The following is a 55,552-nucleotide window of genomic DNA, read 5'->3' as shown; positions in this document are numbered from 1 at the left end:
TTGGCCCCTGTTGGTCCGTCACTAGCCCCTCCTGATTCCGTTTGGTTACACCCGGTATCGAGGGGTCGATCGCCATCACCCCGATACCGGGTGTTGACGAAAAGCCTCTTAAATGTTCATGCTTCCAAGGGCTAGGTCTGGAATAGCCTTTTACCCTGGAGGTATGAGCCTTTCGACACATGCCGGACAGGCGATCGCGGCCGAGCGGAAACTCGCGGGCCTGAGCCAGCGCCAACTGGCCGACCGCGCCAACTACAGCCTGGCCATGGTCAAGGCGGTCGAGCAGGGACGCGAACCAGCAAGCCCGGCGTTTCTGGCCGCCGCCGCGCGGGTACTGCGCGTGGAACCCGAACGGCTGACCGGCATCCCGTACCGCGACCTCATCGAGAAGGACGGGCCGCTGGAGGGGCTGGCCGAATTACGCGCCGTGCTCGCCGAGGGTGCGTACGTGCGCCCTGTCGAGCCGCCCTCGCTCGCGGCACTCGCCGCAGAGATGGCCGCGGTGGACCTCGCGTATCGGAACGACAAGGGTCGGGTCGCGCTTGCACGTATGCCGGACTTGCTGCGACGACTGTATGGAGCACTGCATAACGCTGCCCACGGAGAGCGTGGAGCGGTGTTCTCGCTGTTGTGTGCCGCCTACGTGACTACTGAACGGCTATGCAGGCGATTCGGATTCATACATCTGGCACCGACCGCACTCGATCGGCTCGAATGGGCTGCGGCATCGGCGGACGATCCTCGCTACGCGGCTCAAGCCAAAATCAAACGCGCGCGAATTCTCATGTACCACGACTCCAACGACACCGGCCTTCGGTTGGTAGAGAGTGCGCTCGACGAGATCGAAGGTGACGACGAAGCATCCAATGCGGTGCGCGGCTATGGGCACCTGTGCGGCGCGATCGTGGCCGCGCGGAGTGCCCGTTCCGATATCGCCGCAGAGCACATCGATCATGCGCGGCGTCTTGCTCCGGCAATGCGCGGTGAATCCGATCTGTACGGCACCCTGTTCGGCCCTGCGAACGTCGGTATTCACTCCGTTGCCGTCGCGCTCGAAGCGGGTGACCCCGGCAAAGCAGCGCACGAAGGCTCAGCTCTTCTGCTTCCTGGCAAAATTGCACCGCCTCGAGCGGGGCACCACTGGCAGGACGTGAGCCGCGCGTGGCTGATGATCGGCAAGCCGGACCAGGCGCTCGACGCCCTGAACCGTGCCCGCCGCGTCGCTCCGCAACAGACCCGATTGCACCCGTCGGTCCGTGAAACGGTGTATGGCATCGCGGCAGCGCAGCGCAGACAGACCAACAACCTCACCGGGTTTGCCTCGTGGCTCGGCGTCCAACTGTGAGCGCCACCACGGATATCGCATCACCCCGCTTGTGCGGTACCAAAATGACCTCTGGCGTCTTGGGTAATGAGTAAGTCGAATTATCGCGGCGTTCCCAAGAGGCGGAGGTGCCTAGCTCGTCGGTGCCGGATTTGGTGACGTTGATGTCGACCCATCTGCACGAGATGGACAAGATCGGCAAGCCCTGTGTCTTCGTGATCGGTGCTACCGGCTGCACGGCACGGGCAGTGGGCGATCGCGACATGACGTAGCTGTAACGGCGGTGAGTTGCGGGCTACTCGGCCCGCAACCTGTCAGCGTGAGAGTCCGTGGGCGCGGGCGATGATGCGTTCCATGGCGGTGCGGGGGAGAAGGCGGCGGAGGGTGAAGAGGGCGGGGGCGTTGCTGCCTACGGCGTAGAGGGGTTGGGGGCGCGGGGCTTCGATCGCTTTGACGATCGTGGTGGCGACCTTTTCGGGGGTGATGCCCTTGGACTGGTTTTCGTCGAGTTTCGCCATGAAGGTTGTGAAATCGGCGGTGTGAGGGGAGCCGTCGGTGAGGTACTTGGTGCGGCGTTCGCGCAGGCCGGTGTCGATCTGGCCGGGCTCGACGGCGGTGATCCAGACGCCGAAGGGGGATTCCTCGAAGCGGGCGGCGACCGCGAAGCCGCGCAGCGCCGCCTTGGTGGCGACATAGGAGGAGCGGTAGGGCAGGGGGAAGCTGGCGAGCATCGACCCGACCATGACGACGCGCCCGTAGCGGCGATCCCGCATGCCGGGCAGCACCGCCTTGGTCAGGGCGATCGGGCCGAGCACATTCAGCTGGAACAGTCGCTCGACGGCGTCGGTGGGCAACTCGGCCAGCGGTCCCGCCTGGCTCTCGCCCGCGTTGTTCACGAGCACGTCGACGTGGTCCAGACCGGCGGCGAAGGCCTCGATCGAAGCCGGATCGGTGAGATCGAGCGCCCGGTACTCGACCCCCGGCAGCACGGCGTCCGAACCGATGGCGTCGGGATTGCGGCTGGTGCCGATCACCCGATACTCCCGCCCGGCCAGCGCGGCGGCCGTAGCCTTCCCGATTCCGGACGACGCACCGGTGATCACAGCGACGCGAGACATAACGCTCCTTTCGACGGCAACATGCTGACGATATCGTCAACTCTCGCTCTGTGCTACCAGAAAGTAACTTCGGTGCCGTCGATGTGCTGCGGAGCCGACCGCACGACGAACGCGGCGTCGATGCCCGCCCGGCCCAATGGCGGTGGGAAACGGGAGTACAACACGTGGTGGCGGTCCGGATATTGCCCATTGAATTCTGCATGGCGGGTTCGAGCCCGGACGTGGCGTCGGCGGGCTGTCGTGTGTGCCGCGCTCGCGTGGTTCGCGGGCCTGTGAGCTGGGCGGACGAGTGTGCATGGCGACGTGGGATGCGCACCGGCGCAGTCGAAATCGTTCACCGGAGGGAAGTCGTTCCGGATGTCGGCGGTGGAGGGATGGGGCTAGTGTTGGCCGGCGCGGTGCAGGCCGGAGACGCTGCCGCGTTACCCCCGACGCCGAGGAGATTGTGGTGGTTGTCGATACCGTCCGTGAGGAACAGGCGATCCGTCAGATGACGGAGCGGCTGGTCGAAAACTACACCGAGACTTATTCTCCGGACCATATCGAGAGCGCCGTCGGTGCGGCGCGGCGGAAATTCGAGGGCCGCCCGGTGCGGCAGTTCGTTCCGATTCTGATCGAACGGTTGGTGCGGCGGGAATTGGAGAAGTCTCCCGAGGCGGAAGTCCAACCCACCACGGTCCCGATGGACAAGGCGCCGCAGGCCCCCGCCGCCGCTCCCGGGAAACTGTCGGAGATCCGTGGGCTTTTGTCGTCCAAGAAGCGTTTCGCACCGTACGCCGTGGGCGCCGTCGTCGTTCTGACGGTGATCGCCGTGGTTCTCGCCGTGCGGCAACCCGCTCCGGAGGCGCCCGCCGCCGCTCCCGCGCCCGCCGCGCCGCTCACGGTCGTCCACGGTGTGGTCGGCTCGGAGAAGATGCCGTTCTTCTCCGACCCCAAGGTGATCGACGCGCTGGCGCGCAACGGCGTGCGCGTCGAGGTCGAGCCCGCCGGTTCGCGGCAGATCGCCACGTCCATCGATCTGACGAAATTCGATTTCGCCTTCCCGTCCAGCGAACCGGCCGCCGAGCGAATCCAGCGGCAGCGCAACGTGACCGCGAAATACACGCCGTTCTCCTCGCCGATGGCCGTCGCGACGTTCGCGCCGATCACCGAGCTGCTCACCCGGGCGGGAGCGGCGCGCCCCGGTCAGGTGCCGACGCTCGACCTGCGCCGCTACCTCGAGCTGGTGCGCAACGGCACCCGCTGGGACGAACTGCCCGACAACACCACCTACCCGGTGCGCAAGAACATCCTGATCTCCACCACCGACCCGCGCAGCTCCAACTCCGCGGCCATGTATGTGGCCGCGGCGAGCTACGTCGCGAACAACAACACGATCGTGCAGGGGCAGAACGCCGAGCAGGCCGTCCTTCCCGCGGTGTCGCGGCTTTTCGTGGGCCAGGGTTACACCGAGAACACCACCGAGGGCCCGTTCAACAACTACCTCGCCACGGGTATGGGCCCTACGCCGATGGCCTGGATCTACGAGGCGCAGTACGTCGAGGCGACCGTGCGCGGCCAGATCAAACCCGAGATGACGCTGCTGTACCCGTCACCGACGGTGTTGTCCCGGCACACGCTGGTGCCGTTCGGCGCGGCGGGTGACCGGCTCGGGCGCCTGCTGTCCACCGACCCGGAATTGCAGCGCCTGGCCGCCGAGCACGGCTTCCGCACCAACGACGGCGCCCAGTTCGCGAAGGTCGTCGCCGAACGCAACGTCCCGGTGGCCCCGGACCTGCTGGACGTCGTCGCCACCCCGACCTACGACACCCTGGAGCACCTGCTCGACGGAGTAACCAAGTCCTACAACTGAACCCGGGGCGGATCGCCGCTCGCGTTTCGGTGGAGAGGATCCGGGCACCCTTTTCGCATCAGATACCGGAACAACGGCCGGTATCGCGGCGGGAGGAACGACCAGTGACAACGGACGACGGCCCATGGGAGATCCCTCCGATCGATGACGCCCCGGATATCGCGCGCGACTCCGCGCCGCCGCCGGGAGCGACGATGGCCGACACCAGGAACTGGCCGGGGTACGGGTTGCTGCTGGTCGCCGCGGCGGGTGCGATAACCGCGGCGGTGCTGGCCGGCTGGGGGTTCGGCAGGCTCTCGGTCGTGGCCGCGATCATCACCGTCGTCTTCCTGCTGGTCGGGGTGGGCCTGATCGTGCTGGAGCAGGTGCGGGCCCGCAGGCACGCCGCACAGCCCGCCGAACGGGCCACCGTGCCGCCGGGGTACTGAGGAGCGTCAATCCCGGGGCAGGAAACCCGACTCGATGAACTCCCGGACGAAGGTATCCACCACCGCACGGTCGATCGCCGGGCAGGCGATGCCGGTGTCCGCGAGCGCGGCGCGGGTGTGTTCGTCGGCCCAGTCGAGGTGACCGGCGAGTCCGGCGAAGTCGTGGCTCAGCAGGGCCGCGCGCACCAGCGAATCGTCGCCGAGGGCGTCGCGCCGCCGCGCTTCCCTGGCCAGGCCCGTGCGCACCGTGTCCTCCGGCATCGTCGCCACCGGCAAACCGTGCGCGCGCAGACTGGCGAGGATCTCCCCGACCGCTACCGGGGCCCGATTGACCAGGTGATAGACGGTTTCCGAGCGCGGACGAGCCGAGATCTCCACGATCGCGCCCGCCACATAGCTCACCGGAACCAAGGAAACGGTCGCCTCGCCCACGTCGGGCGCCATGCCGAGCATCGCGGCGGCTCGCACCATGTTCCACAGCGAATCCTGCGGGCTGTTCACGCCTATGTCCGGGCAACCGCAGATGGTGCTCGGACGGTAGATGGCGATGGGCACACCACGTTCGCCTGCTTGGCGGACCAGTTCCTCGGCGGCCCATTTGGAGGCGAGGTAGCCGTTGCCGGACACCTGCCCCGCGGGTAGGCGGATGTCCTCGGTGACCACCGGCGAATCCGGCGTCGCGGCGACGGCCGCGCCCATGGTGGAGACCAGGTGGAACGGCTTGACCCGCCGCGCCGTCGCCAGCCGCAACAACTCGCGGGTGCCCTCGACGTTGGCCTGCCGTAGCCGGGCATAAGGATCGACGTGATTGACGCGCGCGCCGTTGTGATAGATCACGTCGATGCTGTCGGCCAATCGGTCGTAGTCGGCCGGGTCGAGGCCGAGGCGCGGTGCGGTGAGGTCGCCCGCGACGACGACGATCCGCTCCGCGGCGGTGGTCCCGGAGAGCCGGTAGTGGCTCAGCGCACCGAGGATTCGGTCGATGCCTTCCTCGGCGTCGGCGGCGCGCACCACGCACCACACCCTCGCCTCGGTGCGGTCCAGCAGGGCTTGCAGCAGGTGTACGCCGAGAAAGCCGGTCGCGCCGGTCAGCAGGATCTCCTGTGGCGGACCGGTGTGCGCGGGCTCGCATCCGCCGATGCCGATCTCCGGCTCCAGCACGGCGTCGCGTTCCGGCGTCGCCGCGGTGGGGGCGGACCCGCCCGCCAGTCGCGCCGCGAGGCCGCCGACGGTCGGGGTCGCGAGGATCGCCGACATCGGCACGTCGCGGCGGAGCCGCTCCGACAGCCGCTGGTGCAACGTGAACGCGAGCAGTGACGACCCGCCGAGTTCGAAGAAGTCGTCGGTCACCCCGATCGGGGACACGCCGAGCACGTCGGCGAAGACCTCCGCGACCGCGCGCTCCAGCGCGGTGCCGGGCTGCGCACCGGTGCGTGCGGCGAACACCGGCTGGGGTAGCGCGGCGCGGTCGAGCTTTCCGCTGGTGTTCACCGGGAACGTGTCGAGCGCCAGCACCGCCGACGGCACCATGTAACCGGGCAGCACGCGAGCGACCGACTGACGCACGACATCCAGGTCGAGCGTGGCCCCCGGCGCCGCGACGACGTAGCCGACCAGCCGGTCCCCGGCATCGGAGCCCTTGACCGCCACCGCGGCCCGGCCCACCGCAGGGTCGGCCAGCAAAGCCGCTTCGATCTCACCGAGTTCGATGCGGTGGCCGCGGACCTTGACCTGGAAATCCGTGCGGCCCAGATAGTCCAGGGTGCCGATGCGGTTCCAGCGCACCAGGTCACCGGTCCGGTACATCCGTTCGCCCGGGTGCAGCGGATCGGCGACGAACCGGGCCGCGGTCAGGCCCGCCGCGCCATGGTAACCGCGGGCCAGCTGAATGCCACCGAGGTAGAGCTCGCCCGCCACTCCCACCGGAACCGGCCGCAACCGGTCGTCCAGCACGTGGCAGCGCGAATTCCATTCCGGCACACCGATGGGAACGCCGGCCGCGGTGCGATCGGCGGCTGAGACCGCGTGTCGCGTGATACTCACCGCGGCCTCGGTAGGTCCGTACAGGTTGTGCAACTCGGCCGTGGTCACGTTCGCGAAGGCACGCGCGGTTTCCGGCGGCAGCGCCTCTCCGATGACGAAAACAGCTCGTAGCGAGAACAGTTCGTCCGCCGTTGCCTGCTGGGCGAATACCGTGAGCATCGCGGGAACGAAATCGGTGAGCGTTACCCGGTGCTCGGCGATCAGCCGGGACAGCGCTGCCGGGTCGCGATGCTCGTCCGGTCCGGCCAGCACCATCCGCGCGCCCGCGCGCGGCGGCAGGAAGTAGCCCCACAGGGACACGTCGAAGGTCGCGGGAGTTTTGTGCAGGTAGACGTCGGTGGCGTCGACACCGTATTCCGCCTGCATCCAAGCGAGCTGGTGCACGATCGCCCGATGGCTGATCGCCACGCCCTTGGGGCGGCCGGTCGACCCGGAGGTGTAGATGAGATAGGCGGGGTGGTCGGCGTGCCACGGTGTCCGGCGCTCGGCGTCGAGCACGGGTTCCGCGCCGAAGCGGTCGAGGTCCAGGGCGTCGATGTCGTAAGCCTCGGCCGCGGTGAAACCGTCTGCCGCGGTGGTCAGCACGCACCGGGGCGCCGCCGATTCGAGCACGTACCGGATGCGCTCGGCCGGGTGTCCCGGGTCGATCGGCACCCAGGCCGCGCCCGCCGCCACGATCGCGTGCAGCGCGACGACCTGCTGGATCGACCGCCGCATCGCCACCGCGACGACGGTCTCCGCACCCACGCCTCGTTCGATCAGCCAGCGAGCCAGCCGCGCGGATCGTTCGAGCAGTCGCGCGTAAGTGAGCGTCTCGGATCCGCAGACCACCGCGATCGCGTCCGGCGTCGCCGCGGCCTGCCGCGCCGTCGCGGCGGTGAGCGGCTCGGCCCGCACGTCGTGCTCGGCTCCGGCGCCCCAGGAGCGGATGCGTTTGTGCTCGACCGGGTCCATGATGTCGATGTCGCCGACCACGGCGTCGGGCTCGGCCGCGACCCGCAGCAGGGTGCGGATGTAGCCGTCGAGGAAGCGCTGCACCGTGTGCTCGTCGAACAGGTCTGTGCTGTAACCGAACCGGATGATGATCTCGCCGGGCTCGCCGTCGTCGTCGCGGATGTCGACCACGCCGATGTGCAGATCGGTTTTCGCCGTGTCGGCGTCCACGTCGAGGAACGACACGCTGGGCCCGGACAGGTCCAAGGTGGCCTGCGTGAAATTCTGGAAGGCGAAGCCGACCTGGTAGAGCGGGTGGCGTCCGGGTGATCGGGTCGGATCGACGGTGTCGACCACGTGCTCGAACGGCACCTCGGAGTGCGCGAAGTTGACCAGATCCCGTTCTCTGGTGCGGTGCAACAGAGCGGTGAAACTCTCCGCGGGCTCGATCCTGGTCCGGGAGACGGTCGTGTTGACGAACATGCCGACGACATCCGCGAGCGCGGGCTCGGCCCGGTTGGTCATCGGCACGCCGATCGCGATGTCGTAGCTTCCGGACAGGCGGGCCAGCAGCACGGCGAGCGCCGAGCGCATCACCATGAACAGCGTCGATCGGTGGGCGCGCGCGACGGTGAGCAGGTCGCGGTGCAAGGTCGCTGGCACCGTCCGCTGAGTGGCCGAGCCGCGCAGTGTGGCCACCGGCGGGCGCGGCCGGTCGGCGGGCAGGTCGAGTTCGTCGGGCAGACCGGCCAGCTCGCCGGTCCAGTACGCCAGTTGCCGCGACAGCGGTGAATCGGGGTCGTCGCGGGAACCGAGCAGATCCTGCTGCCACAGGGCGTAGTCGGCGTACTGCACATCCGGTGGCAGCCAGGCCGGGGCGGCTCCCGCGCTGCGGGCGGCGTAGGCCAAAGCGACGTCGCGGGCCAGCGGCGCCAGTGAGGATCCGTCGGCGCAGATGTGGTGGAGGGCGCAGACCAGGACGTACTCGGTGGGGGTGCGCAGCAGCCGGACGCGCAGCGGCACCTCGGCCGACACGTCGAACCCGTGCCGCAGGATGGCGCGGACGCGGTCGGGTACCGCGTCGTCGGACAGTTCCTCCACCGCGAAATCGTCGACCACCTGCTCGGTGCCGAGGATGAGTTGCCGCGGTCCGTTCGCGTCGGCGGGATAACTCGTACGCAGCGACTCGTGCCGCTCGACCGTGTCGGCGAATGCCGCGCGCAAGGCGGGAATATCCAGCTCCGACAGCCGCAGCGCGAAGCCGATGTTGTCCACCGAGGACGTCGTGTCGAACTGGTTGCGCAGCCAGAACCGCAGCTGGGCCGGCGACAGCGGGATACGCTCCGGCCTGGTCCGTGCGCGCAACACCGGGCGTGCGGTGTCGAATTGCTGCGAGCGGATCGCCTTGGACAAGGTGGCGACCGTCGGATGGTCGAACACCAGCCGGGGTGGGATGCGCAGCCGCCATGTTTCGCTCAGGCGCGCGGCGACCTGCGTCGCCAGCAGCGAGTTGCCGCCCGCCGCGAAGAAATCGGCGTCCGCGCTGAACCGTTCCCGGCCCAGCACGCGTGCGAAGACCTCGGCGACCGTTTCCTCGCCGAGGTCGACGGCGGGCCGGTAGTCCGGCTCGTCCAGGGCGCGCACGCGCAGCGCGGGCCGATCGGCCTTGCCCGTCGGGGTGCGTGGGATCCGATCCACGACCGTGATCGTGTTGGGCACCATGTATTTCGGCAGCAGCGCGGCCAGCGCGTCGGCCAGCGTGGCGGGGTCAGGGGCATGGCCCGGTTCGGGTTGGACGAAGGCGGCCAGCGTGGTCTCGCCCGCGGCGGTCTTGCGGTCGACGGTCACGGCCAGCCGGACGCCGGGCTGTGTCGACAGGATGGCGTCGATCTCGCCGAGTTCGATCCGGAAACCCCTGACCTTGACCTGGTCGTCGGCCCGGCCGAAATAGTCCAGATGGCCCGAGGTGGTGCGCCGGACGAGGTCGCCGGTGCGGTACATCCGCGAGCCGGGCGGTCCGAACGGATCGGCGAGGAACCGCTGTCCGGTCAGATCCGGGCGTCCGTGGTACCCCCGCGCCACCCCGGGCCCGGACACGTACAGCTCGCCGACGACGCCGACGCCGACCGGGCGCAACCGGTGATCGAGTACCTGGCAGCGCATACCCGGCACAGCCGACCCGATGGTGACCGGTGCGTCCGGTGACAACGGCGGGCTCAGCGTCGCCATGATGGTGGATTCCGTGGGGCCGTAGGCATTCTGGAACAGACGGCCCTCGGCCGCCCAGTGCCGGGGCAACATCGGCGGGCACGGCTCGCCGCCGACCATGACCGAACGCAGGGCGGGCAGTCCGGTCGGCTCGATGGTGGCCAGCGCGGACGGAGTGAGGAAGGCGTGGGTGATCGCCTGCCGTGCGAGCAGTTCCACCAGTGCGGTGCCGCCGTACAGGGTCGGTGGGGCTATCACCAGCGTGGCGGCGGAGCAGATCGCGAGCAGCAACTCCAGCACCGAGGCGTCGAAGCTCGGTGACGCGAAGTGCAGCACCCGCGCGTCTTTGTCCAGCGCCTGCCGCGCGGCCAGTTCGGCGCACAGCGGGGCGAGCCCGGCATGGGTCACGGCGACGCCTTTCGGGCGTCCGGTCGATCCCGATGTGTAGATCACGTAGGCCGCGTGGGTGGCGCGAAGTCGAACGGGGCGTTCGAAATACGCGATCGGGCTCGCGGGATTCGCCGCCACCTGTGCGATCACTTCGGCATCGTCCAGCGCGAGCCAGCGCACCTCGGTGGGTAGTGTCGCCGCGTGGGCGGCCTGGGTCAGGCCCAGCGCGGCACCGCTGTCGATGACCTGGAACTTGATGCGGGACAGGGGAAGCGCCGGATCCACAGGGACGAACGCCGCACCGGACTTCGCGATCGCCCACACCGCGAGCACCGAATCGAGCGAACGCGGCAGCGCCACCGCCACCGCTGTTTCGGGGCCCGCTCCCGCGGCGATCAGCGTGCGGGCCAGCCGCGAGGAGCGCGCGTCGAGGTCGCGGTAGGTGATCTCGCTGTCGTCACAGACCACGGCGACGCCGTCGGGATTGTGCTCCGCGGCGGCGGCCAGCAGCGCGGCGAACGTCGGCGTGGCCGATTCGGCGGATCTGCGGCGGCGGCCTTTCCGGGCGGGTGGACGAGTATCCCGGATACCGCTGGTCATGTAATCGTCCCGTTCCGCGTGGCAGTAAACGGCCAGATGCTACAGCCGCACGGCGGGATTCCTCAACGATGAGAAGGCGATACCGCTCCGGTCGAACGGCGGCGTGTGCCGCGAGCCGTTGGCACGCGCGTGAGCCCGACCGGCACGGTTCAGCGGGTGCCGTGCCCCTGACAGGCGGTCAGCGCGGTGTTCTTCGTGGCGTTGAACCGGTCGATCGCCGCGTTCAAAGTGTCGGTGTCGGCGCGGCGGGCCAGCGTGTCGGCCAAGGCGTTGGTGTCGTCGCGGTAGGCGCGCAGCGGGGTGGCGATACCGGACGGCACCTCTCTGGTCACGCTCTGGTCCACCGAGCGCCCGTTGTTCCGCAGCGTCGTGACAGCCGCGTCGGCTTTGCCGTTCGTATCGGGATCGCCGCGGCCTTTGGTGTTGCTTGCATCGATGTAGTCGTTGAACGCGCGTACCGAGCTGCCGTTCGCGGCCAGGAAGGCGTCACAGGCCGACTTGGTGGCGCGTTCGGCGGCGGCGGCCCGTGACGACGAGGCGGCGGCCGAGGAGGAGGTGACCTCCGAGGCGTACGCGGCCAGGTCGGTCCGGTTGACCGCCGCCGTGCCGGAGATCTGCTGCGCGCAGGCGCCGATGGTCAGCGCGCCCGCCGCGGTAGCCGTCGCGGCCACCAGCAGGCCCGCGCGTTCGAGTCGTCGCATGGTCGGTCCCTCGCTCCCCTCGGAAGTCCGGCCGGGACGGATGAACGGAGCCGGACAATCCGAAGGTACGTCGCGGGGACCCGCCACGCCGAGCCCGCGCCGATAACGATGGCCAACCGATATCGGCGCGGGGGAGCGGTTCAGCTCTGGCCGAGCATGGCTCGCATCTGCGCTATTTCGGCCTGCTGGGCGGCGACGATCCGCTGAGCGAGCGCCTTCGCGTCGGCGCTCTCGCCCTCGGCCAGCTCGGTCTGGGCCATGGCGATCGCGCCCGCGTGATGCTCGATCATCATGGTCAGCCATCGACGGTCGAAGTCCGGACCCGATGCCGCGTCCAGCGCCGCCATCTGTTCGGCGGACATCATGCCGGGCATCTCGTGGCCGCCGTGCCCCTCGCTCGGGGTGGGCGCCGGTTTGCCGAAGCTCTGCAAGAGAGTGGTGATCTGCTGCATCTCCGGCGCTTGTGCTTGCTCCACCTGCGTGGCGAGCGCACGCAGCTGCTGGTTGTCGGTGTGCGTCGGCACCAGCCGCGCCATTCCGACGGCTTGGGCGTGATGCGGATACATCATCTGGAGGAACATCACGTCCGCGTCGTTGTGCGCGGCACGCGCGGGTGCGGTCGTGACGGCCGCCGTGGTGGTCGAGGTGCCGTGCTCGGTGGTGTGCCCGGTGTCGGCGTCGCCGCATCCGGCGAGGCTCACCGCGGCCGCCGCGGCGAGAACGAGGGCCGATCGGGTGCGAGTGATGAACATGGGGTCGCTCCTTGCGAAGTGCGAAGTCTGAGGACGGAGTGGACTGCGCCGCCACCGTGGTTCGGACACACGGCGGCGACGGAGTTGTCAGATCCGCAGAATCGCCAGTTCGGCCAAGGTGAGCACGGTCCACGGCGGCGGTCGTGCACGCCGCGCCCGCCAGTGCCGCGGTCGTGCCGCACCGCCGCCGGGGCGATCGAACGCCAATCGGCGGAGCAGCACCAACGCGGCCAACGCGATGGAGGCGGCCAAGATGAACACACAGCCGTGCAGTGCGCTGTGCTCGCCGTCGCACCCGCCGCCCGCGCAGTGGGACATCTTCGCCGCGACGGTCGCGTGCCATGACGCGCCTGAGGTCGACTCGACGGCTCGAGGCGCAGATGAGTCGCGGGAAGCGACGGCCGGTGTGTCCGTGCCCGGGGTTGCCCGGACGGCTGGCGGGGTAGACGAGTTGCGGGAAGCGACCACCGGTGCGGATGCGCCCGGTGTGCCCGATAACTCCTGGCCGCGTGTGCCGAAGAATTGCCGGTCGTCGCGGTGCGCCCTGTCCTGAGGTCGATCGTGGCCGGTCGGAGCGCCGCCCGAGGATTGCGGTGTCGCGTGTCGATGAGGAAATCCGGGCGCGGCGGCAGCTCGTTCGAGTCCGTCGGCGACCGCGTCGGAGGCGGTCGCGAGGGTGTGCACGCCGGCCGCGTGGGCGTGGCCGGCGAACCCGAAGACCGCCGAATGCATCGCGACGACCCCGGCGACCAACGCCAGCACCCCTAGGAGCTGGGCGAGCCCGGCGGCGGGAAGTGCGCGGCGGTCGACCACGAGTACCGAGTCTAGCCCCCGCTCTCGATATACCCGTTGGCGGTACCGGTATCTAGGAGCTCGCGACGTCGACGACCAATCGGGTCGGGTTGGACAGCGTGGTGACGGTGAAGGAGGGCCGGTCGGCCCGCACGCCGATGAACGACTGCGTCACGCCCTCGAACACCGTCGTCCGGTAGACGCCCGCGATGCCGGAGACCGCCGCGTCGACGGCCGGGTCCGGGCCCTCGTACGGTGTCACGCCGCTGTCGAACGGATAAGCCGAGCCCAGGATTCGTACTTCCAGAATCGACCGGCCCGCCACGTCCACCGGATTGCCACTGGCGTCCTGCACCGCCCGGTCGGTGTACCGGACGATCCAACCGGGCGTGCCCGCCCCGCCGAGTTCGTAGACCACGCGATCGAAACCGGGCTGACTTCCCAGCCGCACATCGGTCACCGTGAGCGCGGCGTCGCCGGAAGGCTTGCCCTGCTTCGGGGCGGTGTCCCCGGGGGCTGGGGCCTGCGCTACCTCGACCGACGTGGCGGTGTTCGACGCGGCCGGTGGGCCCGGTGCCGACTCGCCGTCCCCGCAGCCCGCGAGCAGTGCCGTCGCGACCGCGACCATGAGCACCATCCTGTTGCGCATGGCCCGATGCTACTCAGCGAAAGGCCTCGGACGGCGTAACCGGAGAGCGTTGCGGAGCATTCGCGATCGGTCCGCCGCAAGCTACGCGGAGGTGCGAACACTCGTGCACCTCGAATGGTCGGCCTGCCGAGCCCGATTAATTGCTATTTGATTGCCATGGTTCATGTCCTGTGTGCGAGAGTCCTGCCGTCGCCGGCGGAGTGAGCGCCGGCGCCGGATCGCCCCTCCGTCGAGCCCGAGAGGATCGGCGGTTGATCGAATGCCGTATTCGCCGATGCGTCCGCGAAACCGCTTGTCCTGACCGGATTCAGCGTGCGGATCGCCGTGCCGGGAATCCGGCGGGATCGATAGGGCGGGGTGGGCGCGACCATGCGGCAACGATCTAGCACACTTGAGGCGTGGGAAATGTCGAGGACGTACTTGGCCGGTTGCGGCGGTATCCGGACGTGGAGGCGCTGAACCTCTACGCCGTCGACGCCGCCGATCGGCTGATCCTCGACGTCGCGGCCGACGCCCTCGCGACTGTGGATAGCGGGAAAGTAGCCATCATCGGTGACGCCTATGGTGCACTGACCCTCGGCGCTATCGCGGGGCACGATCTGCGCGACGTCCGGGTACATCAGGACTTGCTCACCGGCGAACTCGCCCTCGCGAACAACGCCCGCGCGGTGGGCTTGTCGGATCGCTACACCGCGCACCCGCTCGGCCCCGAGTTGCTGCGTGATGCCCAGGTGGTCCTGCTTCGCCTGCCCCGGATGCTGGCCGGTCTGGCCGAGGTCGCCGACACGATCGCGCGCTACGCGGATCCGGCGGTCGAGGTGTTCGCGGGCGGGCGGGACAAATATCTGACCAAGTCGATGAACGACGTTCTGGCGCAGTCGTTCTCCGAGGTGCGCGCAAGCCGCGGCAGGCAGAAGTCGCGGACCCTGCTGGTGGCCGGACCCAAACCCGTAGCCGGTCGGCCGTTCCCGGTGCGCGACCGGCTGGACGAACTCGGTCTCGACGTGGTCGCGCACGGCGCGGCATTCTCCGGGGCTCGCCTGGACATCGGCACCAGGTTCCTGCTCGAGCACCTGAGACTGATGAAGCCGGACGCGCGCGACGCCATCGATCTCGGCTGCGGCACCGGCATCCTTGCCGTCGCCCTGGCCACGGCGCGGCCGGGGATCAAGGTGATCGCCACCGACCAATCCGCCGCCGCGGTCGCCTCGGCGCGGGCCACCACCGAGGCGAACGGGGTCGCCGACCGAGTGTGCGTCGTGCGCGACGACGCCATGTCCTCGGCGGCGGACAACAGCGCCGACCTGGTGCTGTGTAATCCGCCGTTCCATATCGGCGCGGCCGTGCACACCGGATCGGCCATCAAAATGTTCGCCGAGACCGGGCGGGTGTTGCGCCCGGGCGGAGAGCTGTGGACGGTGTACAACTCGCATTTGAACTATCGGGCCGTAGTCGAACGGATGGTGGGCCGGACCGAAGTGATGGGCCGCAACCGGAAATTCACCGTGACTCGGTCGGTGCGTGGTCTGCACGACCCACGACAAAGGTAGAGTCCGAATTGTCCGGCTCTGTGCGACTCCCCGGGAACTCGCGACGGATGACAAACGTTGGACAGGGCAGTTGGATATCGAGTGAAGCAACTCGATGAACAGCGGCAACGACTCCAGAAAGGGACGCCGTTCACATGCGTACCACGAGCAATCCGGTTTTCAGGAACCTGCCAAGGCAGGAGGGCGGTGGATACGCCAGCTTCGGTTCCGGCGTGACCTCCGCCGGCCAGTTCGGCAACCAGTACGGCCAATACCCGCAGCAGTACGGCCAGTACCAGCAGGCTCCCCCCACCACGCGCGCGATGACCATCGACGACGTGGTGACGAAGACGGGCATCACCCTCGCGGTGCTCGCGCTGTCCGCGATCGTCTCCTACGGCCTCACCAACGCCAACACCTCGCTCGCGCCGCTGTTCGTCATCGGCGGCGGCCTGGTCGGCCTGGTGCTCGTGCTGATCGCGACCTTCGCGAACAAGATGGACAATCCGGCGATCGTGTTGTCCTACGCCGTCGCGGAGGGCCTTTTCCTCGGCGCCCTGTCGTTCATGTTCACCAATATCGAGTTCGGCGGGGTCGGCGGTAGCGCGCTGATCGGTCAGGCGGTGCTGGGCACCTTCGGCGTCTTCGCGGGCATGCTCGTGGTCTACAAGACCGGCGCCATCCGCGTGACGCCGCGCTTCACCAGGATCATCGTCGGCGCCATGATCGGCATCCTGGTCCTGATGCTGGGCAACCTCGTCGCCAGCTTCTTCATCGACGGCGGCCTCGGCCTGCGCGACGGCGGTCCGCTGGCGATCGTGTTCAGCCTGGTGGTCATCGCCATCGCCGCGTTCAGCTTCCTGCTCGACTTCGACGCCGCCGATCAGCTGATCCGCGCGCAGGCTCCGGAGCGGGCGGCCTGGGGCGTCGCACTCGGCCTCACCGTCACCCTGGTGTGGCTGTACGTGGAGATCCTGCGGCTGCTGAGCTACTTCCAGAACGACTAGCCAATACGACGAAAGGGCGGTCGCCGGATATCCGGCGACCGCCCTTTCGTCCGCGGGTCAGCTCAAACGCTCGATGACCATCGCCATGCCCTGGCCGCCGCCGACGCACATGGTCTCCAGACCGAACTGCTTGTCGTAGGTCTGCAGGTTGTTGAGCAGCGTGGTGGTGATGCGGGCGCCGGTCATGCCGAACGGGTGGCCGAGTGCGATCGCGCCGCCGGAGACGTTCAGCTTGTCCTCGTCGATCTTCAGCTCCCGCGCGGAGCCGAGGACCTGCACCGCGAACGCTTCGTTGATCTCGACGAGGTCGATGTCGTCGATGGTCTTGCCCGCCAGCGCCAGCGCGCGCTTGCACGCCTCGATCGGGCCGAGACCCATGATCTCCGGCGACAGACCGGACACGCCGGTGGAAACGATCCGCGCCAGCGGCGTCAGCCCGAGTTCCTTGGCCTTGGTGTCGCTCATGATGACCAAAGCGGCCGCGCCGTCGTTGAGCGGACAGCAGTTGCCCGCGGTGACGGTGCCGTCCGGGCGGAACACCGGCTTCAGCGCGGACACCGCCTCGTAGGTGACCCCGGCGCGGGGGCCGTCGTCCTTGCTGACCACGGTGCCGTCGGGCAGCGTCACCGGGGTGATCTCGCGCTCGAAGAAGCCGTTCTTGATCGCTTCCTCGGCGCGGTTCTGCGACCGTACGCCCCAGCGGTCCTGGTCCTCGCGGGTGATGCCGGTGGAGGTCGCCACGTTCTCGGCGGTCTGGCCCATCGCGATGTAGACGTCCGGGATCAGGCCGTCCTCGCGCGGGTCGTGCCAGATGCCCGCGCCGCCCTCGGCGGTCTTCGCGGTGCGCTGCTGCGCTTCGGCGAACAGCGGGTTCTGCGTGTTGGGCCAGCTGTCGGCGGATCCGTTCACATAGCGCGACACGGTCTCCACACCCGCGGAGATGAACACGTCGCCTTCGCCCGCCTTGATCGCGTGGAAGGCCATGCGGGTGGTCTGCAGCGACGACGCGCAGTACCGGTGCACCGTGGTGCCCGGCACGAAGTCGTAGCCCAGCTGGACGGCGACGACGCGGGCGATGTTGAAGCCCTGCTCACCGCCAGGCGAGCCGCAGCCCAGGATCAGGTCGTCGATCTGGGCGGGGTCCAGGGCAGGCACCTTGTCGAGCGCTGCCCGCACAATCTGCGTGGTCAGATCGTCGGGCCGCAGGTCGACCAGCGAACCCTTGCGGGCCCGGCCGATCGGGGAGCGTGCGGTCGAAACGATGACGGCCTCAGGCATGAGGACTCCTTGGGTCGGACGGTTCTGGCGAACCGGAGTTGTTACTCACGGGTTCGTACCGAATCTACGTCCCGTCGCCGAGGACCGAAAGCGCCTGTCCCGCCCAGTGCCTCCAGCAGCGCCGGGAGCAATTGCGCTGCGGCCAGTTCGTAGCCGGCCGCCGACGGGTGGAAGCCGTCGGCGGCGAACAGCAGCTCCGGCGCGGCGCGGAACTCGGGGGCGAGCAGGTAACCCATGCGCACGGGTTGCCCGCCCGCGACCGTCGTCGCCACGTGCTGCGCCTTGGCCAGCCGCACGCTCCAGTTCTGCACGACGGTGCGCAGCGGCTGGGGAATGGCCGCCACCGTGCCGAGATTCGGGCAGGTGCCGACCACCACCACCGCGTCGGCGCGGCGCAACCGGGCGACCGCGGCGGCGAGCCTGCGTGCGGAGGCGCGGATCGAGTGCTTCTTGGTGACGTCGTTGGCGCCGACGAGAATGACCGCGGCATCCGGCGGCGGGCCCGCGACGAACATCGCGTCCACCTGCCCGGCCAGGCCCTTGGACGTGGCGCCGGAGATCGCCTTGGTGCTCAGGCGGATCCGCTGCCCGGTCGCCTCGGCGAGTCCTCGGGCCAAGCGCACGCCCGGCACCTCGTCGGCCACCGCGCAGCCGAGGCCCGCCGCGGTGGAGTCGCCGAAGATCATCAGATGGAGGTCGGCGTGCTTGCCCGCACGCCACAGCTCGGGCTCCGCGCAGCCCGCGGTGTAGATGCCGTCGGCTTCCGGCGGCTTCGAGGTGTCCCGGCCGATCACTCCGCGCGCGACGCCCGCCTGCGCCATGAGCAGACGGTAGGTCGCCCACCACGCGGTCCCCGCGCCGGAACCGGCGAGCACGGCCGCGGCACCGGTCAGCGCGGCCGCGCGCCAGCGAAACTGAGGTGCGCTCACGCCAGGAATTTTACGAAAATCCGCCGAGTCGACCAGCGGCGAACATAGGCGCACCGGCAGCCGCCGCGGGCTGCCAGGCGTCGCGGGTGCGTCGACGGATGGTCGGGCGATAGGCCACCGACGATCAGCAGCCGGACGGTCGCCGAGTCGGCCATCGAGAATCCGGTGCGCGTGGAGCGTTCTGTGATCGCGGACCGTCGCGTGTGCGCAGCGCGTCGCAGCAGGATCGAGGACCTGGCTTCGGCTGCTGCTGAGCAGGGGGCGCAGCTGCCCAGCGGTCCTCTGACCCCGCACTGTCGTCGGCAAACGTGTGTGGAGAACACCCGCTCGGGTCAGCTCGGGACCGCGACGGCGAGGTCGCCGCGAGGCAGGCCCGAAATGTGCGCGTCCCGATTCGCCGAGGTCAGCCCGGTACGACGAAGCTGCCGCGGGCCGGGATGCTCGCCGCGTCGGTGGAGATGGTGACCTCGACCAGGCCGGGGCCGGTGTCCTGGAACAGCGCGTATTGGATGCTGCCGTAGATGCCGGTGACCACGATGTTGTCGTAGCTGCCCGTCGCACCGGTGGTGACGTTGCGCCACGCCACGGTGGTGCGGACCTCGCACAGCGGCGCCAGCGGGTAGGAGCCCGGCCCGATGCCGTTCACGGGCAGCGCGCGCACGTTGAGGATGGCGCGTCCGGGCCATTCCGGACCGGTGTCAGCCCAGGTGCGGATGCTTGTCCAGCACAGGCCGCCGCGCGCGAGCGTCGGCACCTGCGGGAATTCGACGGTGGCCGCCTCCGCTGGAGCGCCGGATCCGACCACTAGGGCCACTGCCGATCCGGCCAGAAGCATTGCGGCGCGGGCGATGTTCGGCTGCCTCATGGCAGCGATCCTAAGGCCGCGGGCGCCGGTTCGCCGGTAGTCCGCGGCCGCTGCACACGGCGTGCGCGAACTCACAGTTAGTGCGTCTGCAACTATGGGGGCCATGCGCATCGCGGATCATGTCGTGGATCTCATCGGCAACACGCCGCTGGTCCGGTTGAACTCGGTCGTGGGACCGAACGCGGGGCTGGTGGCGGCCAAGATCGAATACTTGAACCCGGGCGGCAGCTCCAAGGACCGGATCGCGGTGAAGATGATCGACGCCGCCGAGCGGTCCGGGAAGCTGCGGCCCGGCGGCACCATCGTCGAGCCCACGTCCGGCAACACCGGCGTCGGCCTCGCCCTGGTCGCGCAGCAGCGCGGCTACAAGTGCGTGTTCGTCTGCCCGGACAAGGTCAGCGAGGACAAGCGCAACGTGCTGCGGGCTTACGGCGCCGATGTCGTGGTCTGCCCGACCGCCGTGCCGCCGGACCACCCGAACAGCTACTACAGCGTCTCCGACCGCCTGGTTCGCGAGATCGATGGCGCGTGGAAGCCCGACCAGTACTCCAACCCGGGCGGCCCGGAAAGCCACTACGAGACGACCGGCCCGGAGATCTGGCGCGACACCGACGGCAAGGTCACCCACTTCGTGGCGGGTGTCGGCACCGGCGGCACCATCACCGGCACCGGCCGTTACCTCAAGGAGGTCTCCGGCGGGAAGGTGCGGATCATCGGCGCCGACCCGGAGGGTTCGGTGTACTCGGGCGGCACCGGGCGGCCGTACCTGGTCGAGGGCGTCGGCGAGGACTTCTGGCCGTCGGCCTACGACCCCGCGGTGCCGGACGAGATCATCGCGGTCTCCGACGCGGATTCCTTCGAGATGACCCGTAGGCTCGCCCGCGAGGAAGGCTTGCTGGTCGGCGGTTCCTGCGGCATGGCGGTCGTCGCGGCCGTCGAGGTGGCGCGGCGCGACCCGGACGCGGTGGTCGTGGTGCTGCTGCCCGACGGTGGACGCGGCTACCTGTCGAAGATCTTCAACGACGAGTGGATGAGTTCCTACGGGTTCCTGCGCGAACGGCTGGACGGCACGGCCGAACCGCTCGTGGGCGACGTCTTGCGCGGCAAGTCCGGCGAGCTGCCGGACCTGGTGCACACCCACCCGTCGGAGACGCTGCGCGACGCGATCGAGATCCTGCGCGAGTACGGCGTCTCCCAGATGCCCGTGGTCGGCGCCGAGCCGCCGGTCATGGCGGGCGAGGTCGCGGGCAGCGTGTCCGAGCGCGACCTGCTGTCGGCGGTCTTCGAGGGCCGGGCCAACCTGACCGATTCGGTGGCCCAGCACATGAGCCCCTCCTTCCCGCTGATCGGTTCGGGCGAGCCCATCTCCGCCGCGACGAAGGCGCTCTCCGACACCGACGCGCTGATGGTCGTCGAGGACGGCAAGCCCGTCGGCGTGATCACCCGCCACGACCTGCTCGGTTTCCTCAGCACGGGCAACATCGGGAAGTAGACGAGACCACGGCGAGCGGCGAACCCGGAAGCCGAGTCACGGCGGCTTCCGGCCGAACGCCTATGCCGGTCTCCTGCCGCGGACCGTTTCGCGGACGCCGCCGGTGATCAGGTCGGTCCATTCGTCGGCCAGCAGCGCCAGTCGGTACCAGGCCGCGTGCACCCGGGTGTCGGACACTTTCTCGGCGGTGTGCAGCAGATGGCTGGCGTGGACGTGGGCGGCGGCCATGCGGTCGACCGTGGCGCCGATGGATTCGCTGCGCAAATGGTCGGTCGTACGCCTTCGGGGCAGTCGGTCGACCACCCACGCATCGATCGTGGCCACCAGTTCGGCGCGGCGGCAATCTATTCCAGCGGCGGCCAGCGGATCGGAGTGGCGCTGCCGGTGCAGCGCTGCCAGCGTCCTGGCCCAGCCGACCAGGGGGTGGTCTTCGCCCGACTCGCTCGGGTGCCCGCCGAAGGCGGCGACCAGTTCGCGCTGATCCGGCAGCGGCCGTACGACGCCGTGCGAGCGTCGTGGCAGATGGTCACGCACGAACATGGCAGACTCCCAGTGCATTCGGAACGGACCGCCGTACGCCGCGGTCGATCGACAAGCTGTGCATCGTGCACCTCCGATGGTGTGGTGGTGGAGGCATCGCCCCAATGCCGGGTCCCTCTAAAGAATGCGCGCTTTCGCTGGCCTACCGGTGACACCCACATGGCACTTGAATGACAAGACGTAACAATGCGCTAGCTTCCGCCCGCACATGCCTGTGAGGTGCGGTTTCGCGGGCCCGGCGCAGCTCAGCACAGGTCGTCGCGGGTGCGCGGACGTATCCGCGCGCGAGCGAGTCAGCCGGGGAGGATCTGGTGGGTCATCGCGAAGACGGCCGCGCCCGCCCGGGTGTGGCGGCCGGTCTTGGAGCGGATTTCGGCCAGATGGTGGGTGACGGCGCGCTCGGGCAACAGCAGTTCCGCGGCGATCTCCCGGCCGCAGCGGCCGCGGGCCCTCAGCCGGAGGATGTCGGTCTCGGCCTCGGACAGGCCGTGGACAGCGGGGATGGTGGTGTCGTCCGCGGCGGCACGGACGACGGCGGCACAGGCATCGCCGTCCAGTCGGCCCGCGGCGACCTCGGCCGCCAGTTGGGCAGCGGCTTCCTCGGGCCGGGCGGCGGGGCGATAGGGCCGCGCTTCGGTGCAGGCCGCGAAAACATCGGCGGCCGCGAGCAATCGAGCACCGGGTGGAAGGTCGCGCTTGCCCCGCGGGTAGCCGCTGCCGTCGAGTCGTTCGTGGTGACCCGCCGCGAGATCGGCCAGCGCCGCCAGCCCGGGGCAACGGCGCAGGATGCGCTCGGTCCGAAGACTCTGCAGCCGAACGCGTTTCCAGTCCCAGGGTCCCAGCGGGCCGCGACGGTCCCAGACCGCGCTCGACACCGCGACCCGGCCGAGATCGTGCAGCAGGGCGGCGGCGCGCAGTGCCGCTCTTTCGTCGACGGGCACGCCCATCCGGACGGCCGCGGCATCGGCGAGCCCGGCCACGTGCGCCGAATGCCCCAGCAGGTAACGGCCTTTCAAGTCGACGATCATGGCCAGCGCCAGACCGGGCCGATCGAGTTCGGCGGACGGAAGCGAAGACCGCGTCCCCGGTTCCGCGGCGAGGACGGCGGCCAGCAGGTCGGGAACGTCGAGCACCGCGCGGATGGCATCGGCATCGCAGACGGCCACCAGGTCTGGGTCGAGATGGCCGCCGGCCCGGCGCCGCAACTCGTCGAGAACGACGCCCTGCCGTCTCGCCACAGTGCCCAGGGCGGAGCGTGTTCTGTCGTGCGGGGCAGCCGGATGCGCGTTGCCGTGGCCCGACGCGGTCGCGAGTTCATCGCCGACCGCGTCGAGCGCGAGCACCGCCTGTTCGGCCACGTGCAGAACGCGGCCCGCGATCGAAATGGATTCCCCGCGCAGCCGGTTCGGCGCACCCAGTCCGTCCCAGCGTTCCTCCACCTCGGTCAGGGCGCGGACCGAGGCATCCGGCAGACCCAGGTGCGATCCGAGCGCCTCGACGACCTCGCTCGACGAGCGCAGCGCCTGCGTTGCGCCGGACCGCAACCGGGCGACGAACCGATTGCGCAGCGCCGATTGGGCGGCGGGCGCCCAGCCGCCGAATCGGCGCAGTTGCTCGGTGAAGACGGCGGAATCGCCCGGATCCAGCACATGGCAGGCGCGCTGGAAGGCGATGTCGTCGGCATACGCCTGCGCGTTCTCCGAGGCGCGGCCGGTACATCCGAGATCGCCGAGCAGGGCGGCATGGAAGACCGCGCGGCGATCGGCTTCCGGCAGCCCGATCCGCGCGGCCAGGTCGGTGGCGACCAGGCAAGTGGCCAGCCCCTTCTCGAACGGCATACCGGCGGCGAGATCGGTGGTCAGCGACAGTGCCGCGAAAATCTCGGCGGCGCGGATCGACGACATGCACCGACAGTAGTGTCCGTGCGCGGCTCGCGCAGACCCGAATCCCTTCTCGGAGATCGTGATCCGCGTCGCGACCGAGTCGGCGTCCGATCGGCTACAGAACGGTGGTCCGGCGCGGAAAGGGCGGATTCGCCCGGATGCCGTCGGCGAACGGCATCCGGCAATCCATCCGCACCCTTTTCGCCGCGTTCCGCACCACGCCCGGCGGCATCATGCCGGGACGGGGCGGATCAGCGGAGCGCGCGGTCGCTACGCGGCTCCGCCACCGAACGGCTCGTCAGCGGAAAGCGTTCGCGTCGGTCAACGCCCGGCCCAGCACGAGCTGGTGTACCTCCGCGGTGCCCTCGTAGGTGAGCACCGACTCCAGATTGTTCGCATGGCGCAAGACCGGGTAGTCGAGCGTGATGCCGTTGGCGCCCAGGATGGTTCGGCACTCGCGGGCGATCGCGATGGCCTCGCGCGTGCTGTTCAGCTTGCCCGCGCTCACCTGCTCCGGCGTGACCGCGCCGCGGTCCTTCAGCCGTCCGATGTGCAGAGCGAGCAGCTGGCCCTTGCCGAACTCCAGCGCCATGTCGGCCAGCTTGGCCTGGGTGAGCTGGTAGGCGGCCAGCGGCTTGTCGAACACCTCGCGGGTCCTTGCGTACTCGATGGTGGCCGCCAGGCACTCGCGCGCCGCGCCGAGCGCGCCGAAGACGATGCCGAAGCGCGCCTCGCTCAGGCAGGCCAGCGGCGCGGCCAGCCCCCTCGACCCCGGCAGCACCGCGTCCGCGGGCAGGCGAACCTCGTCCAGGTCCAGTTCCGCGGTGATCGACGCGCGCAGCGACAGCTTGCGGTGCATCTCCCGCGTCGTGAACCCGGGCGTCCCGGCCGGGACCAGGAATCCGCGGATCACCTGCCTGCCTTCGTCCTCGGTCTGCGCCCAGACCACCGCGACATCGCTCACCGAGCCGTTGGTGATCCACATCTTCGAGCCGCTCAGCACCCAATCGGAGCCGTCGCGCTTCGCCCGGGTGCGCATGCCGCCCGGATTCGAACCGAAGTCCGGCTCGGTCAACCCGAAACAGCCGAGCGCGCGGCCGGCGGCCAGCTCCGGCAGCCACTGCTGTTTCTGTTCCTCGGAGCCGAATTTGTGGATGGCGGTCATCGCCAGCGACCCCTGGACCGAGACCATGCTGCGGATGCCGGAGTCCACCGCCTCCAACTCCTGGCAGGCCAGACCGTAGGTGGTGGCCGACATGCCCGCGCAGCCGTACCCCTCCAGATGCATGCCGAGCAGTCCCAGCGCGCCCAGCTCAGGGGCGAGCTCGCGGGCCGGGAAGGCGCCCGCCTCGAACCACTCCGCGACGTGCGGGCGCAGTCGCTGCGTCGCGAAGCTCGCGACGGTGTCCCGGATCTCGCGCTCGTCGTCGGACAGCAGCGTGTCGGTGGCGAACAGTTCTTCCACAGTGACCATGGACTCAGCCTAAAGGGGCGGCGAAATAGTGAGACCGAACTCACGCCCCTTGCTTAGGTGCAAGATTTCCATGCTGGTGGTGACGTCGGTGTAATTCGATCGGATCGAGGGGCGCCATCCCGCTATGCCGACGCCGTTGTGCGGATTCGTCCGTTTCGCCTGCGTACGCAGCGGCGATATGCCTACACCGGGAAGTTGCCTGGGAATCGCCCCGATTAGGCTGAGCCCCATGAGCGAGCTGGGATTCTCCACACGGGCCGTGCACGCCGGGTATGAACCCGATCCGCAGACCGGCGCGGTGAATGTGCCCATCTACGCGAGTTCGACGTTCGCCCAGGACGGCGTGGGCGGGTTGCGCGGCGGTTTCGAATACGCCCGCACCGGCAACCCGACGCGGTCGGTACTGGAAGCGAACCTCGCCGCGCTGGAATCGGGCCGCTACGGCCGGGCGTTCGCGTCCGGCATGGCCGCGACCGACTGTGCGCTGCGGGCGACGTTGCGTCCGGGCGATCACATCGTGATCCCCGACGACGCCTACGGCGGCACCTTCCGGCTGATCGACAAGGTCTTCAGCCAGTGGGGGATCGAGCACTCGCCCGCGCACGTGTTCAACGTGGACGAGATGCGCGCCGCGATCCGGCCGAACACCAAGCTGGTGTGGATCGAAACCCCGACCAACCCGCTGCTGAGCATCGGCGACATCCCCGCGCTGGCCGACGTCGCGCACGCGGCGGGCGCGAAACTGGTCGTCGACAACACCTTCGCGACGCCCTACCTGCAGCAGCCGCTGCTGCTCGGCGCCGACATCGTGGTGCACTCCACCACCAAGTACCTCGGCGGCCACTCCGACGTCATCGGCGGCGCGCTGATCACCGACGATCCGGAACTCGACGCGGCGTTCGCGTTCCTGCAGAACGGTGCGGGCGCGGTGCCGGGCCCGTTCGACGCGTTCCTCACGCTGCGCGGCACCAAGACCCTCGCCCTGCGGATGGATCGGCACTGCGACAACGCCGAAACCATCGCGGAGTTCCTGTCCGGGCACCCGTCGATCTCGCATGTGATCTACCCCGGCCTGCCGGAGCACCCGGGCCATGCCGTCGCGGCGAAGCAGATGCGGCGCTTCGGCGGGATGATCTCGGTGCGCCTCAATGGTGACGTCGAAGCCGCGCGGAAATTCTGCGCGCGGACCGAGGTCTTCACCCTCGCCGAGTCCCTGGGCGGTGTCGAGTCGCTGATCGAGCATCCGGCCGCGATGACGCACGCCTCCACCGAAGGTTCCGAGCTGGAGGTGCCCGCGGACTTGGTGCGGCTTTCGGTCGGCATCGAGGATGTCAGCGACCTGCTCGCGGACATCGAGCAGGCGTTGAGCTAGGTTCACGGACATGAGGAAGCGGCCGCACCCGATGATCGGGCGCGGCCGCTCGTGTCCGCGGGGGTATCGGCCCGCCGTGGCGGCGCGACCGAGAGCGTCAGCTGTGGTAGGGCTCGGCGCTGAGCAGGGTGACCTTCATCGTGTTCCCATTGGGCAGCGTGTATTCCCTGGTCTCGCCCACCTTGGCGTCGATGAGCGCGCCACCGAGGGGCGAGTTCGGCGAGTACGTCTCCAGCTTGGAATCGCGGAGACCCTCCTCGCGGGTGGCGATCAGGAAGGTTTCGGTGTCCGTCTCGTCGCCGTCGTAGTAGACCTTGACGACCGACCCGGGAAGCGCTACGCCGGACTTGGTCGGTGCGACGCCGACCTTGGCGTTGTTCAGCAGCTCTTGCAGCTGGCGAATGCGCGCCTCCTGCTGACCCTGCTCCTCGCGCGCGGCGTGGTATCCGCCGTTCTCCTTGAGGTCGCCCTCTTCCCGGCGTTCGTTGATCTCGGCGGCGATGACCGGACGATTGGCGATGAGCGCGTCGAGTTCGCTCTTGAGCCTGTCGTGCGACTCCGGGGTCAGCCAGGTCACTTGCGTCTCAGTCATCTCGATCACTCCCTAGTAGTTGTTCCCGGCAGGCCGGGATTCCCTGAGCACCGGCGTGTGCCCACCCGGAAGCGGGCACGCGCCAGTCGACGGCTAGAGCGATCCTGGGAAGTTCATCGAACCCCGACAGGCCCCGGTCACGGGCGAAATCGCAAGCCCGAACCCTCAGCGCTGGCCGCCAATGCAGCAAACACGGCTCCGAGCTCCGGAACCGTGTATCACGCCATTTTAGCATGATTCACAAATGTGCAGGTCGGAGTTAATTTCGCGGGCAAATCGCCGGTTTATGCGCGGAAATCAGCCAACTCGCAGATAGCTGGGTACCCGATCGCTGCACGCGTACACGCTGCCCGACACGGGACGCGCGGACGAGCGCACGACGGTGGTCAACTCGACCGTCCCGCTGCTCGACGGCTCGATCAGCACTTCCCTGCGGCCGAGTTCGGAGCCGTCGCGAGCCATCGCGCGGACGAAACACACCACCGGCTGCTGCGGGTCGGCCCGGGTGACCTTGAGGTGGATGGTCATGGTCGAGTCGTCGACGACGACGTAGCCGAGCTGCTCGGCCTCGATGTCCTCCGGCCCGTACTTCTGATAGCCCAGGTAGGCCACGCCGAGCCCGGCGAGCACCACCAGCACCCCGAGCACCGGCACGATCCAGCGGCGCGGCTTGCGTGGCCCGGTGCCGTAGCGGTCGGGCGGGGGTCCGCCGGGAGACGCCGCCTTCGCGTCGCCGCCGCTCTCCGGCGCGGGCTGGCTCATCGTGGTCGCTCCCGGGGGGTACGTCGGAACAAATGTGGGTCGAATGGAACTATAGGTAACGAAGCCCCGACACCCGCGACCGAGAGCGACGGAGAACGAGACGTGAGTGGCCTTCGCCTCATGGCGGTGCACGCCCACCCAGACGACGAATCCAGCAAGGGTGCCGCGACGACCGCCCGTTACGCCGACGAAGGACACGACGTCCTCGTCGTGACGCTGACCGGCGGAGAGCGTGGAAGCATCCTGAACCCGGCCATGGACACGCCCGGCGTCCTGGAGCGGATCCACGAGATCCGCCGTGAGGAGATGGCCGCCGCGGCCCGTGCGCTCGGCGTGCGCCAGCACTGGCTCGGTTTCGTCGACTCGGGCCTGCCCGAGGGAGACCCCCTGCCGCCGCTGCCCGAGGGCAGCTTCGCGCTGGTTCCGCTGGAGGAGGCCACCGAGGCCCTGGTGCGCGTGGTGCGTGAGTTCAAGCCGCACGTGATGACCACCTACGACGAGACCGGCGGCTACCCGCACCCCGACCACATCCGCTGCCACGAGGTGTCGATGGCGGCGTTCGAGGCGGCGGGCGACCCCGAGCGTTTCCCTGGCGCGGGCGAGCCGTGGACGCCGCTCAAGCTGTACTACGACCACGGCTTCAGCATGAAGCGGATGGAGATCTTCGCCGCGGAGTACGAGCGCGTCGGCGAACCGTTCCCGCTGCAGGAGTGGCTGGACCGGATGCGCAAGTACGCCGCCGAGCGCGGTGACATGTTCGCCAGGATCACCACCCAGATCGACTGCGCCAAGTACTTCCCGCAGCGCGACGACGCCTTGCGCGCGCACGCGACGCAGATCGATCCGAACGGCGCGTTCTTCGCCATTCCGATGGAGATGCAGCAGCGGTTGTGGCCGACCGAGGAGTTCGAGCTGGCCAAGACTCGCGTGCGCACCGAGCTGCCGGAGACCGACCTGTTCGCGGGCATCGAGGACGAGCGGTCGTGACGTTCGTCCTGCTCGCCCAGACACCCGGAACGCCGACCGGCCCCGAGTTCGGCAAGGCGTCGCCGCTCGGCCTGGTCATCATCCTGATTCTGCTCGCGGGCACCTTCCTGCTGGTCCGGTCGATGAACCGGCACATCAAGGGCCTGCCTGCGACCTTCGAGCCCGAGCACCCGGAACCGGACCAGGAGGCCGACGAGGGCACCGAGCACGGCATCACCCGCCGTGCCGAGGAATCGAAGGGCGCCGACCCCGAAGGCCGAGCCGAATCCGGCTGAGCGGCGAAACCCTCGCTGACCTGCTCGTTGTTACCTTTCCGCGCTCTCTTTCGTCAATGAGGTAGTCGCGGCGCGAACCACGGCCTTTCGTCGAAAGCCGACACCCCGGTTCCCGCGCGCGTCTGCTTCCGAACGCTGAGAGTCAGGACGAGCAATGACATTCGACGAACTGCGGGCCACGCTGCCCGGCCGCGTGCTGGTGGCCGGTGACGAGGGCTTCGAAACGGCGGCGCGGCCCTGGACGACGACCGTCGACCAGCCGGTGGCCGCCGTGGTGCGGGCCGGAGACGCCGGTGACGTCGCGGCCGTGGTCCGGTACGCGGGCCGCGTGGGCGTGCCGGTGGTCACCCAACCGACCGGACACGGCGCGTCCGGTGGCGTGCCCGAGGCGATCCTGCTGCGCACCGGGTATTTGGACGGCATCGAGATCGATCCCCGGCGTCGGGTGGCGCGCGTCGGCGCCGGAGTGCCGTGGGGTCGGGTGCAGGCGGCCGCGGCCAGGCACGGGCTGACCGGTCTCGCGGGCAGCAATCCGGTCGTCGGCGTGACCGGCTACACCCTCGGCGGCGGCATGAGCTGGTTCGGCCGCAAGCACGGCTGGGCCGCCGACGCGGTGCGCGGGTTCGAGATCGTCGACGCGGAGGGCGCTGCGCGCCGGGTTACGGCCGAGGACGATCCGGACCTGTTCTGGGCGTTGCGCGGCGGTGGCGGCGACTTCGCCGTCGTGACGGCGCTCGAGTTCGACCTGTTTCCCGCGCCGGAGCTGTTCGGCGGCCGCATGCTGTGGCCGCAAACGCGGATTCGCGAGGTGTTCGACGCATTCCAGGAGATCACCGCGGCGGCTCCGGACGAACTGTCGGTGTGGTTCCAGCGTTTGCAGATCCCGGACGCACCGCCGATGGTCGGCGTGGACGCGGTGTATCTGGGTGATCCTGATCGTGGACGGACGCTGCTGACCGCGCTGGACGCCATCAAAGATCTCATTCTCGACAGGCGCGGCGTGTTCGGGGCCGCCGACATCGGCGCGGTCACCGCCGAACCCACGGACCCGAGCCCGTCGCTGTCCCGTGCGGAGCAGCTCACCGATCTCGGCGACGCCGTGGTCAAGACCCTGATCGAGGAACCGGTCGCCCCGCTGGCCAATGTGCAGATCCGGCACCTGGGCGGCGCCCTGGCCGAAGCCCGGCCCGGTGGTGGCGCGCGCGGCCCGATCGCGGAGCCGTACCTCCTCTACTGCCTTGGTCTCGGGCTGCCGCACCTGCGCGATGCGGTCGAGGCGCGGCGCACCGCCATCGTCGACGCGGTGAGCGGGCAGATCAGCGGCCACAAGCCGTATACCTTCCTCACGCCCGGCGAGACGGCCGAGGCCGCTTTCGACGCCGCGACGCTGAACCGGCTGCGCGAGATCAAGCGCGCCCGCGACCCGCACGGCGTCATCCGGGCCAACTATCCGGTGCTCGGGTAGGCCGCGGAGCAGAACGGCCAGTCGGCGTCGCGTCCCGCTGCCAGCAGCGGGATGGTCCGGAACTCCGCGTCGGTCAGGCCGCCGAAGGCGTGCCGGTGGTCCGGTGGACCCACGGGCCGAGGTCGGGAGGCGATCTCGGCCCCGCCGCCGTTCAGAACGGCCAGTCGGCGTCGCGTCCCGCCTCCAACAGCCGGATCATCCGGAACGCCGCGTCGGTCAGGCCGCCGAAGGCGTGCCGGTGCGGGGTGCCGCTGGGGGCATGCCCGTGGCGGTATCCGGCCAGGCTCCACGTGTAGAGCGGCACCCGAGACGAAAAGATTTGCCGCAACCCATTTTTCGGAGCGGAATGTCCGAGGAAAAGCGGCGACGGGCTGCTCGCCGTATCGAGCGACCGAAATGGTCTCGGCAGGAATTGAATCCGAAGCAACCGTCGCCTGCGCACCGGACAAGCGCCGAATCTTCGCCCGAGCGAGACGTCCCGCTTCGCGCGTGCGCGAATTCGGTGGTGGTACGCCCGAGATGAAATTCGGCGACGGAACATACCGCTCTGCCATTGAGCTATCTGACCATGGGGTCCGGGCGGGACTCGAACCCGCAACCTGTCCATTAGAAGTGGAAGTGCCTGCGCACCGGTCACACCACCGAGGGGAGCGGGGCCGTCCGGCCCGCGCATCCGAATTTCCTTCGCGGTCACGAGAAGCACACTGTCGGCAACTATCTCGACGCAAGGTGGAGTTCGCATTGCCGCGCGCTTGTCGGTGTCCTGTGTTACCAATTCAGCCAAACCGCTCGACCGAAGGAAGCTCATGGACAACGTGATCGGACAGATCGACCGTGCACTGGACGCGACCGGAGCGATCGTCGCCGCCGTGGGAGGAGCGGATCTGACGACGCCGACGCCGTGCCGGGACTGGGATGTCCGCACCGTTCTCAACCACACGGTCGGCGGTATGCACATCTTCGCGGCGGCCCTGAGCGGCATGGATACCGGCGCCGACCACGAATCCGACTGGCTCGGCGGTGATCCGCAGGGCGCGTACGCCGCGGCGGCCGAGGTGGACCGCGCGGCCTGGCACCGGCCCGATGCGCTGGACGGCACGGTGGGCATCTCGCTCGGTGAACTGCCCGGCCCCGCGGCCGCGCTGGTGCATCTCACCGAGATTCTCGTGCACGGGGTGGATATCGCGGTGGCCATCGATCGGCCGGATCTGGCCGACGACGAGTTGTGTGGCGAATTGCTCGCCACCATGCAGGCCGCGGGTGGCATCGATTCCTTCCGCGCGCCCGGCATTTTCGGTCCCGAGGTGCTGGTCGCCGACGACGAACCGGCACACCGCAGACTGTTGGCGTACGTCGGACGCGAGGTACTGGCGCGCACGTAGTCCGTCGTTTTCGGCGGGTGTGTCGAAACCTTCAACTGTGCCGAAGATTTTCGACGAGTCATTCCGGCAGGCAGTTCCGCGGAAAGCAGACGATATGCCCAGCCGCTTCCCGCGCGAAGTTCGGGCGCCCGAGTTCTGGGTGGCGACGGGTATACCGGCTCGAGCGAACCGAGCCCTGTGGATCCGGAAACCCTGCCGTGGACTGCTCTACCAATTGAGCCACCGGATCGAAACGATCCGGACGTGACTCGAACCCGCAGCCGATCGCGTGTATCGGAAGTATCCGTTGCCTGCGCACCCGGTTCGGGTAGAACTGCAATCGGTCCTATGCAACCGGCGCAGCTCAATTTGCTATGGAACCAAAGCCGGGCGGCGTATGGCCGATGGTGGCGGTGACCTTCTGGGCCGATGACGGCCAGACGCTTGCCGCGCCGGCCAGGCGCGACACCATTACGGTTTCCGGCGTTCTGGCCGACCTCGCGGTCCGCTCCTGGGACCGGCATCTGCTCGACCCGGCTCTGACGTTCGGCCCCCGGCCCGTCGGGGCCGTGGCGTGCCGAGCCGAGCGCGCCGGCTCCTTACTGAGACGTGAGCGTGCGGCGAACCGGTTGACGCAGAATGGTTTTCGTCCTCTCGTTCGGTGTCCGGCGCGGGTCGGACAAGTAGATCTCGTGGTGGCGGCCGTGGTGCGCCCATCCCTCGGCCGCCATGAGGGCGTCCATGCGAGCCAGGGTCTCGGGCTCGGTCGCGTACGGGCCCAGGTGCAGGACCTGGATCGCCTCGCCCTCGGTGAGTCGTTCGAAGGACGCGCCGGTCACCATGTCGGCCGTCACCACTTCCGGCATGCGAATCAGCAGTTTCCAGTGCCATCGGTCGCGTGGCACCGTCAGTGGCGGAGCGTCGGAATCGACCCACCACAGGCCCTCGAGTTTGGGCACGACGAAGTCCTGCCCTGCGGCTTTCGCCGCCTTCTTCGCGCCGTACGCGGCCCGGTAGAGCGTTTGCACCGCCGCCGCGTAGACCGGGCCGTCAGGGTCCCCGATTCCTTCGACCGTCACGTAGTCGTATGCGCTGAATGTCCGGACCACAGGTCGCGTGCTCGCTCCGTAGTAGTGGCCATCGGTTCGGGCCAGATCGATTTTCATTCCTCGACCGTGTCGTCTCCCGCCGCGGGAGAGTCAAGGACGGCGTACCCACACGGCGGCGGGAAGGGTCGTACGGTGGAGCCATGAACCGGCTCGGAGAGGCGACGTCCCCGTACCTGCGGCAGCATGCGGACAACCCGGTGCACTGGCGGGAGTGGGACGCGGAGGCACTGGCCGAAGCGCGGGAGCGGGACGTGCCCGTTCTGCTGTCGGTGGGGTACGCGTCCTGTCACTGGTGCCACGTGATGGCGCACGAGTCGTTCGAGGACCAGGCCACCGCCGATCAGATGAACGAGAACTTCGTCTGCGTGAAGGTGGACCGGGAGGAGCGACCAGACCTGGACGCGGTCTACATGAATGCGACGGTCGCGATGACGGGGCAAGGCGGCTGGCCGATGACCTGTTTCCTGACGCCGGACGGGGAACCGTTCTACTGCGGCACCTATTACCCGAAGCTCCCGCGCGGCGGCATGCCGTCCTTCACCCAGCTGCTCACGGCGGTCACGGAGACCTGGCGCACCAGGCGCGACGAAGTGAATCAGGCCTCCGCGCAGGTGGCTGCTGCGCTGCGCGACCAAGCGGCGGGACTGCCCGACGCGGACCTGACGATCACCCCGGAGCTGCTCGCCCATGCCGTCGCCGCCGTGCTGCGCGACGAGGACGCCGAGCACGGCGGATTCGGCGGCGCTCCCAAATTCCCGGCGTCGGCGCTGCTCGAGGGACTGTTGCGGCACTGGGAGCGGACCGGTGACCCGGCGGTGTTCCAGGTGGTCGCCCGCACCGCCGAGGCCATGGCGCGCGGCGGCATCTACGACCAGCTGCGCGGCGGGTTCGCGCGGTATTCGGTCGACGCGGCATGGGTGGTGCCGCACTTCGAGAAAATGCTCTACGACAACGCGCAGCTGTTACGCGCCTACGCGCATCTCGCGCGCCGCAGCGGGTCCGAGCTTCCGGAATCGTTGTCGCACCGGGTCACCCGGGAAATCGTGCGGTTTCTCCTCGATGACCTCGGGACCCCGCAGGGCGGTTTCGCCTCGGCGCTGGACGCCGACACGCACTTGGAGCCCGGTAAGCCCGGTGTCGAAGGCGCGACGTACGTGTGGACGCCCGCCGAGCTGGCCGGCGTGCTCGGCCCGATCGACGGGGCCTGGGCGGCCGAGTTCTTCGGCGTCACCACCGCCGGAAACTTCGAACAGTGCACCTCGGTGCTGACCAGGTACGCCGAACCCGCCACGGCGGAGGACCACGCGCGGCTGGAACACGTCCGTGCCGCGTTGATCGCCGCCCGCGATCGACGCCCACAACCCGAACGCGACGACAAAGTGGTCACCGCATGGAACGGTATGGCGATCACCGCGCTCGCCGAGGCCGCGGGCGCGCTGGACGAACCGGAGTGGACCGCCGCCGCCGTCCGATGCGCGCGATTCCTGCTGGCCGAGCACGTGGTGGACGGTCGGCTGCGACGTGCATCGCTCGGCGGCGTCGTCGGCGCGGCGCCCGCCGTCCTGGAGGACCACGCCTGGCTGGTCACCGGCCTGCTAGCGCTGCACCAGGCCACCGGCGACCTCGGCTGGCTGGACGACGCCCAACGCCTGCTGGATACCGCGATCGAACACTTCGCCGACCCCGATCAGCCGGGCGGCTGGTTCGACACCGCCGACGACGCCGAAACCCTCGTCGCCCGCCCCCGCGACCCGATCGACGGAGCCACCCCCGCAGGCGCCTCCGCGCTGGCCGAAGCGCTGCTCACCGCCGCGGCCGCGAGCGACCCGGAAGGCGCCGCCCGCTACCGGGAACTGGCCGACCGCACCCTCGAGCGCGGCGCGATTGTGCTGGCACGCGCGCCGCGCTCGGCGGGCCAGTGGCTCACCGTCGCCGAGGCGGCCTTGCGTGGCCCGCTGCAGGTCGCCATCGCCGCCGAATCGGCGGCCCAGCCCACCGAGTTGCTCGCCGCGGCCCGTGCGGCCGCACCCGGCGGCTCCGTCGTCCTTGCCGGGGCCCCGAACGCCGTCCCGCTGCTGGCCGATCGGCCCTTGGTCCGCAACGCCGCGGCCGCGTACGTCTGCCGCGGCTCCGTCTGCGACCTCCCGGTCTCCACGCCCGACGAGCTCCTGATGGCGCTTCGGCGAAACTGACGACAGCACCTCCGGCCGCCATCGGCCGGTTGGCGAGAGACGGTTCGAGTCGGACGCTTCGTCGACGGAGGGCGTAGCCGGGCAATGTGGTCGGCCCCTCGCGGACCGGGCGGTGCACCGGCGGCCCGACGGCCGAGGACTAGCGCCGAGGCGGGGCGTCGAACTCGGCGTCCGGCAACTCGGTGCCACGGGGCGGCTCTGCGGCAGTGTGGATTTCGATGACCGGGTTGGTGTCGGCGGGCAGGTCGTGGCCGTCCAGCTGATCGGTGCGGGTTTCGATGTGTTCGGGCCGGGCGCCGGAGGTGTCGATGTCGGTCCAGCAGAACGTGGGGTTCTTCATGCCGCGTAGCACGATGGTGTCGTAGAACGTCCACTTGGCGCGCTCGTGTTCCGTAGCGGCTTCGATCACCGCTTGGCTCACCAGGATTCGCCGCGGCACCTCCTTGGCCGCCGTGGTGAGGCGGGCGGCCTCGTTGACGGCGTCGCCGATCACCGTGAATTCCAGGCGGGTGTCGGAGCCGACGTCGCCCGCGAAGACCCCGCCGCGCGCGACGCCGATCCCGATGTCGAGTTCTCCGGTGGCGAGCACCTCGTCCCGGATGCGGCGCGCCGCCCGCAGTGCCGGAGTCGCGTTGTCGCCCAAAGCGATCGGCGCTCCGAAGACGCACAGCGCCGCGTCGCCCTCGAACTTGTTGACCAGTCCGTTGTTCTCCTCGGTCGCCGCGACGACGATCGCGAGCAACCGATTGAGCTTGGCCACGAAGTCCTGCGGCGGCAACCCGGTGGACAGCTCCACCGACCCGGTCACATCGACGAACAGCGCCGACACCTCACGCACGTCGCCGGTGAGATCCGCCCCGCGAGCCAGCGCGCGCTCGGCCACCTCGGCCCCGACGTGCCTGCCGAACACCTCACGCATCCGCTCGCGCTCGCGCAGGTTCGCCGCCAGTTCGTTGACCGAATGCTCCAACCGGCCGATCTCACTGGTGCTGCCGATCGGCACCCGGACGCCGAGATCGCCTTGCGCGATGCGGTCCAGCGCGCGACGCAGGACGCGCATCGGCGCGGCGACCGCGCGGGCGAGGAACGCCGTGGCCAGCGCGCCAACTCCGATGCCGACCGCGGACAGGTAGATGGCGGTGCGGACCCGGTCGGGCGCGGCCGCTACCGGGTCGGCCAGCACGACGATCAGCATGAGCAGCGGAAGCGCGGCCGCCACCGCCCAGGTCAGCACGACCCGCACCAGCACAGAGGAACTCCAGTGCATGGTCCAGCCGAGCACCCGGGCGACCACCGGGATCGTCGGCCGGATCAACCGGTCCACGATCAGGAAGGTGACCGCCGCCGACTCGAAGGCGCCGATCGTGAACAGCGACGCCGTCACGCCGGGGTCGTTGTCCGGGCTCAGCCGCGCGAAGACCGCGGTCGCCACGATCACCCCCGGAATCCACAGCGCGATCGCGCGCATGCTGATCGCGACGGGTAGGTGCAGCAAGCGCCGCGCCTCCACCTCCGTGGGCTTGCGCCCGGCGTCGAGCCAGCCGAAGTACACCTTGCGGTCGCGCACCGCCAGGACGATGCCCGCCAGGAATCCCGCCGCCGGATAGATGCCGACGAAGGCCAGTGCCCGCAGCCAATCCGTGCCCAGCCTGCCGAGGAACCCGTTCAGCCACAGCTGGGTGACGATCACCGCGAGGCCGCTGAGATTCGCCGTGGTGACCAGAGCGGCCAGACCACCCCGCGCTTTGAGCGCCCAGACGACGAGCTTCGCGATCATAGGGGTCGCGATCTCGATGACCGTTCCATCGCCTGCGCCGCCCTCTCGTCCGCCCTCCGCGTCGACTCTATGCGCTCAGCGCAGGACGACGAGCCAGACCGCCGCGTAGTGGGTCAACGCCGCGAGCACCGTGGCCGCGTGGAAGAACTCGTGGTGCCCGAACACCCCCGGCCACGGGTTCGGCCATTTCGTGGCGTAGAGGATCGCACCGCCGCTGTAGAACAGGCCGCCGATCAGCAACAAAATCAGCGGTGCGATGCCGATCTGGCCGTTCAGTTGTCCGGCCACCGGCACGATGGCCCAGCCCAGCAACAGATAGAGCGGAACGCCGACCCAGCGGGGAGCGCCGGGCCACAGCAGTTTCAGCGCCACTCCGGCCAGCGCGCCCGCCCAGACCACGGCCAGCAGCGTCTGCCCGGTTCGTCCGGGCAGGCCGAGCAGGGCGAAGGGGGTGTAGCTGCCCGCGATGAACAGGAAGATCATCGAGTGGTCCGCTCGCTTCATCCGGATGCGAGCGCGGGCGGTCGGCCAGGTCACCCGGTGGTAGACCGCGCTGACGCCGAACAGCCCGCACACGGTGAGCCCGTAGATCAGCGTCGACCATCCCGCGGTCGCCGAGACCGTGCCCGCGGTGGCGATCAGCACGACGGCCGCGATCGCCGCGACGCCGACGGCCCAGGTGTGGATCCAGCCCCGCATGCGCGGTTTGACCAGCGCCTCGGCGAGCGCTTCGCCCGCCGTGGCGGGGACCGGTGTGACCGTTGCCGCATCGGCGGCGCCGACCGATTCGGACACGAGTACCTCCTAAGGGAACAGCCGGAGCAGTCTTTCCGCGGCCCCACGCCGGACCGAGTGCAGACGAGGTAGTTGAACCCGTCAGTAACCTACGCAACCGTAACTTGCGTGCTCCTGGCCACTGTACCGGCGTATCGCGGTCGATGCCGCGTTCGTGTCGCCGAGGCGTAGGGTTGCCCGCGTGGAACTTCCGAGTCAGGTGCGGGGTCTGCCGTATCGCATCTACGAGGCCCGGCTGTCCAGGCAGCTGGCCGGCAAGCAGCATCCCCGGCACGTCGCGGTGATGTGTGACGGCAATCGCCGGTGGGCGCGGGAGAACGGTTTCACCGACGTCAGTCACGGCCATCGGGTCGGCGCGCTGAAGATCGCCGAGCTGGTCGGCTGGTGCGAGGCCGAGGGCATCGAGATGGTGACCGTCTACCTGCTGTCCACCGAGAATCTCCAGCGTGATCCCGACGAGTTGGAGACGCTGTTCGAGGTCATCACCGACGTGGTCGAGGAGCTGTCGGCGCCGGAGCAGAACTGGAGCGTGCGCATCGTCGGCTCGCTCGACGGCTTCCCCGAACTGATCGCCAAGCGGATGCGCACCGCGGCCGAGCGCACCGACGGCCGCAACGGAGTGCACGTCAATGTCGCGGTCGGCTACGGCGGCAGACAGGAGATCACCGACGCGGTGCGCTCGCTGGTCCGCCAGGAGATCGCCGCGGGCGAGACCGGCGAGGACCTGGTCCAGTCGATCACCGTGAACGCCATCGGCCAGCACCTCTACACCTCCGGCCAACCGGACCCGGACCTGGTGATTCGCACCTCCGGCGAGCAGCGGCTGTCCGGGTTCCTGCTGTGGCAGAGCGCATACTCGGAAATATGGTTCACCGAGGCGTACTGGCCGGAGTTCCGCCGGGTGGATTTCCTGCGGGCGCTGCGCGACTTCGCCGCGCGTCATCGCCGTTTCGGGGTCTGACTCGATGCCGGTGCGCTGAATCCCGCTCCGGTATCGTTCTTCTCGCGTACCGTCCGGTCTCATGAGCTCGTTCGACCGCCGACCCGCGCTGGGCGAACCGGACGACTCGATCAGCTATGCGGACTTCGGTAGACGCTTCCTGGAGTACGCCGCCTCCGAAGCGCGCATCGCGGGCGCGTTCGAACAGCTGACCGGCAGCGCATTCGATTTCGGCCCCATCGGGGTCGGTCCCGGCCGACTCGCCAAGGTGACCGCCCAGGTCAGGCTCGGGTCGTCCAGGCTGAGCCGTCGCGACGACGAGACCATCACGTTCGAATTGATAATCCCGCTGGAGGTCGACCTGCTGCTGCACCTGGCGGTCGACCGGCACCGGTTCCACGTACAGGGCACCGTGCACCTGCACCTGACGGTACGCACGGCGGCGCCCCTGCGGGTGGTGATCGATATCGCGGAGCCCCGGTCTGCCGACGTGCACGTCGATGTCGCCGCCGCCACGCGGCGCGGGCAACTGCTGCGCGTCCTCGCCGGCGTCGATCACGAGATCAGGCGTTTCGTCGCCCGCTATATCTCCGCGGAGATCCGTAAGCCGCACATCGCCGCGGTCCGCGATATCGATGTCGCGCAGCGACTCGACGAGGCGTGGAAATTGTAATCGGAATCACAATTTCCGTAGCCGCAGCCGATTGATGCTGTGGTCGGCGTCCTTGCGCAGCACCAGGGTCGCGCGCGGGCGGGTGGGCAGAATGTTCTCCACCAGATTCGGCCGGTTGGTGTTGTTCCAGATCTCCTGCGCGGCGGCGGTCGCCTGCTCGTCGGTGAATCCGGAGTAGTGGTGGAAATGCGCGTTCGGGTCGGCGAATGCGGTCTTGCGCAAGGTGAGAAACCGTCGCACGTACCACTTCTCGATGTCCTCGATACGCGCGTCGACGTAGATCGAGAAGTCGAACAAGTCCGACACCATCAGGCGCGGACCGGTCTGCAGCACGTTCAACCCCTCCACGATCAGAATGTCGGGTTGGCGCACGCAGTGCAGCTTGCTCGGCACGATGTCGTAGGAGATGTGCGAATACACCGGCGCGCAGACTTCGGCCGCACCGGATTTCACCTCGGTGACGAATCGCAGCAGGCTGCGGCGGTCGTAACTCTCCGGGAAACCCTTGCGGTGCATGAGGCCGCGCCGGGTGAGTTCCGCGGTGGGATAGAGAAATCCGTCGGTGGTGACCAAGTCGACCCGCGGGTGGTGATCCCAGCGCGCCAGCAGCGCTTGCAGTACGCGCGCGGTGGTGGACTTGCCGACCGCGACGCTGCCCGCGACGCCGATCACGAACGGTACCTGCTGGTCGGGATGGGTTTCGCCGAGAAATGTCGCGGTCGCGGCGAACAGTCGCTGACGAGCGGCCACCTGCAGGTGGATGAGACGAGCGAGCGGGAGATACACCTCCGCGACTTCTTCGAGATCGATCTGTTCCCCGAGACCGCGCAGGCCGATCAGTTCTTCCTCGGTGAGCACCAGGGGAGTCGATTTACGCAGGGTCCGCCACTGTTTCCGGTCGAATTCCACGTAGGGACTCGGCTCGCTCATTCGTGCCATTTACCCGACACTCCGTTTCAGCAAACACGCACGGTTACCGTGCGGATCCGGTGAGATTCGGTCTAGCTGTCGCCGCATAGGCGAATTCTGCTCTGCGTCAGCATCGTGGGCCGAGCGGGGTACCACTACCGGCTGGTAACCGACTCGATGACACAGGTGTGAGCCGCTAATGTCGGCTGGCATGGAAGCGCATCCGCTCGTGACCGAATACCTGCGGCTCGGCCTCGCCTTCGACCGGCTGGAGGAAGGATTCGTCGACGCCTACACCGGTGATCCGGCGCTGCGCCGCGAGGTGCGGAACGCGCCCGCGCCGCAGCCGCGCGAGCTGGCTCGCCGTGCCGCCGAGTTGCGCGCCGCGGTGCCGGAGGCCGGATTGGCGCCCGAGCGCGCCGAGTTCCTCGACGTGCACCTGCGCGCGCTGGAGTGCTCCGGACGGAAATTCGCGGGCGAGGACGTCGGCTTCATCGAGGAGGTGCGCGCCTACTTCGACGTCGACATCGCGCCCGGTGACGTGGACGACTACCGCGACGCGCACCGGCGGATGGACGAGGTGCTCGCCGGGGACGGTCCGCTGGCCGAGCGGGTGGCCGCCCATCGCAAGGCCGACGAGATCCCGCCGGAGCGGTTGGCGGTGTGCGTCGAGGCGTTCTCCAGCGCGTTGCGCGAGCTGGTTCGCGCCCGCTACCCGCTACCCGACCACGAGCACGTCACCTACGAGGTGGTCGGCGACAAGCCCTGGTCCGGGTTCAACTACTACCTGGGCAACTACCACTCCCGGGTCGCGATCAACTCCGACCTGAAGCAGCACATGGCGCACCTGCCGCAGCTGATCGCGCACGAGTCCTACCCGGGGCACCACACCGAGCACTGCCGCAAGGAAGCCGGGCTGGTCGCCGCCGGTCAGGCCGAGCAGACGCTGTTCCTGGTGAACACGCCGCAGTGCCTGATGGCCGAGGGGCTCGCCGATCTGGCGTTGCGTTCGATCGTCGGCCCTGGCTGGGGCAAGTGGGCGCAGGAGATCTACGCGGATCTCGGGCTGCGCTTCGATGGCGAACGTGCCGAACGCCTTTCGAACGCCTCGGCAGACCTGCTGAGCGTGCGCCAGGACGCCGCGCTGCTGCTGCACGACCGGGGCCGGTCGCACGACGAGGTGGCGGAGTTCTTGCAGACCTGGAGCCTGACGACGCCGGAGCGGGCGCGCCAGTCGCTGCGCTTCCTGTCCTCGCCGCTGTGGCGGGCCTACATCTCCACCTACGTCGAGGGATACCGGTTGCTGGGCGGCTGGCTCGATCGCGCGGCCGACGCCGAGGACCGGGCCGACCGTTTCCGCAGGCTGCTCGACGAGCCACTCACTCCAGGGGCGGTACGCGCGGCGGCGTGAGGGCTACCGGATCGCCGCGCAGCCCTGTCCGCCCGTGGAGATGCCGCGAACTCTCACCACGGAAACCGAATCGGTGGCCCGGCCATACGTCGCGGGCTCGGCACGATCGTGAGCGCACGGCCGCCGCGTCTGTCGAGCGGTCGCGGATTTCCGGTGCGCGGTCAAGCTCCGGCGAAGGTGATGCGCACCGAGATCGGATCGCTCTCCAGCGCTTTCATCGTTCGTTCGGCGACGGCGGCCGAGACGCGGCCCTTGGCGAAGGTGCGCGAGCGAGCCACCACATCGTCCTCGGGCACGAAGGAGGCCGTTCCGGTGCGCCACTCTGTGCCCAGCCGCAGCCTGATGTGCGGGTCGGCGGCGATGTTGCGGGCCCAGCCGGACCGATAACCGTGCTGCGAGATCAGCCACGCGCCGGTCTCGTCGATCGACGCGGTGACCGGCACCCGCCGCGGCTGACCGGATCTCGCGCCGACCGTCTCCAGTTCGGCGATCAGTGACGACCGGATGCCGAGCCGGTCGAGCAGGCCGACGGCCGGGTTCACCAGGTAGCGGCCGATGAGGCGTTCGCGCCGGAATTTGCGTACCGCGGCGCTCGGTGTTCGTCCCGCCATGACAGTCCTCCTCAGGATCGATGTGGGCGGAAAATGGCGCAGGTGGTGGTGGCGTGCGCGACCAGGCGGCCCTGCTCGTCGACCACGCGTCCCTCGGCGGTCGCGGTGGTGCGCCCGAGGTGGATCGTGGTGCCGGTGGCGGTGAGGCGCTGTCCGTCGGTGGGCACGGCCCGGATGTAGTTGATCTTCAGTTCCAGCGTCGTGTAACCGACGCCTGGCTCCAGGGTGGTGTGCACCGCGCAGCCCATCACCGAGTCGAGCAGGGTGGCGCAGATGCCGCCGTGTGTGGTGCCGAGCGGGTTGGCGAAATCGGGCCGGGTACGCAGCGCGAAGACCACCTTGCCGTGCTCGAGTTCATCGACCTCCATGCCGAGCAGGTCACCGATGAACGGCGGGCGATCCGTTCTGGTCATCGCGACACGCAGGAGTTCCAGACCGGACAGCTGAGTCGGGTCGACGGTGGTTTCGGACATGAATCGCAATCCTTTCGATGAACCGATCGGTCCACATCTGACATGATTGCAACATGGACCGATCGGTTCACGCAACAGTGAGCAAGGAACTCGCATGACCGCAGGACCGCGCACCAGGCTGATCGAAAGCGCCATCGAACTCGTACGCGAGCAGGGCGTGCACGCCGCCGGACTGGCCGCCTTACTCGAACGCGGCAACGCCTCGCGCAACTCGCTCTACCAGCACTTTCCCGCAGGCAAAGGTGAGTTGGTCGAGGCCGCCACCCGGGTCGCGGGAGCCCGGATCGCCGGAGTGGTCGAGAAGATCACCGCCGCGCCGCCCCCGGGCTGGTTCGATTCGTTGCTCGGCTGGTGGGTCACCACACTGGAGCGGACCGGATACCGCGCCGGGTGCCCGATCCTCGGGGCGGCGCTGGCCGAGTCCGAGCCGCGAGTGCAGGCCGCGGCGGGCGAAGTGTTCGCCGACTGGCACGAGCGGCTCGGCTCGGCGCTCGCCGATGCGGGTATGTCCGCCGAAGAGGCGCGCTCTTTCGGCAGTTTCGTGTTCAGCGCGCTGGAGGGAGCTATCGTCCAGTCGCGGGCGATGAAGTCCACCCGGCCGCTGGAAGACGCCCAGCGGCATCTCGCGGTGCTGTTGGAGAACTACTTGCCGGAGGGCGGCGCGTCCCGCTGAGCGCCTGTCCACCGGATCGAGTGCGGTCCGGCCGACCGCGTGCCGAGCCTGTGCCGACCGAGAGGGGTGAACCCCCTGCTCGAGGACAACGCCGACGGCCCATAGACTGAGGCACGTGACGCAGACGACCGCCTCTGTCAATTCCCAGTCTCTCGGTGAGCTCGATCCGGAGCTCGCTGCCGCGATGGCAGGCGAGCTCGCCCGCGAACGCGACACGCTCGAGATGATCGCCTCGGAGAACTTCGTGCCGCGCGCGGTGCTGCAGGCGCAGGGCAGCGTGCTGACCAACAAGTACGCCGAGGGCTACCCGGGGCGGCGCTACTACGGCGGCTGCGAGCACGTCGACGTGGTGGAGACCTTGGCGCGTGACCGCGCCAAGGCGCTGTTCGGCGCCGAATTCGCCAACGTGCAGCCGCATTCCGGTGCGCAGGCGAACGCCGCGGTGCTGATGTCGCTGATGGACCCGGGCGACAAGCTGCTCGGTCTCGACCTCGCGCACGGCGGTCACCTCACCCACGGCATGCGCTTGAACTTCTCGGGCAAGCTCTACGAGGTGCACTCGTACGGAGTGAGCAAGGAAGACCACCGCGTCGACATGGACGAGGTGCGCGACATCGCCTTGCAGGCGCGTCCGAAGGTGATCGTGGCGGGCTGGTCGGCCTACCCGCGCCACCAGGACTTCGCGGCGTTCCGCTCGATCGCGGACGAGGTCGGCGCCTACCTCTGGGTGGACATGGCGCACTTCGCCGGTCTGGTCGCCGCCGGTCTGCACCCCTCGCCGGTGCCCTACGCCGACGTGGTGTCCTCGACCGTGCACAAGACCCTCGGCGGTCCCCGTTCCGGCCTGATCCTGGCCAAGCAGGAGTACGCCAAGAAGCTGAACAGCTCGGTGTTCCCGGGCCAGCAGGGCGGCCCGCTCATGCACGCCATCGCCGCCAAGGCCGTCGCGTTCAAGATCGCCGCGGGCGCGGAGTTCAAGGATCGCCAGGAGCGCACCCTGTCCGGCGCGAAGCTCCTGGCCGAGCGGCTCACCGCCGCCGACGTCAAGGGCAAGGGCATCAGCGTGCTCACCGGCGGCACCGACGTGCACTTGGTGCTGGTCGACCTGCGAAATTCCGAACTCGACGGCCAGCAGGGCGAGGACCTGCTGCACGAGATCGGTATCACGGTGAACCGCAACGCCGTTCCGTTCGACCCGCGTCCCCCGATGGTCACCTCGGGCCTGCGCATCGGCACCGCCGCGCTGGCCACCCGCGGCTTCGGCGACACCGAGTTCGCCGAGGTCGCCGACATCATCGCGAGCGCGCTGGCCGGTGGCGCCGACCTGGACGCGCTGCGCGCCCGGGTGAGCAAGCTGGCCAAGGACGTCCCGCTGTACGACGGCCTGGAGGACTGGCGCCTGCTGGGCTGAATCGCCGAGCGCTCAGGACGACACGATCAACGGTTGTCCAGGGGCGAGGACGTGGACGGACGTGTCCGGCGCGATAGCGGCGGACGCGTCGACGTAGAGCCCGGGGTCGCGCTGGGCCTTCGTCATCACGCGGTCGCCGATCGGGCCGCTGGTGAACGCGTAGTGGATGGGAACGGCAAGGCGCGGGCGCAGGGCTCGGGTGAGTTCGGCGGCCTGCGCGGCGTCCATGACGACCTGCCGGTTGAACGCGGGGCGGATGCGCAGACCGTTGACCGGTAGCAGCGCCAGGTCGAGTTCCGGATAGCGCACGGCCACCTCGTCCAATTCGGCGATGCGCAAAGTGTCGCCGCCGAAGAAGACGCTCGTGCCGTCGGCGCGCAGGACGAAGGTGATCTCCGGGACGCCGTGGCGTGCGGGCGCCGCGGTGACCTCGATCGGGCCGAGGTGGGTCTGCTCCCACGGATCCAACTCGACGACATTGCGGAATCCGGCGGCACGGACCCGGGATGCGAGGCCGCGGACGACCGCGAACGGGACGGACTTGTCGGGGTAGGCCGCCAGTGCGCCGAGATCGCAGTGATCGTAGTGGCCGTGGCTGATCACGATGCCCGACAGTTCGGGCAGGTCCGCGGCGGTGGCAATGCTGTGCGGCTCACCCTGCCGATAGAAGGGCCGCTCGGACAGCCACGGGTCGGTGAGAATTCTCGCTCCCCCGAAGTCGAGCAGAACGCTGGCATGCACTACGCGAGTCACAGTGACCGACATCGAATTTCCTGACTAGACGGGTGTCTGCTGACAGTTGTTAGTGGACACCCGTCTTGTTAATCTGTCAAGATGCCGCCACCGAAGAGGAATCGAAACCCCCGCGGTGCGGGAAGCAAACTGCGCGAGGACTTGATCGAGGCCGCGAGTGGCCTACTGGAGACGCTGGACGGTCAGGAGTCGCTGTCGATGCGCGCCGTCGCGCGCGCGGTGGGCATCGCGCCGCAGAGCATTTACCTGCACTTCGCGGATCGACGGGAACTGCTGACCGCGGTTTATGAGGCTCGCTTCGCTGAGTTCGGCGCCGTGCTGACGGCCCTGCCGGACGGCGATGCTGCCACTCGGCTGCGCGAGATCTGCCGGGCCTACTGCGCATACGGCTTGCGCCATCCCGGCCATTACCGCGTGTTGTTCGCGACCGCGGGCACCCCGGGCTGGGAACCGACCGATGCTCAATTGCCCGGCCTGCCGGTTTTTCGTCACCTGGTCGATGCGGTGGCGGCCACCGGCAGCGCCGATCCCACCGCTACCGCGGCTTGCCTGTGGGCCGCCCTGCACGGTCTGGTGATGCTGCGCCAGGATCGCCCGAGCTTTCCGTGGCCGGATCTCGACGTGCTGCTCGACACCCTCGTCACCGCCCACCTCGCGGCGCGGTGATCCGGTACTACCTGTCCATGCGCGCCTTCGCCCGCACGATCGCCTCGTCCAGGTACCGGGCGATATCGGCGCTGGTACCCGGCCGGATCATCAGGGCGCGGTTCGCGGGCACTTCGCAGTAGCGGCCGTCGGGCGTGTCGATCCAGCGGAGGCGGCCGGTGCGCAGCGGTTCGGCGTTGCGCGGCCCGAGCAGCACGACGGCGGTGCCGCGGGTGGCGCACGACTGCCGCCAGAAGCGCCGGTAACGCTCTTTCGCCTGGCTGGCGGGCGCGTTGCCGAACACATCGGGGCGCTCGTCGTTGAGATCGTCGAGCAGGAAGCTCTTCTCACCCACCGTTCCCGCCGTGGCGTCCGGGAGCAAGCGCACCACTTCGGTGGCGAGCTGATCGACCCGGCAGCGGCGCAACCGGACTCGGCCGCCGTCCGGCGCGGGCGACTGCACGGCGAGCACGCCGGAGCCGGAACGGGTGCCGCAGGCGACGGCGCGCAGTTCGACGCCCGCACGCGTGTTGTCGTAGCCGAACAGCTCGATACGCCAGTCCGGCACGGCCAGCGTGCTGATCGCGCTGCGCAGTGGCAGCCGTTCGTCCCGCCCGAGCTCGGCGCGGAACTGCCGCTGATACGCCTGGTACTCGTTGAGACCGGGGAAGCGGCTGGTGAACCGGAACGGAAACGGCATGCGGTCCAAGCCCGTTGCGAACCACGCCGCGGCGAACTGCTCGGCCGACAGTGACCACTGCGCCGTCATTGCTCACCGAGTACCGGCGGCACCGTCGGTTTCACCTCGCCGAGCAACTCTTTCGCGTGCTCCTCGGTGCGCAGGTACTTCGGCGACTTGTGCTCGTCGTCGTCCGTGCGCCTGCCGCGCATCCCCGGCGGCATCATTCCCGGGTACCCCGAAGCGCCCGTCGCTCCCGGGCGCCCCGGTGCGGCGGGTTGCCCGTTCGCCGCGGCGGGGACGGTGGGCTGGGCGGGCCGAGAGGTGCCCGGTCGCGCTCGGTTGTCCGAGGCGTTCGGGGTTCCGGTCGTGCCCGGGGTGGCCGGCTTGCTCGGCGTGCCGTTCGGTTCGCCGTTGAACGAGGTCGGGACGACGGTGGTGGGCGTCGTTTGCGGCGGCGGCGAGGAGAAGGGCGCGACCGATGTGGCCGAGGTGGACGTCGGCGTCCTCGCGGCGGTGGATGCCGGAGTGGTCGGCGTGGTGTCCTGGCTCTGGGGAACCGCCTGAGAAGTGACGGTTTGCGGTATGTTCTCGGCTTCCGGCTGCGCTTGGTCCGCCTGTTCGCCGTCGTCCGCCGAACCGGCGGGGGAGGCGGTGTCCGCGGCCGAAGGCGCGCTGCCGGGCGGGGAGTTGTCCGTGGAGCGGGCGCCCGCCACGGCCTGCGAGCCGACGTTCGCGCTCGTCTCCACGCCTGTGCCGGTTTCGGTACCGATCGGCGCCGCGGCGGCCGGAGCGACCGGGGGCGGGAGCGTCGGGATAGCCGGAGCGGTGGCCCCGTACGGCTGGATGTACTGGGTGTTCATCTCGTCGCGGGCCTGCTCCTCCCGCGAATTGCGCTGTGCCGGATCGGCCGTGCCATTCGAGGTGTCCAGCAGATCCGGCACCGACAGCTTGAACTTCGCCGCGGCGTCCGCCGCCGCCGACAGCGGCAAACTCTGTGCGCCGAGTGCGTCACCGAGTTCGCCCACCCGCGCCGCGTAATCTCGCACGCCGCGAACCGCGCTGTCGGCCGCCGCCCCCTCCCAGTGCTGTTCCACCGCGTTCTTGATCGCGTCCTCGAAGCGCTGGCCCGCGTTCGTCACCGCAGCGGCGATGGCCGACCACGCGGCGAACGCACCGTCGAGCGCGGCCGGATTCATCGCCTCGGCAGCCTGTTTGATCTCCGCGTGCGAGAAACTCTGCGCGTTCTCCGGATCGGTGATCGCGCGTCCGTCGGTCTGTCTCATGATCGCTTCCCCCGGTGTTCAGCTGCCCGCGGGCAGCAGCGGTGCGACTGCTCCGGCGATATCGGTGGCGATATCGCAGGCGGCGAGGTGCTTGTTCGCCGACGTCTGCGGCACATTCGTCAGGATGTAGAGCGAGCCGGACCTCATTTCGACGTTGATCGTGCAGCCGCCAGGTACGTCCGGACGGGCTTCGTAGCGGACGGCTTTCCGATCGCCCGCCGAGATATCCACGGCAGCAGGGTATTTGCTGCGTACCTGTTCGATGGTGCCGTTGGTGGTCTCGACGACGAATCCGTACCCGGCCCGTGCGACATACCGGCACCCCCTCCAGGTGACGCCGCCCTGGCTGTCCTGTTTGGGTTCCGGGGGTCTCGAGTCCCACTGGCGCTCCGCGAGCAAATGGGGTGTCAGTGCGGTGCAGGGATCGAACGCGGGCTGTGCGTTCGTCTGTGGTGATGCGCTCGAACGGGACTCGGTCGCGCCGGTGGCCGATGTGGCCGGATCGTTCGATGTCGTCCCGCCGCATCCGGAGAGCAGGACCAAGCTCGCCGCTCCGGCGACGAATCCGATTGCCCGAAAGGCTGTTCCGGCCTTCATACGCTGAGCTCCCGCAGTGCCGCCGCGAATTCCGTATCGGTCCGAACGTAGCCGTCGCGGATGGCTTCGAACATGGATTTGATCTCTTGCGCCACGGAGATGTACTCGGTGAGGGTGTCGAAGGCGTTGTTCGGGCCACCGAAGGCCTTTTCGCGGAACAGCCGCACCAGTTCGAGGGCGGAGGTCAGCTTCGGATTGTCTTCGCCCAGCCCCCAGTGCTGCCGCTCACCGAGCTCGCGCGCGTCGGTTTGTGCCGCGACGAGCGTGTCGATCAACTCCTGGCAGGCCCGGTCGATGTCCACGAACGCTTGCGGGTCCATCCGCACCCGCAACGCCCCGGTTTTCGCAGCTTCGATGTACCCGGGAAACGGGCTGTCCGCCATTGCCGCCCCTTCCGTCAGTGCCGTCTGACCTTATAGACGCAACCCGTCTCGCTCCGGTTCCATCGAAACACAGCCGAATCCTCGGGTCGCCCCGTCGCGCCGCTCGTCGTCGGCCGCGCGACGGTTCCCAACTGGGATGTTGTGCCGGGCCCCGGCGGGTGCGGTGGGGCCGATCGCTGTCAAGGCCGCTGACGAGCGATCAGCGCGCGTTCGCCGCGGCGACCAGCGCGGGGTAGTCCCGCAGATCGATGTCATTGGCGGCGTTGTCGCCGAATTTCGCCATCAGGGCGAACATCCGGGAGCCGAGGAACCAGTTGCGCATCTTGATGCCCCGCGCGGTCTTCGGGGCCAGGAAGCGACCGGCGTTGCTGTTGCCCGCGATCTTCGCGTAGCGCTTCATGTGCTCGTCGTAGCGAGCGAAGGCGACAGTATGGTCGCCGCCCGCCAAGGCCAGTTCCCCCGCGATGACGTACGCGCCGACCACGGCGAGCCCGGTGCCGAAGCCGCCGAGAGTGTTCCCGTACCCGGAGTCGCCGACCAGCGCGACACGTCCCTTGGTGTAACCGTCGGGCATCTGGACCTGGCTGATCGAGTCCATGTAGAAGTCGTCGAATTCGGTGAGCTCGGCGAGCATTCGCGGCACCTCCCACCCGACTCCGGCGAAGGTCTCGGCGAGGATGCGCTGCTGAGCGGCGATGTCGTCGCGGACGTAGTCGAGCTCGGGCGCGGCGAACATGTACATCTGCTGTGCCTTCGGTCCGCCGCTGACCGCGAGTCGGCCGGGAGCGTTGTGGCCGCGGGCGACCACCCGCTCGCGCGGTCCGGTGGTCTTGCCGCTCCACGGGCTGGCGCCCGCGACGGCGTAGTAGTAGCCCAGGTGCTTCACGAAGTCCCGCTCGGGACCGAACGCCAGCCTGCGGACCCGGGAGTGGATGCCGTCGGCGCCGAAGACCAGATCGAAGGTGCGGGCGGGCGCGTGCTCGAACTCGACGTGCACGCCGGCGGCCGTCTCGGTGAGCGCGGTGATCGAATCGCCGAACAGGTATTCGCAACGGTCGGCGGTGCGCCGGTAGAAGATCTCGGCAAGGTCGCCGCGCAGGATCTCCACATCGCCGCCGGTGAAATCACCCGACATCAGCGCCAGCTCGGCGCCCCGCTCGTCCACGAAGACGGTGTCGGTCGTGCCCGTCTTGCGCTGCTCGATGTCGTCCAGCACGCCCATCCGTTCCAGCACGGTGCGGTGGGTGCTGCCCTTGAAGTCGATCGCCTGACCGCCAGGGCGCAGCGCCGGAGCGCGCTCGACGACGGTGACCGCGAAGCCGTAGCGGTGCAGCCAGTAGGCCAGCGCGGGTCCGGCGACGCTCGCGCCGGAGATGAGCACGGTGGTGTTGCGCATGGAGTTCTCCTCGTCTCAAATCTGCGTCCGGTGGAAACTGTATCCGATGGACGCTGATTAGCGTATGGTAGACACAGTTTCACGTCAAGACGTTCTCCGGAAGGATTTCGGGCATGCCGACACCGACCACACTGGAACTGCTCTGGGGTACCGGTCAGCGGCCCAAGCGCGGACCGAAGCCCGCGCTGTCGCTGGAGCGGATCGTCGCGGAGGCCGTCGCGCTGGCCGACGCCGAAGGGCTGGCGAACCTGTCCATGCAGCGGCTGGCCGAGCGCCTCGGCTTCACCAAGATGTCGCTGTACCGCTACGTGCCGGGCAAGGCCGAACTCGTCGCACTGATGCTGGACACGGCGCTGGGCGCGCCGCCGGAACTGAGCGCGGGCGAGGAGGCGTCGGAGAACGACTGGCGCGACCTGCTGCGCGTGTGGTGCGAGACGATCTACGCGCGCTTCAGCGCCCACCCCTGGTCGATGGAGGTGTCGGTCGGTTTGCGGCCGGTCGGCCCGAACGAAGTCGCGTGGATGGAGTCCGCGCTCGGCGCACTCGCCGGGACCGGGCTCACCGCCGCCGAACGGCTGGACACGATCGTCCTGCTGACCGGGCATGCCCGCAGCCTGGCGCAGCAGGTGCGACTGGCGGACGCCGACGAATTCGAGAAGCAGATAGCGGCTCAGTTCGCCGAAATGGTGGCCGCCGCGGCCGACCGGTATCCGGCCGCGGCCGCCGCGTTCGCGGAGGGCGGCGCGGTCGCGGGCGGGGACGGCGCGCTGAAGTTCGGCATCGAGCGCATCCTCGACGGACTGGCCGTGCTCATCGCGCGCCGCGGGTGACCGCAGCGGCCTACGCTCGGACCATGACCGACGAACCCGACCTGAAACAGGACTCGACCACCACGGTGCGGGAGTTCTTCGCCGCGCTGGAAATGGGCGCCTCGGAGGAGGCGATCGACCTGTTGCACCCCGACATCGTCTGGAAGAACACCTCGCTGCCCGATGTGAAGGGCATCCGCAGGGTCGGCGGCGTGCTGCGCGGCCTGCGCCGCGACTGGCTCGGGTTCGGAGTGGACATGCACCACATCGCCGCCGACGGCGACGTCGTGCTCACCGACCGCACCGACTACCTGCGCTTCGGTCCGGTGCGCGTCGGGTTCTGGGTGACCGGCACCTTCCGGCTACGCGACGGCCGAATCATCTTGTGGCACGACCACTTCAGTTGGGCGAACTTCCTGCGCGGCACGGCTGTCGGCCTCTGGCGCGCGGCGCTCACCCGCCGCTGACCTGGTCTCAGGAGTGCTGGGCCAGGTAGTCGAGATAGACCGGTCGCAGCACCTCGGCGACCGCGCCGTCACCGGCGTGGACGTAGTCGTCGAGCATGGGCAGCACGTACTTGATGTCCGCCTCGCTTTCGCCGACATTGCCCGCGGCGGCCTCCGCGGCCGGGATCGACGTGAGCAACCGCCACAGGAACTTCACATCCCCCCGCCGCACGGCGAGCTTCATCGCCCGGTCGTGCAGTTCCTTCGACGACAGCTTCTCCAAATCCTCGTTACCGGACATACCAGCGACTCTATCCGCCGAATCGGGCGACAGCGACCGCGTGGCGAATCCCGTCCCGGCCCGGACGTCGTGCTGCGATAACCGCTATGACACCGCAACCCCGACCCGGCTTCCGGATCAAGCGCGTCTACGACGATCCCGACCCCGACGACGGCACCCGGGTGCTGGTCGACCGGCTCTGGCCGAGGGGCATCACCAAAGCGCAAGCGCGGGTCGATCGCTGGCCCAAAGCGCTCACCCCGACCACCGAATTGCGGCGCTGGTTCCACGCCGACCGGGACGCGCGCGGCCCGGAATTCGCCCGCCGCTACCGTGCCGAACTCGCCGCGCCGGAGGTTCAGCAAGATTTGCGGGATTTACGTGCCCTGGCAGCCGAAGCTCCGGTGACATTGCTCACGGCCGTACAGGATCCGGCGCACAGCCATGTTCCGGTGTTGCTCGACGTGCTGCGCTGAACCCTCGCGACGTGCGGGTTTACGACATGTTCACGGACACGCCTCGCAGTCCCCGAGCGCGGACACCGGAATCGGAGGTAGCGTCGGGTGTGCGGGCCGCGGCGGTGTGGCTCGTACGGGAGGTCCTGACCGTGACTGAGCTACTCAGTACGAGGGGGCCGGAGCCCGGCCCTCGTGGCATCTGACGGCAACGTCGGGTCCATCAGGACGGACCGGTCCAGCGAGATCGTTCGTGCGACTGCCGCATGAACACAGAGGAGCCCACCGTGACTGCTGCACGCTCCGTTTCCGCTCCCTCGGCGAACTCCCGCTCCGCGAAAGGCGGAGCCGCCGCGAAGGGGGCCCGCCCCTCGCAATTACCCGGCAAAACCTTCGTCATCGACACCTCCGTCCTGCTGTCGGATCCCGGTTCCTTCACCCGGTTCGGCGAACACGACGTGGTGTTACCCCTGGTGGTCATCAGTGAACTCGAAGCCAAACGGCACCACCACGAGCTGGGCTGGTTCGCGCGAGAAGCTTTGCGCAATCTGGACGATCTGCGCCTGCAACACGGCAGGCTGGATCAGCAGGTGCCGATCGGCACCGAGGGCGGAACGTTGCAGGTGGAACTGAACCACACCGATCCCGCGGTCCTTCCGGTCGGCTTCCGCACCGACACCAACGACTCGCGGATCCTGGCCTGTGCGCTCAATCTCGCGGCCGAGGGCCGCGAAGTGGTGTTGGTGTCCAAGGACATTCCGCTGCGGGTCAAGGCCAGTGCGGTGGGCTTGCACGCCGACGAGTACCACGCGCAGGACGTGGTGACCTCGGGCTGGTCCGGCATGGTCGAGCTCGACGTCAGCACGGCGCGCATCGATCAGCTCTACGCCGAGTCGGTGATCGATCTAGACGAAGCGCGAGAACTGCCCTGCCACACCGGCGTCCGGCTGCTCGGCGTCAGCTCGAGTGCGCTGGGCCGGATCACGCCGGACAAGCGGGTGCAATTGGTCCGCGAGCGCGAGGCGTTCGGGCTGCACGGGCGTTCCGCCGAGCAGCGCATCGCGCTCGACCTGCTGCTGGACGAGAGCGTCGGCATCGTCTCGCTCGGTGGCCGGGCCGGGACCGGCAAGTCGGCGCTGGCGTTGACGGCGGGCCTGGAGGCGGTACTGGAACGGCGCACGCAGCGCAAGGTGGTGGTCTTCCGCCCGCTGTACGCGGTGGGCGGCCAGGACCTGGGCTATCTGCCCGGCACCGAGAGCGAGAAGATGGGCCCCTGGGCGCAAGCGGTCTTCGACACGCTCGACGGGCTGGCCAGCCGCGAGGTGATGGAGGAGGTGCTCAGCCGCGACATGCTGGAGGTGTTGCCGCTGACCCACATTCGCGGGCGGTCGCTGCACGACTCCTTCGTGATCGTGGACGAAGCCCAGTCGTTGGAGCGGAATGTGCTGCTCACGGTGCTCAGCCGTCTGGGAACCGGCTCGCGGGTGGTGCTCACCCACGACGTCGCCCAGCGCGACAACTTGCGCGTCGGCAGGCACGACGGGGTCGCGGCGGTGGTCGAGAAGCTCAAGGGCCATCCGCTCTTCGCGCACATCACGCTGACCCGTAGCGAGCGCTCGCCGATCGCGGCGCTGGTCACCGAGATGCTGGAGGAGTACGGCCCCAACGCCTGATCCCGCGACGCCGTTCGCCGGCGTGTTTCACCGCATGTCCGGTGGGTATCATCGGCCGCGATAGCAGTTCGATATGACCCGGTGGCCGCTCGTCGGTCACCGGGTCATCGTCTGACCAACGGCCGAGGCTATGCGCGGCGTCGTCACGGAATCCGTGGTGCGCCGGCAGCCCACAGCGAGAGGATGGACATGCACCACTTCGCTCGACGAACGGCTGGATTCACCGCAGTACTCGCAGCGGCAGGGCTGGTCCTGGCCGGCTGCGGCGGCGACGACAACAAAGACAACGGCGCCAAGACCGGTATGGCCAGCATGACCGGTATGGTCACCTCGATCGCGAGCCCCACCACCACCGCCGGGATGACCACGCACACCGGCGCGAGCCCGACGACCACGGGCGCGGCCGAGGCGACGACCAAGATCGCGACCCCGGCGGGGGAGATCGCCGTCTCCGGCGCCATCTACGACAAGTATGTGCAGCTCGGCGGCCCGACCGGTCCGCTCGGCGCACCGCTGCAGGCCGAAGAGGACGCACCCGACGAGGGGCACTACCAGGACTTCGCGGGCGGCACGATCTACGAACCCAAGGAGGGCGAAGCGCACGTCGTCTGGGGTGAGATCCGCAAGGCCTGGGAAGACAACGGCGGCGCGCAGGGACAGCTCGGCTACCCGATCAGCGACGAGAAGGACATCCCCGGCGGCAAGCAGAGCGACTTCACCGGCGGCACCATCACCTGGGTGAACGGTACTATCACGGTCACGCCGAAGTAGGAACCAGATACTCGGCGTCCGGGATCGCGGTGTGGTCTCGGTTGCCTGTGAATCCCATCCATCCGCCCCGCTCCGCGGGCCAAGCCGCTAGGTTATCTCGGTGCAAACTCTCCTGACCGATCGCGAATTGCTCGAATCGCTCGCGGTGGACGTAGAACTGCTGCTGCGTAAGCACGTGGACGCCGCCGATGGGTGGCAGCCGCACGACTTCGTGCCGTGGGACGACGGGCGCAACTTCGCCTTCCTCGGCGGTACCGACTGGGCGGCGGAGCAGTCCGAGCTCGGCGAAACCGCCAAGCTGGCGTTGACCGTTTCGGTGCTGATCGCCGACAACCTGCCCTCGTATCACCGCGAGATCGGCAAGTACCTGCGCACCGGCGCGTGGTGGCGCTGGGTCGGCCGCTGGACGGCCGAGGAGAACCGCCACGAGATCACCATCCGCAACTACCTCATGGTGACCAGGTCCGTCGACCCGGTGGAACTGGAGCGGTTGCGCATGGAGCACATGACCAAGGGCTTCCGCCGCCCGGCGATGCACTTGCTCGACGTGCTGGCGACCTGCGCGTTCGAAGAGGCCGCCAGCGCGATCCGGCACCGCAACATCGCGGCGCTCGAGGAGAACCCCCTGGTCACCGCCATCGCCGAGCGCATCGCGCTGGACGACGAACTGCAGTCGGTGTTCTTCGCCGACCTGGTCTCCGCCGCGCTCGATCTGGCGCCCGACCAGACCGTGCGGGCCATCGCCGACCGGGTCGCGGGCTTCGAGGTCCCGACGGTGACGTTGCCGGACGGCCGCGACAGCGA

General features: G+C 69.0%; 54 protein-coding genes (1 of these 54 cut by a window edge). 25 read left to right on the top strand and 29 right to left on the bottom strand.

Features of this window, described 5'->3' with window-relative positions; genetic code table 11:
* The first annotated feature begins 163 nt into the window (after positions 1–163).
* Both ACIA5H_RS13730 and ACIA5H_RS13725 read left to right on the top strand, forming a co-directional pair.
* The gene (locus ACIA5H_RS13730) at positions 164–1,345 is read left to right on the top strand and encodes a multiprotein-bridging factor 1 family protein (RefSeq protein WP_397076232.1); all 1,182 of its coding nucleotides are present in this window, start codon (positions 164–166) and stop codon (positions 1,343–1,345) included.
* Between the two features lie 107 nt (positions 1,346–1,452).
* The gene (locus tag ACIA5H_RS13725; protein ID WP_397076230.1) at positions 1,453–1,596 is read left to right on the top strand and encodes a hypothetical protein; all 144 of its coding nucleotides are present in this window, start codon (positions 1,453–1,455) and stop codon (positions 1,594–1,596) included.
* Positions 1,597–1,638: 42 nt separating this feature from the next.
* Here ACIA5H_RS13725 and ACIA5H_RS13720 read toward each other — a convergent pair whose 3' ends face one another.
* Entirely contained in the window at positions 1,639–2,442 is an 804-nt protein-coding gene (locus tag ACIA5H_RS13720; protein ID WP_397076228.1) for an SDR family oxidoreductase, read from the bottom strand.
* A 448-nt stretch (positions 2,443–2,890) separates the two neighbouring features.
* Here ACIA5H_RS13720 and ACIA5H_RS13715 point away from each other — a divergent pair, with 448 nt between their 5' ends.
* The gene (locus tag ACIA5H_RS13715; RefSeq protein WP_397076226.1) at positions 2,891–4,294 is read left to right on the top strand and encodes a three-helix bundle dimerization domain-containing protein; all 1,404 of its coding nucleotides are present in this window, start codon (positions 2,891–2,893) and stop codon (positions 4,292–4,294) included.
* A 104-nt stretch (positions 4,295–4,398) separates the two neighbouring features.
* Positions 4,399–4,722, top strand: a complete 324-nt coding sequence (locus tag ACIA5H_RS13710) for a hypothetical protein (RefSeq protein ID WP_379255336.1) — start codon at positions 4,399–4,401, stop codon at positions 4,720–4,722.
* A 6-nt stretch (positions 4,723–4,728) separates the two neighbouring features.
* On the opposite strand, the gene ACIA5H_RS13705 is transcribed toward ACIA5H_RS13710, so the two are convergent.
* From ACIA5H_RS13705 to ACIA5H_RS13685, 5 genes are all read right to left on the bottom strand, one after another.
* Positions 4,729–10,896, bottom strand: coding sequence for an amino acid adenylation domain-containing protein (locus ACIA5H_RS13705; RefSeq protein WP_397076223.1), 6,168 nt, complete (start codon positions 10,894–10,896; stop codon positions 4,729–4,731).
* Positions 10,897–11,045: 149 nt separating this feature from the next.
* Positions 11,046–11,597, bottom strand: a complete 552-nt coding sequence (locus ACIA5H_RS13700; protein WP_397076221.1) for a hypothetical protein — start codon at positions 11,595–11,597, stop codon at positions 11,046–11,048.
* Positions 11,598–11,737: 140 nt separating this feature from the next.
* The gene (locus ACIA5H_RS13695; protein ID WP_397076219.1) at positions 11,738–12,349 is read right to left on the bottom strand and encodes a DUF305 domain-containing protein; all 612 of its coding nucleotides are present in this window, start codon (positions 12,347–12,349) and stop codon (positions 11,738–11,740) included.
* 87 nt (positions 12,350–12,436) lie between these two features.
* Positions 12,437–13,162, bottom strand: a complete 726-nt coding sequence (locus tag ACIA5H_RS13690; RefSeq protein WP_397076217.1) for a hypothetical protein — start codon at positions 13,160–13,162, stop codon at positions 12,437–12,439.
* Positions 13,163–13,214: 52 nt separating this feature from the next.
* Positions 13,215–13,790 (bottom strand): hypothetical protein, encoded by a 576-nt coding sequence (locus ACIA5H_RS13685; RefSeq protein ID WP_355078568.1) that lies wholly within the window; start codon positions 13,788–13,790, stop codon positions 13,215–13,217.
* 398 nt (positions 13,791–14,188) lie between these two features.
* Here ACIA5H_RS13685 and ACIA5H_RS13680 point away from each other — a divergent pair, with 398 nt between their 5' ends.
* Both ACIA5H_RS13680 and ACIA5H_RS13675 read left to right on the top strand, forming a co-directional pair.
* Positions 14,189–15,340 (top strand): class I SAM-dependent methyltransferase, encoded by a 1,152-nt coding sequence (locus ACIA5H_RS13680; RefSeq protein WP_379255328.1) that lies wholly within the window; start codon positions 14,189–14,191, stop codon positions 15,338–15,340.
* A 134-nt stretch (positions 15,341–15,474) separates the two neighbouring features.
* Positions 15,475–16,326 carry a Bax inhibitor-1/YccA family protein gene (locus ACIA5H_RS13675; protein WP_397076214.1) on the top strand — a complete coding sequence of 284 codons (852 nt, stop codon included), beginning with the start codon at positions 15,475–15,477 and terminating at the stop codon, positions 16,324–16,326.
* 57 nt (positions 16,327–16,383) lie between these two features.
* Here ACIA5H_RS13675 and ACIA5H_RS13670 read toward each other — a convergent pair whose 3' ends face one another.
* The 3 genes from ACIA5H_RS13670 to ACIA5H_RS13660 all read right to left on the bottom strand — a co-directional run bounded on the left by ACIA5H_RS13670 (position 16,384) and on the right by ACIA5H_RS13660 (position 19,398).
* Entirely contained in the window at positions 16,384–17,604 is a 1,221-nt protein-coding gene (locus ACIA5H_RS13670) for an acetyl-CoA C-acetyltransferase (protein WP_355078571.1), read from the bottom strand.
* 41 nt (positions 17,605–17,645) lie between these two features.
* Positions 17,646–18,533, bottom strand: a complete 888-nt coding sequence (locus ACIA5H_RS13665) for an SGNH/GDSL hydrolase family protein (protein ID WP_379255323.1) — start codon at positions 18,531–18,533, stop codon at positions 17,646–17,648.
* Positions 18,534–18,936: 403 nt separating this feature from the next.
* Complete coding sequence (locus ACIA5H_RS13660; RefSeq protein ID WP_356966792.1) at positions 18,937–19,398, bottom strand: hypothetical protein; 462 nt, start codon at positions 19,396–19,398, stop codon at positions 18,937–18,939.
* A gap of 103 nt (positions 19,399–19,501) precedes the next feature.
* Here ACIA5H_RS13660 and ACIA5H_RS13655 point away from each other — a divergent pair, with 103 nt between their 5' ends.
* Positions 19,502–20,890 carry a cystathionine beta-synthase gene (locus ACIA5H_RS13655; protein WP_195082524.1) on the top strand — a complete coding sequence of 463 codons (1,389 nt, stop codon included), beginning with the start codon at positions 19,502–19,504 and terminating at the stop codon, positions 20,888–20,890.
* Between the two features lie 60 nt (positions 20,891–20,950).
* Here ACIA5H_RS13655 and ACIA5H_RS13650 read toward each other — a convergent pair whose 3' ends face one another.
* From ACIA5H_RS13650 to ACIA5H_RS13640, 3 genes are all read right to left on the bottom strand, one after another.
* Positions 20,951–21,430, bottom strand: coding sequence for a DUF4254 domain-containing protein (locus tag ACIA5H_RS13650; protein WP_379255322.1), 480 nt, complete (start codon positions 21,428–21,430; stop codon positions 20,951–20,953).
* Between the two features lie 293 nt (positions 21,431–21,723).
* Positions 21,724–23,334: an HD domain-containing phosphohydrolase gene (locus ACIA5H_RS13645; protein WP_397076210.1), complete on the bottom strand. Its 1,611-nt coding sequence runs from the start codon at positions 23,332–23,334 to the stop codon at positions 21,724–21,726.
* A 277-nt stretch (positions 23,335–23,611) separates the two neighbouring features.
* Positions 23,612–24,787, bottom strand: coding sequence for an acyl-CoA dehydrogenase family protein (locus tag ACIA5H_RS13640; RefSeq protein ID WP_379255319.1), 1,176 nt, complete (start codon positions 24,785–24,787; stop codon positions 23,612–23,614).
* Between the two features lie 229 nt (positions 24,788–25,016).
* Between ACIA5H_RS13640 and ACIA5H_RS13635 the strand changes: the two genes are divergently transcribed.
* Positions 25,017–26,159: a cystathionine gamma-synthase gene (locus ACIA5H_RS13635; RefSeq protein WP_355078577.1), complete on the top strand. Its 1,143-nt coding sequence runs from the start codon at positions 25,017–25,019 to the stop codon at positions 26,157–26,159.
* Between the two features lie 97 nt (positions 26,160–26,256).
* On the opposite strand, the gene greA is transcribed toward ACIA5H_RS13635, so the two are convergent.
* Together greA and ACIA5H_RS13625 are read right to left on the bottom strand one after the other, a co-directional pair.
* Positions 26,257–26,751, bottom strand: coding sequence for a transcription elongation factor GreA (greA, locus tag ACIA5H_RS13630; RefSeq protein WP_028477722.1), 495 nt, complete (start codon positions 26,749–26,751; stop codon positions 26,257–26,259).
* Between the two features lie 297 nt (positions 26,752–27,048).
* Complete coding sequence (locus tag ACIA5H_RS13625; protein ID WP_355078578.1) at positions 27,049–27,513, bottom strand: DUF4307 domain-containing protein; 465 nt, start codon at positions 27,511–27,513, stop codon at positions 27,049–27,051.
* A gap of 102 nt (positions 27,514–27,615) precedes the next feature.
* Between ACIA5H_RS13625 and mca the strand changes: the two genes are divergently transcribed.
* The 3 genes from mca to ACIA5H_RS13610 all read left to right on the top strand — a co-directional run bounded on the left by mca (position 27,616) and on the right by ACIA5H_RS13610 (position 30,240).
* Positions 27,616–28,500, top strand: a complete 885-nt coding sequence (gene mca, locus ACIA5H_RS13620) for a mycothiol conjugate amidase Mca (RefSeq protein WP_379255316.1) — start codon at positions 27,616–27,618, stop codon at positions 28,498–28,500.
* The gene (locus ACIA5H_RS13615) at positions 28,497–28,775 is read left to right on the top strand and encodes a hypothetical protein (RefSeq protein WP_356966784.1); all 279 of its coding nucleotides are present in this window, start codon (positions 28,497–28,499) and stop codon (positions 28,773–28,775) included. Before mca ends, ACIA5H_RS13615 begins: the two co-directional genes overlap by 4 nt.
* A gap of 154 nt (positions 28,776–28,929) precedes the next feature.
* Positions 28,930–30,240: an FAD-binding oxidoreductase gene (locus ACIA5H_RS13610; protein ID WP_397076206.1), complete on the top strand. Its 1,311-nt coding sequence runs from the start codon at positions 28,930–28,932 to the stop codon at positions 30,238–30,240.
* Here the strand turns inward: ACIA5H_RS13610 and ACIA5H_RS13605 are convergent.
* On the bottom strand, positions 30,222–30,353 hold the full coding sequence (locus ACIA5H_RS13605) for a hypothetical protein (RefSeq protein WP_397076204.1): 132 nt from the start codon (positions 30,351–30,353) through the stop codon (positions 30,222–30,224). The two genes, ACIA5H_RS13610 and ACIA5H_RS13605, sit on opposite strands and share 19 nt — an antisense overlap.
* 38 nt (positions 30,354–30,391) lie before the next feature.
* Complete coding sequence (locus ACIA5H_RS13600; RefSeq protein WP_379255310.1) at positions 30,392–30,544, bottom strand: hypothetical protein; 153 nt, start codon at positions 30,542–30,544, stop codon at positions 30,392–30,394.
* A 502-nt stretch (positions 30,545–31,046) separates the two neighbouring features.
* Between ACIA5H_RS13600 and ACIA5H_RS13595 the strand changes: the two genes are divergently transcribed.
* Positions 31,047–31,622, top strand: coding sequence for a TIGR03086 family metal-binding protein (locus tag ACIA5H_RS13595; protein WP_379255308.1), 576 nt, complete (start codon positions 31,047–31,049; stop codon positions 31,620–31,622).
* A 578-nt stretch (positions 31,623–32,200) separates the two neighbouring features.
* Here ACIA5H_RS13595 and ACIA5H_RS13590 read toward each other — a convergent pair.
* A complete protein-coding gene (locus ACIA5H_RS13590; RefSeq protein WP_397076201.1) occupies positions 32,201–32,767 on the bottom strand; it encodes a GyrI-like domain-containing protein in 567 nt (188 codons plus the stop codon).
* 83 nt (positions 32,768–32,850) lie between these two features.
* On the opposite strand from ACIA5H_RS13590, the gene ACIA5H_RS13585 reads away from it, so the two are divergent.
* Positions 32,851–34,902: a thioredoxin domain-containing protein gene (locus ACIA5H_RS13585; protein ID WP_397076199.1), complete on the top strand. Its 2,052-nt coding sequence runs from the start codon at positions 32,851–32,853 to the stop codon at positions 34,900–34,902.
* 139 nt (positions 34,903–35,041) lie between these two features.
* Here ACIA5H_RS13585 and ACIA5H_RS13580 read toward each other — a convergent pair whose 3' ends face one another.
* Positions 35,042–36,679 (bottom strand): adenylate/guanylate cyclase domain-containing protein, encoded by a 1,638-nt coding sequence (locus ACIA5H_RS13580; RefSeq protein WP_397076197.1) that lies wholly within the window; start codon positions 36,677–36,679, stop codon positions 35,042–35,044.
* A 75-nt stretch (positions 36,680–36,754) separates the two neighbouring features.
* Positions 36,755–37,393, bottom strand: coding sequence for a hemolysin III family protein (locus tag ACIA5H_RS13575; protein ID WP_379255414.1), 639 nt, complete (start codon positions 37,391–37,393; stop codon positions 36,755–36,757).
* Between the two features lie 262 nt (positions 37,394–37,655).
* On the opposite strand from ACIA5H_RS13575, the gene ACIA5H_RS13570 reads away from it, so the two are divergent.
* Positions 37,656–38,435, top strand: a complete 780-nt coding sequence (locus tag ACIA5H_RS13570) for an isoprenyl transferase (RefSeq protein WP_357890375.1) — start codon at positions 37,656–37,658, stop codon at positions 38,433–38,435.
* A 61-nt stretch (positions 38,436–38,496) separates the two neighbouring features.
* Complete coding sequence (locus tag ACIA5H_RS13565; protein WP_397076194.1) at positions 38,497–39,087, top strand: hypothetical protein; 591 nt, start codon at positions 38,497–38,499, stop codon at positions 39,085–39,087.
* Positions 39,088–39,093: 6 nt separating this feature from the next.
* Here the strand turns inward: ACIA5H_RS13565 and coaA are convergent, their stop codons facing one another.
* Positions 39,094–40,026 (bottom strand): type I pantothenate kinase, encoded by a 933-nt coding sequence (gene coaA, locus ACIA5H_RS13560; RefSeq protein ID WP_355078590.1) that lies wholly within the window; start codon positions 40,024–40,026, stop codon positions 39,094–39,096.
* Positions 40,027–40,207: 181 nt separating this feature from the next.
* On the opposite strand from coaA, the gene ACIA5H_RS13555 reads away from it, so the two are divergent.
* Positions 40,208–41,407, top strand: coding sequence for a DUF885 domain-containing protein (locus ACIA5H_RS13555; protein ID WP_379255303.1), 1,200 nt, complete (start codon positions 40,208–40,210; stop codon positions 41,405–41,407).
* Positions 41,408–41,568: 161 nt separating this feature from the next.
* Here the strand turns inward: ACIA5H_RS13555 and ACIA5H_RS13550 are convergent, their stop codons facing one another.
* Positions 41,569–42,018, bottom strand: a complete 450-nt coding sequence (locus tag ACIA5H_RS13550) for a nitroreductase/quinone reductase family protein (RefSeq protein ID WP_355078592.1) — start codon at positions 42,016–42,018, stop codon at positions 41,569–41,571.
* 11 nt (positions 42,019–42,029) lie between these two features.
* Complete coding sequence (locus tag ACIA5H_RS13545; protein ID WP_355078593.1) at positions 42,030–42,491, bottom strand: PaaI family thioesterase; 462 nt, start codon at positions 42,489–42,491, stop codon at positions 42,030–42,032.
* A 94-nt stretch (positions 42,492–42,585) separates the two neighbouring features.
* Here ACIA5H_RS13545 and ACIA5H_RS13540 point away from each other — a divergent pair, with 94 nt between their 5' ends.
* Both ACIA5H_RS13540 and glyA read left to right on the top strand, forming a co-directional pair.
* Entirely contained in the window at positions 42,586–43,164 is a 579-nt protein-coding gene (locus tag ACIA5H_RS13540) for a TetR/AcrR family transcriptional regulator (protein WP_397076190.1), read from the top strand.
* A 115-nt stretch (positions 43,165–43,279) separates the two neighbouring features.
* Positions 43,280–44,575: a serine hydroxymethyltransferase gene (gene glyA, locus ACIA5H_RS13535; protein ID WP_355078595.1), complete on the top strand. Its 1,296-nt coding sequence runs from the start codon at positions 43,280–43,282 to the stop codon at positions 44,573–44,575.
* Between the two features lie 12 nt (positions 44,576–44,587).
* On the opposite strand, the gene ACIA5H_RS13530 is transcribed toward glyA, so the two are convergent.
* Positions 44,588–45,340 (bottom strand): MBL fold metallo-hydrolase, encoded by a 753-nt coding sequence (locus ACIA5H_RS13530; protein WP_397076187.1) that lies wholly within the window; start codon positions 45,338–45,340, stop codon positions 44,588–44,590.
* A gap of 69 nt (positions 45,341–45,409) precedes the next feature.
* On the opposite strand from ACIA5H_RS13530, the gene ACIA5H_RS13525 reads away from it, so the two are divergent.
* Positions 45,410–45,994 carry a TetR/AcrR family transcriptional regulator gene (locus ACIA5H_RS13525; RefSeq protein ID WP_379255297.1) on the top strand — a complete coding sequence of 195 codons (585 nt, stop codon included), beginning with the start codon at positions 45,410–45,412 and terminating at the stop codon, positions 45,992–45,994.
* A gap of 7 nt (positions 45,995–46,001) precedes the next feature.
* Here ACIA5H_RS13525 and ACIA5H_RS13520 read toward each other — a convergent pair whose 3' ends face one another.
* The 5 genes from ACIA5H_RS13520 to ACIA5H_RS13500 all read right to left on the bottom strand — a co-directional run bounded on the left by ACIA5H_RS13520 (position 46,002) and on the right by ACIA5H_RS13500 (position 50,314).
* Positions 46,002–46,742, bottom strand: a complete 741-nt coding sequence (locus ACIA5H_RS13520; protein ID WP_379255295.1) for an ESX secretion-associated protein EspG — start codon at positions 46,740–46,742, stop codon at positions 46,002–46,004.
* A complete protein-coding gene (locus ACIA5H_RS13515) occupies positions 46,739–47,938 on the bottom strand; it encodes a hypothetical protein (protein ID WP_397076184.1) in 1,200 nt (399 codons plus the stop codon). Before ACIA5H_RS13515 ends, ACIA5H_RS13520 begins: the two co-directional genes overlap by 4 nt.
* 18 nt (positions 47,939–47,956) lie before the next feature.
* A complete protein-coding gene (locus ACIA5H_RS13510; RefSeq protein ID WP_379255292.1) occupies positions 47,957–48,535 on the bottom strand; it encodes a DUF3558 domain-containing protein in 579 nt (192 codons plus the stop codon).
* On the bottom strand, positions 48,532–48,918 hold the full coding sequence (locus ACIA5H_RS13505; RefSeq protein ID WP_379255291.1) for a hypothetical protein: 387 nt from the start codon (positions 48,916–48,918) through the stop codon (positions 48,532–48,534). Before ACIA5H_RS13505 ends, ACIA5H_RS13510 begins: the two co-directional genes overlap by 4 nt.
* A gap of 199 nt (positions 48,919–49,117) precedes the next feature.
* The gene (locus tag ACIA5H_RS13500; RefSeq protein ID WP_397076181.1) at positions 49,118–50,314 is read right to left on the bottom strand and encodes an FAD-dependent monooxygenase; all 1,197 of its coding nucleotides are present in this window, start codon (positions 50,312–50,314) and stop codon (positions 49,118–49,120) included.
* A 113-nt stretch (positions 50,315–50,427) separates the two neighbouring features.
* On the opposite strand from ACIA5H_RS13500, the gene ACIA5H_RS13495 reads away from it, so the two are divergent.
* The gene (locus ACIA5H_RS13495) at positions 50,428–51,144 is read left to right on the top strand and encodes a TetR/AcrR family transcriptional regulator (RefSeq protein ID WP_379255287.1); all 717 of its coding nucleotides are present in this window, start codon (positions 50,428–50,430) and stop codon (positions 51,142–51,144) included.
* Between the two features lie 23 nt (positions 51,145–51,167).
* Positions 51,168–51,590 (top strand): limonene-1,2-epoxide hydrolase family protein, encoded by a 423-nt coding sequence (locus ACIA5H_RS13490; RefSeq protein WP_379255285.1) that lies wholly within the window; start codon positions 51,168–51,170, stop codon positions 51,588–51,590.
* A gap of 7 nt (positions 51,591–51,597) precedes the next feature.
* Here the strand turns inward: ACIA5H_RS13490 and ACIA5H_RS13485 are convergent, their stop codons facing one another.
* Complete coding sequence (locus ACIA5H_RS13485) at positions 51,598–51,870, bottom strand: hypothetical protein (protein WP_039800723.1); 273 nt, start codon at positions 51,868–51,870, stop codon at positions 51,598–51,600.
* An 86-nt stretch (positions 51,871–51,956) separates the two neighbouring features.
* Between ACIA5H_RS13485 and ACIA5H_RS13480 the strand changes: the two genes are divergently transcribed.
* The 4 genes from ACIA5H_RS13480 to ACIA5H_RS13465 all read left to right on the top strand — a co-directional run.
* A complete protein-coding gene (locus ACIA5H_RS13480) occupies positions 51,957–52,325 on the top strand; it encodes a DUF488 family protein (RefSeq protein WP_355078605.1) in 369 nt (122 codons plus the stop codon).
* Between the two features lie 266 nt (positions 52,326–52,591).
* Entirely contained in the window at positions 52,592–53,977 is a 1,386-nt protein-coding gene (locus tag ACIA5H_RS13475; protein WP_355078606.1) for a PhoH family protein, read from the top strand.
* A gap of 189 nt (positions 53,978–54,166) precedes the next feature.
* Positions 54,167–54,748 (top strand): LGFP repeat-containing protein, encoded by a 582-nt coding sequence (locus ACIA5H_RS13470; protein ID WP_397076177.1) that lies wholly within the window; start codon positions 54,167–54,169, stop codon positions 54,746–54,748.
* A gap of 100 nt (positions 54,749–54,848) precedes the next feature.
* Positions 54,849–55,552 carry the 5' portion of an acyl-ACP desaturase gene (locus tag ACIA5H_RS13465; RefSeq protein ID WP_355078608.1) on the top strand. Its footprint extends 154 nt past the window's final position, so 704 of the gene's 858 nt are visible here — the first part of the coding sequence; the start codon lies at positions 54,849–54,851; its stop codon lies off the right edge, out of view.

Source organism: Nocardia sp. NPDC051900 (assembly GCF_044452545.1).
Classification (GTDB): domain Bacteria; phylum Actinomycetota; class Actinomycetes; order Mycobacteriales; family Mycobacteriaceae; genus Nocardia; species Nocardia sichangensis.
This window is presented reverse-complemented; position numbering and strand designations above follow the sequence as displayed.

Bases quoted from the DNA above. Each gene is read 5' to 3' on its own strand.
- ACIA5H_RS13730 (WP_397076232.1), top strand. From the start codon at position 164: ATGAGCCTTTCGACACATGCCGGACAGGCGATCGCGGCCGAGCGGAAA.
- ACIA5H_RS13720 (WP_397076228.1), bottom strand. From the start codon at position 2,442: ATGTCTCGCGTCGCTGTGATCACCGGTGCGTCGTCCGGAATCGGGAAG.
- ACIA5H_RS13705 (WP_397076223.1), bottom strand. From the start codon at position 10,896: ATGACCAGCGGTATCCGGGATACTCGTCCACCCGCCCGGAAAGGCCGC.
- ACIA5H_RS13700 (WP_397076221.1), bottom strand. From the start codon at position 11,597: ATGCGACGACTCGAACGCGCGGGCCTGCTGGTGGCCGCGACGGCTACC.
- ACIA5H_RS13695 (WP_397076219.1), bottom strand. From the start codon at position 12,349: ATGTTCATCACTCGCACCCGATCGGCCCTCGTTCTCGCCGCGGCGGCC.
- ACIA5H_RS13685 (WP_355078568.1), bottom strand. From the start codon at position 13,790: ATGCGCAACAGGATGGTGCTCATGGTCGCGGTCGCGACGGCACTGCTC.
- ACIA5H_RS13675 (WP_397076214.1), top strand. From the start codon at position 15,475: ATGCGTACCACGAGCAATCCGGTTTTCAGGAACCTGCCAAGGCAGGAG.
- ACIA5H_RS13670 (WP_355078571.1), bottom strand. From the start codon at position 17,604: ATGCCTGAGGCCGTCATCGTTTCGACCGCACGCTCCCCGATCGGCCGG.
- ACIA5H_RS13660 (WP_356966792.1), bottom strand. From the start codon at position 19,398: ATGAGGCAGCCGAACATCGCCCGCGCCGCAATGCTTCTGGCCGGATCG.
- ACIA5H_RS13655 (WP_195082524.1), top strand. From the start codon at position 19,502: ATGCGCATCGCGGATCATGTCGTGGATCTCATCGGCAACACGCCGCTG.
- ACIA5H_RS13650 (WP_379255322.1), bottom strand. From the start codon at position 21,430: ATGTTCGTGCGTGACCATCTGCCACGACGCTCGCACGGCGTCGTACGG.
- ACIA5H_RS13645 (WP_397076210.1), bottom strand. From the start codon at position 23,334: ATGTCGTCGATCCGCGCCGCCGAGATTTTCGCGGCACTGTCGCTGACC.
- ACIA5H_RS13640 (WP_379255319.1), bottom strand. From the start codon at position 24,787: ATGGTCACTGTGGAAGAACTGTTCGCCACCGACACGCTGCTGTCCGAC.
- ACIA5H_RS13635 (WP_355078577.1), top strand. From the start codon at position 25,017: ATGAGCGAGCTGGGATTCTCCACACGGGCCGTGCACGCCGGGTATGAA.
- greA (WP_028477722.1), bottom strand. From the start codon at position 26,751: ATGACTGAGACGCAAGTGACCTGGCTGACCCCGGAGTCGCACGACAGG.
- ACIA5H_RS13625 (WP_355078578.1), bottom strand. From the start codon at position 27,513: ATGAGCCAGCCCGCGCCGGAGAGCGGCGGCGACGCGAAGGCGGCGTCT.
- ACIA5H_RS13610 (WP_397076206.1), top strand. From the start codon at position 28,930: ATGACATTCGACGAACTGCGGGCCACGCTGCCCGGCCGCGTGCTGGTG.
- ACIA5H_RS13595 (WP_379255308.1), top strand. From the start codon at position 31,047: ATGGACAACGTGATCGGACAGATCGACCGTGCACTGGACGCGACCGGA.
- ACIA5H_RS13590 (WP_397076201.1), bottom strand. From the start codon at position 32,767: ATGAAAATCGATCTGGCCCGAACCGATGGCCACTACTACGGAGCGAGC.
- ACIA5H_RS13585 (WP_397076199.1), top strand. From the start codon at position 32,851: ATGAACCGGCTCGGAGAGGCGACGTCCCCGTACCTGCGGCAGCATGCG.
- ACIA5H_RS13580 (WP_397076197.1), bottom strand. From the start codon at position 36,679: ATGATCGCGAAGCTCGTCGTCTGGGCGCTCAAAGCGCGGGGTGGTCTG.
- ACIA5H_RS13565 (WP_397076194.1), top strand. From the start codon at position 38,497: ATGAGCTCGTTCGACCGCCGACCCGCGCTGGGCGAACCGGACGACTCG.
- coaA (WP_355078590.1), bottom strand. From the start codon at position 40,026: ATGGCACGAATGAGCGAGCCGAGTCCCTACGTGGAATTCGACCGGAAA.
- ACIA5H_RS13555 (WP_379255303.1), top strand. From the start codon at position 40,208: ATGGAAGCGCATCCGCTCGTGACCGAATACCTGCGGCTCGGCCTCGCC.
- ACIA5H_RS13550 (WP_355078592.1), bottom strand. From the start codon at position 42,018: ATGGCGGGACGAACACCGAGCGCCGCGGTACGCAAATTCCGGCGCGAA.
- ACIA5H_RS13545 (WP_355078593.1), bottom strand. From the start codon at position 42,491: ATGTCCGAAACCACCGTCGACCCGACTCAGCTGTCCGGTCTGGAACTC.
- ACIA5H_RS13540 (WP_397076190.1), top strand. From the start codon at position 42,586: ATGACCGCAGGACCGCGCACCAGGCTGATCGAAAGCGCCATCGAACTC.
- ACIA5H_RS13530 (WP_397076187.1), bottom strand. From the start codon at position 45,340: ATGTCGGTCACTGTGACTCGCGTAGTGCATGCCAGCGTTCTGCTCGAC.
- ACIA5H_RS13525 (WP_379255297.1), top strand. From the start codon at position 45,410: ATGCCGCCACCGAAGAGGAATCGAAACCCCCGCGGTGCGGGAAGCAAA.
- ACIA5H_RS13520 (WP_379255295.1), bottom strand. From the start codon at position 46,742: ATGACGGCGCAGTGGTCACTGTCGGCCGAGCAGTTCGCCGCGGCGTGG.
- ACIA5H_RS13515 (WP_397076184.1), bottom strand. From the start codon at position 47,938: ATGAGACAGACCGACGGACGCGCGATCACCGATCCGGAGAACGCGCAG.
- ACIA5H_RS13510 (WP_379255292.1), bottom strand. From the start codon at position 48,535: ATGAAGGCCGGAACAGCCTTTCGGGCAATCGGATTCGTCGCCGGAGCG.
- ACIA5H_RS13505 (WP_379255291.1), bottom strand. From the start codon at position 48,918: ATGGCGGACAGCCCGTTTCCCGGGTACATCGAAGCTGCGAAAACCGGG.
- ACIA5H_RS13500 (WP_397076181.1), bottom strand. From the start codon at position 50,314: ATGCGCAACACCACCGTGCTCATCTCCGGCGCGAGCGTCGCCGGACCC.
- ACIA5H_RS13495 (WP_379255287.1), top strand. From the start codon at position 50,428: ATGCCGACACCGACCACACTGGAACTGCTCTGGGGTACCGGTCAGCGG.
- ACIA5H_RS13490 (WP_379255285.1), top strand. From the start codon at position 51,168: ATGACCGACGAACCCGACCTGAAACAGGACTCGACCACCACGGTGCGG.
- ACIA5H_RS13485 (WP_039800723.1), bottom strand. From the start codon at position 51,870: ATGTCCGGTAACGAGGATTTGGAGAAGCTGTCGTCGAAGGAACTGCAC.
- ACIA5H_RS13480 (WP_355078605.1), top strand. From the start codon at position 51,957: ATGACACCGCAACCCCGACCCGGCTTCCGGATCAAGCGCGTCTACGAC.
- ACIA5H_RS13470 (WP_397076177.1), top strand. From the start codon at position 54,167: ATGCACCACTTCGCTCGACGAACGGCTGGATTCACCGCAGTACTCGCA.